At 40.0% G+C, this 57,671-nt stretch carries 49 protein-coding genes (1 of these 49 running past the window's edge); 36 read left to right on the top strand and 13 right to left on the bottom strand.

What is annotated here, in order from left to right; all coding sequences use genetic code 11:
* Both CK503_RS14445 and CK503_RS14440 read left to right on the top strand, forming a co-directional pair.
* Window positions 1-395, top strand: partial view of an outer membrane lipoprotein-sorting protein gene (locus CK503_RS14445; RefSeq protein WP_176466324.1) — the 3' portion only. The gene continues 358 nt to the left of window position 1, outside the view; the window shows 395 of its 753 coding nt (coding positions 359-753); its start codon lies beyond the left edge, outside the window; it ends in the stop codon at window positions 393-395.
* Window positions 392-1,693 carry a hypothetical protein gene (locus CK503_RS14440; protein WP_095607540.1) on the top strand — a complete coding sequence of 434 codons (1,302 nt, stop codon included), beginning with the start codon at window positions 392-394 and terminating at the stop codon, window positions 1,691-1,693. Before CK503_RS14445 ends, CK503_RS14440 begins: the two co-directional genes overlap by 4 nt.
* 172 nt (window positions 1,694-1,865) lie before the next feature.
* On the opposite strand, the gene rsmB is transcribed toward CK503_RS14440, so the two are convergent.
* From rsmB to CK503_RS14420, 4 genes are all read right to left on the bottom strand, one after another.
* Window positions 1,866-3,185, bottom strand: coding sequence for a 16S rRNA (cytosine(967)-C(5))-methyltransferase RsmB (rsmB, locus tag CK503_RS14435; RefSeq protein WP_095607539.1), 1,320 nt, complete (start codon window positions 3,183-3,185; stop codon window positions 1,866-1,868).
* A gap of 198 nt (window positions 3,186-3,383) precedes the next feature.
* On the bottom strand, window positions 3,384-4,700 hold the full coding sequence (locus CK503_RS14430; RefSeq protein WP_095607538.1) for an APC family permease: 1,317 nt from the start codon (window positions 4,698-4,700) through the stop codon (window positions 3,384-3,386).
* A gap of 46 nt (window positions 4,701-4,746) precedes the next feature.
* A complete protein-coding gene (locus CK503_RS14425) occupies window positions 4,747-5,595 on the bottom strand; it encodes a class I SAM-dependent methyltransferase (protein WP_095607537.1) in 849 nt (282 codons plus the stop codon).
* Between the two features lie 560 nt (window positions 5,596-6,155).
* Window positions 6,156-7,754, bottom strand: a complete 1,599-nt coding sequence (locus tag CK503_RS14420) for a histidine kinase dimerization/phosphoacceptor domain -containing protein (protein ID WP_095607536.1) — start codon at window positions 7,752-7,754, stop codon at window positions 6,156-6,158.
* Between the two features lie 356 nt (window positions 7,755-8,110).
* Between CK503_RS14420 and atpD the strand changes: the two genes are divergently transcribed.
* Window positions 8,111-9,610, top strand: a complete 1,500-nt coding sequence (gene atpD / locus CK503_RS14415) for a F0F1 ATP synthase subunit beta (RefSeq protein ID WP_217988425.1) — start codon at window positions 8,111-8,113, stop codon at window positions 9,608-9,610.
* An 18-nt stretch (window positions 9,611-9,628) separates the two neighbouring features.
* Window positions 9,629-10,048: an ATP synthase F1 subunit epsilon gene (gene atpC / locus CK503_RS14410; protein WP_095607534.1), complete on the top strand. Its 420-nt coding sequence runs from the start codon at window positions 9,629-9,631 to the stop codon at window positions 10,046-10,048.
* A gap of 62 nt (window positions 10,049-10,110) precedes the next feature.
* Here atpC and CK503_RS14405 read toward each other — a convergent pair whose 3' ends face one another.
* From CK503_RS14405 to CK503_RS14390, 4 genes are read right to left on the bottom strand one after another with little or no spacing between them, the layout of a single operon-like run.
* Window positions 10,111-11,214 (bottom strand): acyl-CoA dehydrogenase family protein, encoded by a 1,104-nt coding sequence (locus tag CK503_RS14405; RefSeq protein ID WP_095607533.1) that lies wholly within the window; start codon window positions 11,212-11,214, stop codon window positions 10,111-10,113.
* 39 nt (window positions 11,215-11,253) lie between these two features.
* On the bottom strand, window positions 11,254-13,566 hold the full coding sequence (locus CK503_RS14400) for a penicillin-binding protein 1A (protein WP_095607532.1): 2,313 nt from the start codon (window positions 13,564-13,566) through the stop codon (window positions 11,254-11,256).
* Window positions 13,566-14,351 (bottom strand): UDP-2,3-diacylglucosamine diphosphatase, encoded by a 786-nt coding sequence (locus CK503_RS14395; protein ID WP_095607531.1) that lies wholly within the window; start codon window positions 14,349-14,351, stop codon window positions 13,566-13,568. The genes CK503_RS14400 and CK503_RS14395 overlap by 1 nt, the downstream gene beginning before the upstream one ends.
* A gap of 15 nt (window positions 14,352-14,366) precedes the next feature.
* Window positions 14,367-15,386, bottom strand: coding sequence for a polyprenyl synthetase family protein (locus CK503_RS14390; RefSeq protein WP_095607530.1), 1,020 nt, complete (start codon window positions 15,384-15,386; stop codon window positions 14,367-14,369).
* A 286-nt stretch (window positions 15,387-15,672) separates the two neighbouring features.
* Between CK503_RS14390 and CK503_RS14385 the strand changes: the two genes are divergently transcribed.
* The 12 genes from CK503_RS14385 to CK503_RS14330 all read left to right on the top strand — a co-directional run bounded on the left by CK503_RS14385 (window position 15,673) and on the right by CK503_RS14330 (window position 25,856).
* Window positions 15,673-16,962 (top strand): glucose-6-phosphate isomerase, encoded by a 1,290-nt coding sequence (locus CK503_RS14385; protein WP_095607529.1) that lies wholly within the window; start codon window positions 15,673-15,675, stop codon window positions 16,960-16,962.
* Between the two features lie 3 nt (window positions 16,963-16,965).
* Window positions 16,966-17,631, top strand: a complete 666-nt coding sequence (locus CK503_RS14380) for a deoxynucleoside kinase (protein ID WP_095607528.1) — start codon at window positions 16,966-16,968, stop codon at window positions 17,629-17,631.
* A gap of 46 nt (window positions 17,632-17,677) precedes the next feature.
* The gene (locus CK503_RS14375; protein ID WP_095607607.1) at window positions 17,678-18,190 is read left to right on the top strand and encodes a YceD family protein; all 513 of its coding nucleotides are present in this window, start codon (window positions 17,678-17,680) and stop codon (window positions 18,188-18,190) included.
* Between the two features lie 21 nt (window positions 18,191-18,211).
* Entirely contained in the window at window positions 18,212-18,391 is a 180-nt protein-coding gene (rpmF, locus tag CK503_RS14370) for a 50S ribosomal protein L32 (RefSeq protein ID WP_095607527.1), read from the top strand.
* Window positions 18,392-18,412: 21 nt separating this feature from the next.
* The gene (gene plsX, locus CK503_RS14365) at window positions 18,413-19,396 is read left to right on the top strand and encodes a phosphate acyltransferase PlsX (RefSeq protein WP_095607526.1); all 984 of its coding nucleotides are present in this window, start codon (window positions 18,413-18,415) and stop codon (window positions 19,394-19,396) included.
* 12 nt (window positions 19,397-19,408) lie between these two features.
* The gene (locus tag CK503_RS14360; RefSeq protein WP_095607525.1) at window positions 19,409-20,404 is read left to right on the top strand and encodes a beta-ketoacyl-ACP synthase III; all 996 of its coding nucleotides are present in this window, start codon (window positions 19,409-19,411) and stop codon (window positions 20,402-20,404) included.
* 4 nt (window positions 20,405-20,408) lie between these two features.
* A complete protein-coding gene (gene fabD / locus CK503_RS14355; RefSeq protein ID WP_095607524.1) occupies window positions 20,409-21,296 on the top strand; it encodes an ACP S-malonyltransferase in 888 nt (295 codons plus the stop codon).
* Between the two features lie 15 nt (window positions 21,297-21,311).
* A complete protein-coding gene (gene fabG / locus CK503_RS14350; protein WP_095607523.1) occupies window positions 21,312-22,061 on the top strand; it encodes a 3-oxoacyl-[acyl-carrier-protein] reductase in 750 nt (249 codons plus the stop codon).
* Between the two features lie 148 nt (window positions 22,062-22,209).
* Window positions 22,210-22,449, top strand: a complete 240-nt coding sequence (locus CK503_RS14345; protein WP_095607522.1) for an acyl carrier protein — start codon at window positions 22,210-22,212, stop codon at window positions 22,447-22,449.
* A gap of 26 nt (window positions 22,450-22,475) precedes the next feature.
* On the top strand, window positions 22,476-23,720 hold the full coding sequence (fabF, locus tag CK503_RS14340; protein ID WP_095607521.1) for a beta-ketoacyl-ACP synthase II: 1,245 nt from the start codon (window positions 22,476-22,478) through the stop codon (window positions 23,718-23,720).
* Between the two features lie 6 nt (window positions 23,721-23,726).
* Window positions 23,727-24,470 carry a ribonuclease III gene (rnc, locus tag CK503_RS14335; RefSeq protein WP_095607520.1) on the top strand — a complete coding sequence of 248 codons (744 nt, stop codon included), beginning with the start codon at window positions 23,727-23,729 and terminating at the stop codon, window positions 24,468-24,470.
* Between the two features lie 348 nt (window positions 24,471-24,818).
* Entirely contained in the window at window positions 24,819-25,856 is a 1,038-nt protein-coding gene (locus CK503_RS14330; protein WP_095607519.1) for a sigma-54 interaction domain-containing protein, read from the top strand.
* Window positions 25,857-25,939: 83 nt separating this feature from the next.
* Here CK503_RS14330 and CK503_RS14325 read toward each other — a convergent pair whose 3' ends face one another.
* Window positions 25,940-26,770: a sigma-54-dependent transcriptional regulator gene (locus CK503_RS14325; protein WP_095607518.1), complete on the bottom strand. Its 831-nt coding sequence runs from the start codon at window positions 26,768-26,770 to the stop codon at window positions 25,940-25,942.
* A gap of 578 nt (window positions 26,771-27,348) precedes the next feature.
* Here CK503_RS14325 and CK503_RS14320 point away from each other — a divergent pair.
* Window positions 27,349-28,575: a glycosyltransferase family protein gene (locus tag CK503_RS14320; protein WP_095607517.1), complete on the top strand. Its 1,227-nt coding sequence runs from the start codon at window positions 27,349-27,351 to the stop codon at window positions 28,573-28,575.
* Window positions 28,576-28,790: 215 nt separating this feature from the next.
* Here CK503_RS14320 and dnaB read toward each other — a convergent pair whose 3' ends face one another.
* From dnaB to mtaB, 3 genes are all read right to left on the bottom strand, one after another.
* Complete coding sequence (dnaB, locus tag CK503_RS14315; protein WP_095607516.1) at window positions 28,791-30,305, bottom strand: replicative DNA helicase; 1,515 nt, start codon at window positions 30,303-30,305, stop codon at window positions 28,791-28,793.
* 144 nt (window positions 30,306-30,449) lie between these two features.
* Window positions 30,450-31,316: a uracil-DNA glycosylase gene (locus tag CK503_RS14310; RefSeq protein ID WP_095607515.1), complete on the bottom strand. Its 867-nt coding sequence runs from the start codon at window positions 31,314-31,316 to the stop codon at window positions 30,450-30,452.
* A gap of 9 nt (window positions 31,317-31,325) precedes the next feature.
* Window positions 31,326-32,660 (bottom strand): tRNA (N(6)-L-threonylcarbamoyladenosine(37)-C(2))-methylthiotransferase MtaB, encoded by a 1,335-nt coding sequence (mtaB, locus tag CK503_RS14305; protein WP_095607514.1) that lies wholly within the window; start codon window positions 32,658-32,660, stop codon window positions 31,326-31,328.
* A gap of 291 nt (window positions 32,661-32,951) precedes the next feature.
* Between mtaB and CK503_RS14300 the strand changes: the two genes are divergently transcribed.
* Genes CK503_RS14300 through wecB form a run of 4 tightly spaced genes read left to right on the top strand, consistent with a single transcriptional unit; the run spans window position 32,952 to window position 37,534 of the window.
* On the top strand, window positions 32,952-33,899 hold the full coding sequence (locus CK503_RS14300) for a GDP-L-fucose synthase family protein (protein ID WP_095607513.1): 948 nt from the start codon (window positions 32,952-32,954) through the stop codon (window positions 33,897-33,899).
* A gap of 36 nt (window positions 33,900-33,935) precedes the next feature.
* A complete protein-coding gene (gmd, locus tag CK503_RS14295) occupies window positions 33,936-35,036 on the top strand; it encodes a GDP-mannose 4,6-dehydratase (protein ID WP_095607512.1) in 1,101 nt (366 codons plus the stop codon).
* Window positions 34,999-36,399 carry a nucleotide sugar dehydrogenase gene (locus CK503_RS14290; protein WP_095607511.1) on the top strand — a complete coding sequence of 467 codons (1,401 nt, stop codon included), beginning with the start codon at window positions 34,999-35,001 and terminating at the stop codon, window positions 36,397-36,399. The genes gmd and CK503_RS14290 overlap by 38 nt, the downstream gene beginning before the upstream one ends.
* Before the next feature lie 34 nt (window positions 36,400-36,433).
* Window positions 36,434-37,534, top strand: a complete 1,101-nt coding sequence (gene wecB, locus CK503_RS14285; RefSeq protein WP_217988423.1) for a non-hydrolyzing UDP-N-acetylglucosamine 2-epimerase — start codon at window positions 36,434-36,436, stop codon at window positions 37,532-37,534.
* Between the two features lie 91 nt (window positions 37,535-37,625).
* On the opposite strand, the gene CK503_RS14280 is transcribed toward wecB, so the two are convergent.
* Window positions 37,626-38,723 carry a hypothetical protein gene (locus CK503_RS14280; protein ID WP_141239946.1) on the bottom strand — a complete coding sequence of 366 codons (1,098 nt, stop codon included), beginning with the start codon at window positions 38,721-38,723 and terminating at the stop codon, window positions 37,626-37,628.
* Between the two features lie 466 nt (window positions 38,724-39,189).
* Between CK503_RS14280 and CK503_RS14275 the strand changes: the two genes are divergently transcribed.
* The 15 genes from CK503_RS14275 to CK503_RS14200 form a co-directional block, all read left to right on the top strand.
* Entirely contained in the window at window positions 39,190-40,269 is a 1,080-nt protein-coding gene (locus CK503_RS14275; protein ID WP_095607606.1) for an NAD-dependent epimerase/dehydratase family protein, read from the top strand.
* 71 nt (window positions 40,270-40,340) lie between these two features.
* Window positions 40,341-41,456, top strand: coding sequence for an ATP-grasp domain-containing protein (locus CK503_RS14270; RefSeq protein ID WP_095607508.1), 1,116 nt, complete (start codon window positions 40,341-40,343; stop codon window positions 41,454-41,456).
* The gene (locus tag CK503_RS14265) at window positions 41,457-42,365 is read left to right on the top strand and encodes an NAD-dependent epimerase/dehydratase family protein (RefSeq protein WP_095607507.1); all 909 of its coding nucleotides are present in this window, start codon (window positions 41,457-41,459) and stop codon (window positions 42,363-42,365) included. It begins immediately after the preceding gene.
* A gap of 385 nt (window positions 42,366-42,750) precedes the next feature.
* Window positions 42,751-43,647 (top strand): sulfotransferase domain-containing protein, encoded by an 897-nt coding sequence (locus CK503_RS14260; protein WP_095607506.1) that lies wholly within the window; start codon window positions 42,751-42,753, stop codon window positions 43,645-43,647.
* Between the two features lie 44 nt (window positions 43,648-43,691).
* Window positions 43,692-44,987, top strand: coding sequence for a class I SAM-dependent methyltransferase (locus CK503_RS14255; RefSeq protein WP_095607505.1), 1,296 nt, complete (start codon window positions 43,692-43,694; stop codon window positions 44,985-44,987).
* A 5-nt stretch (window positions 44,988-44,992) separates the two neighbouring features.
* Window positions 44,993-46,033: a glycosyltransferase family 2 protein gene (locus CK503_RS14250; protein WP_095607504.1), complete on the top strand. Its 1,041-nt coding sequence runs from the start codon at window positions 44,993-44,995 to the stop codon at window positions 46,031-46,033.
* The gene (locus CK503_RS14245) at window positions 46,030-46,899 is read left to right on the top strand and encodes a glycosyltransferase family 2 protein (RefSeq protein ID WP_095607503.1); all 870 of its coding nucleotides are present in this window, start codon (window positions 46,030-46,032) and stop codon (window positions 46,897-46,899) included. Before CK503_RS14250 ends, CK503_RS14245 begins: the two co-directional genes overlap by 4 nt.
* Before the next feature lie 51 nt (window positions 46,900-46,950).
* Window positions 46,951-48,090, top strand: coding sequence for a glycosyltransferase family protein (locus tag CK503_RS14240; RefSeq protein WP_141239945.1), 1,140 nt, complete (start codon window positions 46,951-46,953; stop codon window positions 48,088-48,090).
* The gene (locus CK503_RS14235; RefSeq protein WP_176466323.1) at window positions 48,074-49,330 is read left to right on the top strand and encodes an EpsG family protein; all 1,257 of its coding nucleotides are present in this window, start codon (window positions 48,074-48,076) and stop codon (window positions 49,328-49,330) included. The genes CK503_RS14240 and CK503_RS14235 overlap by 17 nt, the downstream gene beginning before the upstream one ends.
* 25 nt (window positions 49,331-49,355) lie before the next feature.
* Entirely contained in the window at window positions 49,356-50,495 is a 1,140-nt protein-coding gene (locus CK503_RS14230; protein ID WP_095607500.1) for a hypothetical protein, read from the top strand.
* A gap of 7 nt (window positions 50,496-50,502) precedes the next feature.
* Window positions 50,503-51,621, top strand: a complete 1,119-nt coding sequence (locus CK503_RS14225; protein WP_095607499.1) for a sugar-transfer associated ATP-grasp domain-containing protein — start codon at window positions 50,503-50,505, stop codon at window positions 51,619-51,621.
* A 16-nt stretch (window positions 51,622-51,637) separates the two neighbouring features.
* On the top strand, window positions 51,638-52,738 hold the full coding sequence (locus tag CK503_RS14220; protein WP_095607498.1) for a sugar-transfer associated ATP-grasp domain-containing protein: 1,101 nt from the start codon (window positions 51,638-51,640) through the stop codon (window positions 52,736-52,738).
* 250 nt (window positions 52,739-52,988) lie between these two features.
* Window positions 52,989-53,657 (top strand): hypothetical protein, encoded by a 669-nt coding sequence (locus CK503_RS14215; protein WP_095607497.1) that lies wholly within the window; start codon window positions 52,989-52,991, stop codon window positions 53,655-53,657.
* Between the two features lie 246 nt (window positions 53,658-53,903).
* On the top strand, window positions 53,904-54,920 hold the full coding sequence (locus CK503_RS14205; RefSeq protein WP_095607495.1) for an ATP-grasp domain-containing protein: 1,017 nt from the start codon (window positions 53,904-53,906) through the stop codon (window positions 54,918-54,920).
* A gap of 1,218 nt (window positions 54,921-56,138) precedes the next feature.
* Window positions 56,139-57,671 (top strand): fibronectin type III domain-containing protein (locus CK503_RS14200; protein WP_434081865.1); only part of this gene is annotated, 1,533 nt, incomplete at its 3' end.

Genomic DNA, 57,671 nt, shown 5'->3' with positions numbered 1-57,671 from the left:
TGATGGGACAGGTGTCGAATGCTGATATAACGAGAATCAATTTTTCAGGCGACTATACTCCCGAACTGTTAAGAACAGAGGCTGCCGAGGGCAGAGAGTGTTATGTGTTGCAACTGAAGTTAAAGGGAGAGGCTAATCAAACATATCCTAAAATTGTTTATTGGGTTGCCAAAGAAAATTTTCAGCCGGTAAAAGCGGATTTCTATCTAATTTCTGGAAAAAGGCTGAAAAGTGCTTATTACGAGAAATACAAGGATGGGGTATTGTATAAAACTCGTATAGAGAGTGCATTGCGTAAAGATCAATATTCACTGATATACTATAATAAGATGACCAGTGAGCAGGTGCCTGATATTTATTTCAATAAAAATTATATCAGCCGACTGATAAAATGAAGGTTATTTCATCCCTTTCTTGGTTGACCATAAAAGTATTACTGGTACTCTTATGGATTGGGGGATCCGGAATTTCTCTGGTACAAGGCCAAAACCATCTCCAACCATTAATAGATAACGTGGAAGTTACCTTATACAGTGATCTGCAGCTTAGGGATTTGAATAAGCAAACTCCCTTTAACAGGAATAATTATGTATTTGATCTACCGAGTAATACGCAATTTGCGAATCTTAATGCCTACTATAAATCCAACAACCTTGTAGCCGATATAAATGTGGTTGAATATGGAAGTGGTTTTGAGTTTGAAAATCCTGAGATCTACATGCGGCAGCTTTACAAGTATTTTTTGATTGATTACAAACTCAATATCGGTTTTGGTAAAAAGATGTTTTACTGGGGAAGTGGATACTTTCGGAATCCGGCTGCTTTTGTAAATTTTAAACGCGACCCTACGAATCCTGATGATCGGCTAAATGAATATACTGGCAAACCGTTTGTTCATATTGGCTATTTTTTTCCGGAAAGCAATATTGACCTGGTATACACCCCGGAAGTGAAGGTAGACTTGAAGCAGCTTGAGTATACTGCTACAGAGTTAGTCTTTCGGTATTATCGTTTTTTTGAGAATTTAGATCTTTCGTTTCTATTGAAATACAACAATAAGGAGCATAATGCTGCAGGGTTGAGTATGGCTTATACCTTACAAGATGACTTGGTGCTTCATTTTGAGGGAGCCCTGCAACACGGGTATAAAAAGCAGCTACATCATTCTATCGTATCCGGTGAGTCAGACACAGTATATCAATCCTACCCCTATGATCGGGTACAAAGTGAGCATCCTATTCCCAAACTATTGGCCGGTTTTAGCTTTACCACTCAGAGTGGTTATAATATCATCGGGGAGTATTACTATAACGGCTTAGGGTTATCCTATAGTGATTGGAATGATCTGATAACACATCTGGAGTATTTAAATTCATCAAAGAGTGACCGGTTTGGGAAAGGGGTGGTAACAAATAACATCAAATGGAGTGCACTATCACTCAATGATAGGAAACATTACCTGCTCCTTCGTTTCCAACGGTCTTTTTCAGGTATTAATGCTAACCTCGTGACTCTTTCTAATATTGTGGATACCAGCACCTTTTTACGTTTGAAAGCAGGAACAAAAATAGTGGGACCGTTGAAAGGAGAGGTGCAGATTGAACGGTTTGTGGGCACTTCCAAAACCGACTTTGGATCCATATTTTACAAATGGAACATACATCTTACTTTGAAACTAAAAATTTCACAGTAGATGCTAATTTCGTCTTGATGCTCTGCCTTTTAGGTCACAACGCAGAGCATTGTGACCAGATAAAAAGCTTCCGCAGCAGAACTACGGAAGCTATATAAATCAGGTTGAATTATAGATTCTGAAACCCCGAGTGATCGGGACACAGCAAGTTCAGAATAACACAGTACTTTAATTAGCTGGTCCGCTTCAGCAACACCCCAAAGTGTCCGTCGCAGCCGTGCTTGTGTGGAAAAGTTTGATAAGCCAATCCGCCATGGGCAATAACTTCGTCCGGCACGTATCCTTCAACCGATTGCATCTCAAAGTTTTCGTGGCGGTCGAGGAAGTTCATCACTTGTTCCATATTTTCCTCCTCTTCGAGTGAGCAGGTACTGTATACCAAACGTCCACCTTTTTTAACCATCTCTGCGGCAGAATCGAGCAGTTCAGACTGCAATTGTACTGCATTATCAAGTGATTCTTGATCGCGTCGCCAGCGTAGGTCAGCTCGCTTACTGAGTACTCCGGTTCCCGTGCAGGGCGCATCCAGCAGAACGGCATCTGTTTCATCGAGCTCTACTTCTGTCGCATCAGCCCGGCGGACCCGAATATTTTCGGCGTGATAGGAGAGGGCGCTTTCGGCCAGTTTATCTAGTCGTTCAGAAGAAATATCAACGGCTAAAATATCGCCTTCGCCATTCATTAAGTCAGACATTAAAACGCTTTTGGTACCGGGCGCTGCACAAAGATCGTAAATTGATTCACTTGGATCCGGATCCAAAAGGTAAGGAGCAAATCCTGCTGCAATATCCTGAACCTGGCAAAAACCTTTATCCAGCCACCCTTTCGAAATAAAGGGTGCAACGCTGTCAACTTTGAAATAGCCCGGTAGCCAATCGCTTTCTTCAAAATCGATACCGTGCTTGGTCATCCGCAGCTTAAAATTTTCTGTTTTTGTGCGTAGGTTGTTGGCGCGGATATAGTAGCTGGGCCGTTTGTTGTTGGCCTGCATTAACTTAAAAGCTTCTCGCTCTCCGAAACGGTTGGTCCATCGTTTTACCAGCCATTCGGGGTGCGAAAAGGTTGTAGCAACCAACTTAGTACGATCTTCGAAATTAGGTTTGGGAAGATTATCAATATCCCGCTGTAGGTTGCGCAGTATTGCATTGGTAAGATCACCGGTGCGCGAGCCGAGACTGTATTTTGCTATCTCCACGGACTCGTTAATAGCGGCATAATCAGGAGTACTGTCCATAAATACCATGTCATATACGCCGAGACGGAGAATATTTTTCAGACTCGATTTCATCTCATCAATCTTCACGTTCGAAAACTGGTCGATAAGAAAATCAAGGTAGGAGCGACGTCTTAAAATATTTTGCACATACTCGCGAACTTCAGCACGGTCGCGGCTCTCAAGCTTATTGGCACGGGAATAATCAAGAACTCCGTTATCTTCAAAATCTATTAGTATTTCTACGCTGATAGAACGAGCTGTTGCTTCGGTATCCAATGCAATATCTGTTTAGTGTTAAACTTTCCGGTGATAAAAATCCAGCAAACCACATCCACAAAGTGTGACAACTATTATGTTTACTTTTTATTATTCTGAGCGAATAAAATACGTGGTTCTCAGGTTGCCAAAAATACGATTTTAGCATGGGAGTTGCTAATAGAGAATAGATTATATTGGTTCGGTTTCCGAGATCTTCTACTGCGGCTTATTTTGTGCCCAATAGTAAACCGGAAGTCCTACTGCCAATATAGCTATACCAACCGTCGCTCCCCATCCGGTAAACATCACGCTTGAATACAAAAGGTATGAGGCACATATGATAAACAGAATGGGGGTAAGTGGATAGAACGGGACTTTGAATGTATCACCGGAAGATTCTTCTCTATTTCTAAAAAGGAAAAGCGTAATGGTGGTGAGAAGGATGAAAAACCAGAAAACCGGGGCGGTGTAATCAACCATCGTGGAAACAGCCTCTTTGGTAAACGCTCCTATAAAAACCAGTCCGAGACTTATGCCTCCTTGGACCAGCAAAGCATTAATGGGGGAGTTATAATGGGGATTCCATTTGCCAATCCATCCCAATGCACTAAAGTCGCGTCCCAGTGCATAGTTGGTTCTTGCACCGGTAATAATGGTTGCATTGGCGGTTGATAGTGCAGAAATGATGACGATGGTAGCCATGATAAAAGCTCCCTCGGTCCCAAAAATACTGTTGGTAAGATCTACACCTATTGTTTCGGATGTGCGGAGCTGTTCGAGTCCCAATACCTGGAGGTAGGCACTATTTATAAGTACATATAGAACGGTAATTACAGTCAATCCAATGAGTAGTACCTTGGACATATTTTTACGAACCCCTTTTAATTCTGCGGAAAGGTAAACTCCTTCATTCCATCCGCCATAGGTAAGTAGAACAAATATCATAGCAGTACCTGCCGAGCTGTTGACTGAGGAGCCGGTTTGGGGCGTAACTTCACCGCCGGTAATAACGCCGGCAAGTCCGCAGATTAGCAAAATACCCACAATAAGAGTGGTCATCCCATTTTGGGCATTTTTTGCGGGATGGGTGCCCCAGATATTCAGTCCGGTTAACCCGATAACAGTGATGCCAGCATAAATAGATGAGCTATATGTTCCCAGGTCGTAAATAGTGGATGCATAATCCCCAAGTATAAAAGCAGCTAAGGCAATAGATCCTGTTTGAATGACGGTCATGCGTCCCCAGGAAAACAAAAAGCCTATGGCTGAACCATAGGCCTCAGTAAGAAAATAGTATTCCCCTCCGGCGTCGGGCTTCTTTGATGCAATTTCAGCGTAGCACAGTGCGCCAATAATGGATATGAGGCCACCGGCCAGCCAAAAACCGATATAATGAAGTTCGGTTGCAGCATTTTGGGCTACTATGGAAGGTAGGCGAAATATGCCGATGCCCACCACAATGCCAACTATGACAGCTATAGCGCTAAGATTGGTAAAAACTTTTAGCGGTGAACCCGAATCGGATGTGTTCATGCAGCGGGGCCAAAACTTTTGTTAGGATAAGCCGGAATAAAAGAAATTATTTTTTTGTTGCCGACCATTGATAAAAATTCTTTTCCTGGCCGTTATGATGCTGCATCATCCCGTTTATCTTATCTCCTTCAACGCGTCCGCTAAATATATAATTTTGATCACCATTTGATGCTCGCACAGTTATTCGCTTGCCTTTTAACTCGGCTTTGTGGATATCAAAAAAGGTGTCACTGTTATCGGTAAGTTTTGCGGAGATTTCCTGAAAACGCTGTTTAATCGTCATATTAAAATTGGTGCCATTAAAATCCCACGACCATGTACCTTCTGTCTGTGCCGGTATTACCCAGTAATAGATGTCGTGGCTTCTCCCGTCATTATTTACAACGACCTCTTTATCAGCTTTCCAGCTTCCCATATCAAAACTGTGCGAAACGACTTGTGTGCCGGGTTCCAGCTTATTTATGAGTTCGGGCCGCAACTTTTTGTTTACTGAGGGCAATAAATACATCGTAATAACAGAGGCTTTACTAAAATCGGTTTTAAATATATCTCCCTCCATAAACATTATTTGGTCATCAACACCTTCGCTGCTGGCATTTTCGCGAGCTTCGGCAATACGTTCAGGATCAAGGTCAATGCCGTGGCCATTGGCGCCACGTTTGGCGGCCGCAATCACGATACGTCCGTCTCCGGATCCTAAATCAATGACATAATCACTGGATTCTACATCAGTTAGATCGAGCATACGTTCAACCACGTTATCGGGCGTAGGTACGTAGGGAACATCCAGATCCTGAGCTGTAACGTGAGATGCAGAAGTGAAAATTAATCCTAAAAATATTAGCACCCCAAAAAAGGAGTAAGATAATGATTTAACCGATGTTGGCTTTTTCATAATTGGGTTACTTAAGTTTTAATGGATAAATAATTGTGTAATCTACTACAGAATAAAAGCTTTATGTCTCTTTAAAGAACCAACTTTTTTATCAAGTTGTTCCATAAGGCCATAGTCATTACATCTTTTAATGGTTGTTAGGGCATAAGTAGATATGCTACAATTTTTAGTTAACTATTATCTAAAGAAATATAGATTAAACAAAACAAATGTGAGTATGGAGTATTTTTAAATGAATTGCACGAATTTTAAGAATTTTGAACCACTTTTAGTGCTCTCTTTTACTACTCAAGGTGGGGCTAATTAGCATATGGAGTGAAACACAATATGGGCACCTTGGTGCAATGTCTTTTAGGCTGGTACTATCCTCAAATAGTTATATCGGACAGGATACTGGAGCTTTTAAATATGTATCATGATGTTTTTTTCTTCTCTGTAGCAAACTCCCATCATTTAAGGGTACCAATAACTGCTTGAAAGATATTGCTGCAGTCATTTGGGATAATAAGTTTACCCCGATTATACTACTCGAGTAGATAACAAATTTTGTAAAAGAAGGCTTAATTCTGAAATACTAAAGTAAACGTTGTCCCCTCGTCTGGCTCACTTTCAATAGATAGTTCTGCTTTAAGCTGTTTGGCAAACTTTTTTATGAGGGTCATTCCCAGCGATTTAGTTTTTAGATTTTCTGAATCCTGAGGGAACCCCACTCCATTATCACGGATGTAAATATTTATTTTATCATTTTTTACCGTACTCCCAAGTTCAATAAAACCATCAGACCTGCCATCAAAAGCATGTTTATGGGCATTGATAAGAATTTCATTGATTACCAGTCCAAGAGGAATAGACTTTGACATATCAAGGCGGGCATCTTCCAGATTAAATCTAAGGTCAATCTCAGCATTTTTGTCGACAAATGATCGATGGGTTAGGTCGCCAATACGTTTGACGTATTCTTTCATACTGATATTAGATAACGACTCATTTTGATAAAGAGCCTCATGAGCCAGTGCCATCGATTTTATGCGTGACCGCGCGGTTCTGAAGGTTCCATTTTCTCTATCATGTGAGGAGGTTTGTTCCTGTAATTCCAGCAAAGCACTTACCAGGGCCATGTTGTTTTTAACGCGGTGATGAATTTCTTTGAGGAGTACTTTCTTTTCATCTAATGAAACCTGCAGCTTTTTTTGACTTTCATTTAGCTGACGTGTTCGGCTTTCCACTTCTGATGTTAGCTGTTTATTCCAGCCCCCGATAAGCTTAAAGCCACCATATCCGGCTATTATAATAATTCCGATAGATATCCATGAAATAATTTCAAAGGATTCCAGCGCATTAACCACATCAATAACAGTTGCTGTTTTTTCTTCAGCCATCACCTCTTGAACTCTTAGCTTACCTAAGTATTTACCAGAGAATATAAATAGGGCAAGTGCGCTCGTGATTGATGCTACCGCTCCGGATACCCATTTTAAGGATAAGCGACGCCGGTCGGGAAGTTCAAATAATCGACTTTTTAAGCGTTCGATCATAGGAGTGAATAACCATAACAAGGGACCTGTTATTACCACAGCCTGAATAAATGAACCGCTCCACCAGCTCTTCCAGATCATCAAAGTTTCAGAAGCGGAAAGTTGGTGCGTAAAACTCCAGATAAAAGATCCAAGAGAACTCCCTATAGAAGCGATAAACATGATAGAAATAAAGAATGCAATACTTTTAAAACTTCTTAGATCATAAGCGATATTAAATCCCTGATACGCCATTGCACAGATAGCCACGCCTAATACAAAAGCAATTGCAAAAACAAGGGCCCAGCCCCAAGGCATACTTGAATGAAAGGCAATAATAAAAGAACATAAAAAGATGGGTATAAATCCCCACTCAAAACCGAACCAGAAAAATAACAGAAGTCCTAAAATGAGTGCGGGATTAAAAAGAAAAAACTTAATGATATCAACACGGTTGGAAGATAATGACATCCATTCACTGGGCAGTAGGACTATAGTAGCATATAAGGAGCCGGCAATGGCGAGAATCCATATCGATAACACCCCCCAAACGCGTACATCTGTTAATGAATAACGTGAAAGAAGGATGTCAAATGTCAGCGGATTCCACAGAGAGGGAGTGTTATGTTGATCCTTACGATTCAAAACTTCCCGATTTATTGGCTGTTGATATTCAGTTATGCAAGGTAAGAAATCCACAAAGCATTAAAAATATTTAATGTTTATTAAAATGATGGTACTGTGGATGAGGTGAGAGCTTAAGTATACAGAGTAGGGTTTAATTTTAATTAGGGATTAAGATGGAAGTCCTAAAAGGGAATTACACCACTTAGTACGGAAGAAATATTCTGTGTAAGTAATTAGGATGTAATAAAGGGCTGATTCGACTTTCATTTGCTCGTAAAAAGTCCTAACTTTTGCCGCTTCTTATGTGGTAGGAAATTTACATTTCTCCCCAAAAAGAAATTATCAAAAGTTAACTCATTAGAACTAAATAAATAATGAATAAAGGAACCGTTGCACAAGTGATTGGGCCGGTTGTGGATGTTGATTTCGATGAAGGCGACATTCCACCGGTACTAAATGCACTTTATATCGAAAGAGAAGACAATTCTAAACTCTATCTGGAAGTTGCTCAGCATCTCGGAGAAAATCGTGTTCGTACGATTGCGATGGACTCTACCGATGGACTGGTTCGGGAGATGGAAGTTGTTAATACTGGAGCTCCGATCTCGATGCCGGTAGGTGAAGACATTCTTGGACGCGTATTTAACGTGGTAGGGGAACCTATTGATGGAATTGAGCCTCCCAAAGGAGATCGAAAATATCCTATCCACCGATCGGCGCCTGATTTTGAAGATCTGGCAACTTCTACCGAAATGCTTGAAACCGGGATCAAGGTTATTGACTTGCTCTGCCCTTATGCGAAAGGAGGTAAAACCGGACTTTTTGGTGGTGCCGGTGTAGGAAAAACGGTTCTTATTCAGGAATTGATTAACAATATTGCGAAAGGTCACGGTGGTCTTTCGGTTTTTGCCGGTGTAGGTGAGCGTACTCGTGAGGGTAATGACCTTATCCGTGAGATGCTTGAAGCCGGCATTATTGATTACGGCGAAGAGTTTAAAGAGTCCTTTGAAAATGGAAAGTGGGATCTTAGTAAAGTAGATAAAGAGGCTTTGAAAGACTCAAAAGCTGCCTTTACCTTTGGTCAAATGAATGAGCCGCCGGGAGCTCGTGTTCGTGTAGCACTTTCCGGATTGACACTGGCCGAATATTTCCGTGAGGAAGTTTCTCGGGATATCCTGCTCTTTATTGACAATATTTTCCGCTTTACCCAGGCTGGTTCTGAGGTATCAGCGCTGTTAGGACGTATGCCTTCTGCGGTAGGTTACCAGCCAACATTGGCTACCGAAATGGGTGACCTGCAAGAGCGTATTACTTCCACTAAGAAGGGATCTATTACGTCTGTTCAGGCGGTGTATGTTCCAGCTGATGACTTGACAGACCCTGCGCCGGCGACGACTTTTGCTCACTTGGATTCTACAACGACCTTGAGTCGTGCACTTACACAGATCGGTATTTATCCGGCTGTAGATCCGCTGGACTCTTCTTCCCGAATTCTTGATCCGCATATTGTTGGTAAAGAACATTACCAGACGGCACAGCGAGTAATCGAGATTCTCCAGAAGTATAAAGATCTTCAGGATATTATTGCCATCCTGGGAATGGATGAACTTTCAGATGAAGATAAAACAGTTGTGTCACGAGCTCGACGTATTCAGCGATTCTTAAGTCAGCCATTCTTTGTTGCTGAACAGTTTACGGGTCAGCCCGGTACCTATGTCAATATTGATGACACTGTTAAAGGTTTCAAGAAGATTCTGGACGGTGAGCTTGATCACTTACCAGAGAAAGCTTTCTACATGGTTGGTACCATTGAAGAAGCAGAAGAAAAAGGCGAAGAATTGTTGGCCGAGGAAGAAGCTGAAGCCGCAGAATAATAATAGGGTATATAACCAATGAACACCTTTAGTGCTCAAATATTAACTCCAGAAGGTTCTATCTTTGATGGTGAAGTGACTGGAGTGCAGGTCCCCGGAGAAATGGGGAGTTTTGAAGTTAAGGCGCTTCACGCCAATATTATTTCTTCACTTGAAATCGGAGAAATACTGGTTCGCAAAGCTACCGGTGGCGAGCAGCATTTCGCTGTAACGGGCGGCTTTGTTGAAGTAGTGGATAACAAGCTGACGTTGCTTGCCGAAGCTGCTGAACCGGTTGAGGAAATCGATGTTGAGCGAGCAAAACAAGCAAAAGAGCGTGCAGTAGAGCGTCTTGAATCTGATGACAAAGAGATCGATAAAGATCGGGCCAGAAAAGCACTCAAGCGTGCAGAAAACCGGATCAAACTATCGGTTGATATAGGGATAAGTACCCAGTAGTTCTTACTATTTTGATAATTTCTTAAAGGCGATCTCTGTTTGGAGGTCGCCTTTTCTATTTTTTAGTGTCCATCATTATTTGACCTTAGAAATATATGTTGACTGGCGGTGTGTAAATCACGCCAACATCTATTTATGATGGAATCAGGATTGATAACGGACATACCTAAAAGTGGATAAAGGTCTTGGACACAATTGAGAGCTGTTTTGCATGATTGCTGAGATTGAACAGATACCTTATTGACATGATCAACCCTGAGGTCTCCAGAGCTTTGTAACTCCCTCCATGACTGTGCTACGGTTTTATAAACGACTTCTTTTGCTGTATTAAATTTTAGATGTGAGTCTTTAAACTTTGACCGTAAATATGTCGGAAGTCTGTCAAGATCGGTTACATCATTTTTGGACAGCAATATCTGTTTGGCTTCATCGAAAAAACGCCTTGCTACGCCAAGCATTGAAATTGCCAGCGTACAGTGAGCAAATGCTTTAAATGGATAGTGGTAGAGCAGTCCGTCTACTTTAGCGGAAGCCGGTGAGATTGTAAATGTTCGTTCATTGGGGATTTGAACATCCTGTATCTCAAAATCATGACTTCCTGTTGCTTTGAGTCCAAAACTGTTCCATGTATTGGTTATCTCAATTTCATTGGGATAACATGCAATAGCCTTGGTAATGGGAAGCCCTTCTTTCTGGGGTATTTCTCCATCTATTGTCACATAGCAGGTTGCAGTAATTAGGGTAGCATGATCAATGCCGGAAGCATATTTCCATTTCCCGTTAATTTGAAAACCGGAGCTTATCTTTTCTGCTTTGCCCCCCGGGAATCCCGAACCGGCAATTAATGTATTCTTTTTACTAAAAATAGAGCGAGCAAATTCTGGTACCATGAATGCACCAAAAAGGCCGGCACCGGCGGTAAGAGTGAGTGTCCAGCCCAGGCTCCCATCTATCCAGGATGTGGCCTCAAGCCAGGGTAGTGCTTCAGGTAAATCATACTGCAATCCGCCGGATTGCCGGGGAACAAAAAGATCCGGGAGTTTCTTTTCGTTGAGGATATCTAATGCCGATGATGTCAGCTTTTCTAAATTATCAGAACGGTTAGCTTCTTCAGTGAGATCAGAGATTTCCTGTTCGGAAAAATAATCCGAGATGTTGATTGCCATATAATGAGACTACTCTTTCAGAAAATAAGATCCAAAATATTACCAACCGATGCGTCCGGTACCTGTTTCATTACTTTCGGCACTATCGGGATCTTGCGGCATCACAAAGCCGGGAGGAGATTGAAAGGGTTCGTAGCTCCAAGGGGCATCGGGATCTGCTGTGGCTGAATTAATGAACTTTCCAACAATAGGGAGGGCAGAACGTGCACCCTGACCAATGTAAGTATCTTCGGGAAAGCGAATCATACGGTTTTCTCCTCCTACCCAAGCGCCCATCGTGATATGAGGCATCATGGCTATAAACCAGTTGTCAGCACTATTTTGTGTAGTTCCGGTTTTGCCAGCAACATCTTGGCGAACACCGTAGACATTGCGCAAACGAACACCGGTCCCGTAATAATCTTCACCGCCACGAATGACGCCTCGCATCATATCCACCATCATATACGCAGTTTCGGGGCTAATAACCTCTTGCTGATATTCGGGGTGATATTCTTTGATGACATTTCCTTCTTTGTCTTCAACACGGGTAACGGCAATAGGCTCAATATGAACACCCTGATTGGCATAAGTGGTATAGGCGCTCACCATTTCAAGTAGGGAAACTTCTGCCGTTCCGAGCGCGATAGAAGGATAGGCGGGAGTTCCGGACATATCAATACCGAGATTAGAAGCCATCTGCTTAATTTTACGGGCAGCAGGCTCCAGTTCTTCCAGGTTATTGGTCCCCGGGGCTCCGGCCAGCTCAGGTAAAAGTCGAATCGTTACATTATTTAAACTACGGGCCAGTGCTTGACGAAGGGGCACCATTTCGGGGCCTGAAGGAACTTGAGGATCTTTAGGTTTCCATGCATCTCCCGATCGATCATAAAATACACTGGGATATTTAGAGAATTTGTGATAAGGTTTGTAGCCATTATCGATTGCTACCGTGTAAACAAAAGGCTTAAACGTAGAACCTGCTTGTCTTCGAGATTGGTAAACGTGGTCGTATTGGACATTACCGTAATTGGATCCGCCCACCCAAGCTAAAACATTTCCGTTATCAGGATTGATACCTACAAATCCGGCTTCGAGACGCGCTTTGGCATGTTTAACGGAGTCAACAAAAGCAGTATCAGCCATCAGGGTATCAAAAACCACAGACTCTTGGTCGGTATCATACTTTGAAAAAGCATTTTTATAGCGATCTGTATCCCGGATAAATTCACGTAAAAAGTTGGGGTGCTTTTGCCAAAACTCATCCATGTATTCCCCGCCGGGTGAAGTCCATTCGTTTTCGTAAATGGTCTGGAGCGAATCCAACTTGGTACGGAGCGCCTGCTCAGCGTAACGTTGTAGTCGCGAATCAATGGTCGTATAAATTGTTAATCCGTCTGTGTTTAGATCATAGCCGTTTTCTTTTAGCCAAGGATCCACCTGTTGACGCACATATTGACCGAAATAACGATTCTCTTGTCCTGATTCTGATGGACGATGATAATCAAGCACTATGGGTTCTTGCCGGAGCTTGTCATAAACCGCATCACTGATAAATCCTCTTTTGTTAAGCTGGAAGAGGACTGTATTACGTCGCCCTTTGGCGTTATCAGGATAGAGGCGCGGATTATACAGATATACCATTTGCAGCGATCCTATTAAAGTGGCAGCTTCAGAAATTGTTAAATCACCTGCTGTTTTACCATAGTGTGTTTGAGCCGCAGACTCTATACCGAAAGCACTGTTGGGGAATTCCACAGTGTTGAGATACATCTCAATAATTTCGCGCTTGGTATAATTGTGTTCAATTTGAACTGCAGTAATCATTTCCCGCAGTTTACGAACAACAGAAAACTCACGACCGATTTTCTTATAGAGGTTCCGGGCCAACTGTTGTGTAAGAGTGGATCCTCCTTGGATACGGCCATTTATTAAGTGCCAAGGTATAGCCAGGGTTCGGATCATGTCGATTCCCCAGTGATTGTAAAACCGATGATCTTCGGTGGCAATGAGGGCATCAACTACATGGGGAGATATTTTCTCAATGGGAACGTGCGTACGATTTTCGGTATAGTAGCGATCCAAGACTACGCCGTCACGGCTTTTTAATTCTGAAGCAACGGCCGTTTGGGGGTTTTCAAGTTGATCAATAGAAGGGAGTCCTTGGGCCAGGTAAATAGTAAAGCCGGTAGCTACTAATACGATAATACCGGCTGCTACTCCGGCCCAGCGAAGTAACTTTTTAGAGATTCCATTATTTTCAGACGATGAACTATTGTTGTTATCGTCGTTTTTTGATTGTGCCTTTTTTCGCCGATAATTGGGATCGTTGAAATAACGATCCATGTCATTGTCGTAATCTGAATTGCTCATTAATAACTGCTGGTTTCAAATTTTTTTAACGTCTGTAACTCTGGCTCCCAACAAACGAGGGAAATACCGTCATTATTGTAATAGGCCATCGTGTGATGGTTATAAAAGGTACCCAAATTTATATAGCTTCCGAAGGGAAATTGTTTCTGTCTGGGAATATGATCATGTCCGGATAAAATGACTTCCACGTCAGAAATTTTGAGTTGCTGCTTTGCCCAGTTATTCAGCTGTTCTTGTTTTCGGTTATCCCAATCCATTTTGCGGGTAATGCGCGAAAAGTATTTCATAATAGAATTCCCCGTTTGAGGCGGAAACACCGTTTGAAATAGCTTTACAAATAATTGACTTCGTAAAATTCGGTGCATTAAGGGCCGTTTTAATTGATATTGGGGATTGGCAAGTCCATCGCCGTGCAGCGTTAATACCTGTTTATCATTGGCATTAAATTGGTACTGCTCGTGGATGAGATGAAATCCACGACCTCTTAAATGATTTCGTGTCCAGTTATCATGGTTCCCCGTAATATAAAGTGTAGGCCCCAACTCATTATTGAAGTCCTCAAAGCGGTCGAGCAATTTTTTACCGAGTTTGGGTACAAAACCAGGATATTCCATCCAGTAATCAAAAAGGTCTCCTAACACAGCCAAGCGAATATCATTTCGCTGACAATAGTTGATCAGCTGGATAAGCTCAGATTCAATACGAGCGTTTTTAGTATTAGAAAAGCCGCCCAAGTGGGCATCCGAAATAAATAAGAGGGGCGGTTGCAGTGGGGGGGTATCCATTGTCAATTCAAGCGATTATCTCTTTCGCTCAATAATAAAGGTGATAAGTTCTTCAAACGATGTCCTTTCGGCTGATTCTGGTAACGTGGAAAGTTCATCAAGTGCTCGCTGAGCATACTCATTCATGATGGAACGGGCGTACTTTATTCCCCCTTTATCGTGAACAAACTGCACAATTTCCTCAATTTCATCATTGCTTTTTTTGCGTTTTCGCATTAGGTGACGCATACGAATCGTCTCAAAAAACGAGGCATTATCGAGAGCTTTAATAAATGGAAGCGTTACCTTGCGCTCTTGAATATCGTTACGTTTGGGTTTGCCGATATCATCGACGCCGTAATCAAACAGGTCGTCCCGTATTTGAAAAGCGATACCGGTATTCATTCCAATATCGTGCATTTTTTGATGAATGGCTGGATCGTCGGAAGTAGAAACGGCGCCACATTCACAACAGGCGGCAATAAGGCTGGCTGTTTTTTCAGAGATTACTTTAAAATAATACTCCTCATCCATGTTAAAAAGACGAGCTGCTTTAAATTGTCGTAATTCCCCTTCACTCATCTTTTTAACGGCATCAGAAAGTACTTTTAGCAGCTTGAACTCCTCATAATCCAAAGCTGTTAGTAATCCTTTTGAGAGCAGATAATCCCCTAAAAGAACGCTGGCTTTATTTTTCCACACTTTGTTGATGCTTAGAAAGCCGCGCCGAACTTCCGCATCATCAACAACATCATCGTGGATGAGGGTAGCGGTATGAAGCAGCTCAATCATGGTGGCAGCTACGTAGCTGCGTTCGTTTACATCCCCAAAAAGTCGGGCTGACATAAATACGAGGGTGGGACGAATTTCTTTCCCTTTTTGTCGCAATAGATACTGAACAATCTTATCAAGAAGAAATACATCGGTACGGAGCTCATCTTTATAAAAACTGCGAAACTCAGACAAGCTGTCTGAAACAGGATTTGTAATCTGTTTCAGCGTTTTTTTATCCGTTCTCTTAAATTTTGTGACTTCTTTAAGTTCAGTATCAATCATTTTACCTAAGTAGAAGGCTTAAAATTGTTCGATAGATATATATTTTAACCATCCAAAAACTTGTAGTGAATAAGGCCTAATATAGCTGTCTGGGATGAGCTTCTCCACATTCAATTTTAGGGAAAAGATGTTTTAAATAATAGCTAAGTTTATGTAGCCTGTGAAAAGTGTAGTATTAGAATAATATTTGAATTTTAGTAACAAATCAGGTTTTATACTCCATCAATTTTTTTAGTTTACCCGATCAATTAAAGTGGACTTAAGATACCTATAAAAATCGTATATAATGATTGAGATTAACACCAGTCGGGCAAAACAGTTTTTGTCTGAAGATAGATTTAGTCAGGCTTATAAGCAGGCTGAAAAAGCTTTTGAATTAGTTCAGCAGCGTAATGGCGAAGGAACTGAATGGTTGGGATGGAGAGATCTGCTTGCTGATCCCAATGATGCTATTCTCGAACAGATAGATAGCTTGGCGACGAATATTCGCGAACAGGCTGATGTCTTTATCGTATGTGGAATTGGGGGATCTTATTTGGGTGCGCGAGCTGTTATTGAGGCCTTGGGTTCGTTCTTTGGAAACGACGGTCCGGAGATTATTTTTGCCGGCCATCATATGAGCGGCAAATATTTAAAAGATTTGATTGGTTATCTGGACAAACCCAACAAGGAGGGGGAGCCTAAAAGTGTTTTCGTAAATGTGATCTCAAAATCTGGAACCACGCTCGAAACTGCTCTTTCTTTTCGCGTGCTTCGAAAGTGGATGACCGAGCAGTTTCCTGAAGATGTTGACGATCGGATTATTTGTACCACAAGTAAAGAGGGAGGAGCACTCAATGAGCTGATTGATCAACACGGGTACAAAAAATTTATCATTCCTGATGATGTGGGCGGCCGTTTTTCGGTGTTGACGCCTGTGGGACTCTTTCCTATTGCAGTGGCAGGGATCGATATTAGGACGCTCTTTTATGAGGCCGTTTCAAAATATGAGGAGTTGGAAGAAGATGCTGAACAAATTATTGATTATGCGGCAACAAAGTACGCCCTGTTCGATGATGGCAAAACCTTAGATGTACTTACTACTTTTGAGCCTCAATTAGAAGCACTGGGGGGATGGCTGCAACAGCTGTTGGGCGAAAGCGAGGGCAAGCAGGGGAAAGGGATGTTTCCCGCCACAGCAACCTATTCGACTGATCTGCACAGCATTGGTCAGTTTATTCAGCAGGGGACTCGTAATATGATGGAAACGTTTATTACGGTAAAATCCGAAGAAAAAAGCATTACGATAGAAGAGCTGCCAGAAAATAACGATGGACTTAATTATTTATCGGGGAAAACATTTCATGAGATAAACACACAAGCATTCAGGGGAACGTTGCAGGCACACACAGATGGAGATGTTCCGAGTATTGTTGTTTCTCTCGATAAATTGAATGCACAACATATTGGTGAATTTATCTATTTTTACGAGCTGTTGACGGCTGTGTATTGTTATTGTTTAGGGGTTAATCCCTTTAACCAGCCGGGCGTTGAAGATTACAAAAGAGAAATGTATCAACTATTGGGCAAACATTAGAGTATGACGGATAATATTACAGAACAACTTGATGAAGCAGAAGAAGATAACCTTAAATTTATTTCTATTGCAGGTAATATCGGTGCAGGTAAATCTTCTTTGACGGGGTTGCTGGCAAAGCATTTTGGGTGGGAACCTTTTTACGAATCGGTAGATGATAATCCATACCTATCCGATTTTTATGAAGATATGCGCCGATGGAGTTTTAACTTGCAGATATACTTTTTATCGAGCCGGTTTCGTCACCAAAAAGAAATGCTGGAGCGTAAAGGTCGATTTGTACAGGATCGCACGATATACGAAGATGTTGAGATTTTCGCCAAGAACTTGCACGAAATGGGGTTGATGAGTGATCGCGATTTCGAGAACTATGAAGCACTCTTCAGAGAGATGACAAATTACCTTCAGGAACCTAATTTACTTATCTATATTCGCGCGCAGGTTCCTACCCTCGTCCAGCAAATTCAGCAGCGGGGCCGGGATTATGAAAACACGATCCGCATTGAATACCTCGAGCGTTTAAATAGGTTATATGAAGATTGGATTCAGCGTTATCCGCATGAGAAGCTGATTATTGATACTGATGACCTTGATTTCGTAAATAATAAGGAAGATTTGGGACGTATTATTGAACTCGTTGAACAGCGATTATTTGGGTTGTTTAATTGATTGCAGGTAAATCCAAATATTCATATTTTTGGGATCTATTGATAATATGTCAAAACTTGAATTTAACATAGTTGAAATACCCGACGGCGAAAGTCGGCGCACGGTAGAGTTAACCGATGAGGATTTGGACCTATCGCCCTATACGTTTCAGGGCGGGACGGTTGATCTTCTTTTTTACCGTACGTTACATTTTATCCGGGTAAATTTTCATGTGGATTCGGATGTGGAAATTGTATGCGATCGATCGCTCAAACCATACATCCAGCCTATTGAATCAGACTATGAAGTAGTATTCAAGGTCGATGTTCAGGAAGAAAAAGAAGATGAAAACGGTGCTATTCGGAGATTTAATTTCTCCAGTAATACGCTGAGCATTGAAGATGAAGTCCGTGATACAATATTTTTAAATGTCCCGATTAAGAAACTACATCCAAAGTTTCTTGATGAAGAAGGGCGACCAAAAGAGTTTGAAACAAAATCTTTTGGAGATGTTAAAGAAGATACAGATGCCGAGGTAGTAGATCCCCGGTGGGAAAAATTGAAAGAACTTAAGAATTAATAGAAATATCATTTTTAGCTAATGGCACATCCAAAACGACAACATTCTAAATCCCGACAGGGTAAACGTCGCTCACATCATAAAATCGGCGAACCAACCCTCGCTGAATGCGATAATTGCGGTGCATTACATCGTTACCATCATATCTGTAAGGAGTGCGGTTTCTATCGCGGCCGACAAATTATCGATGTGAACAAGTAATTTTATCATAATCTCTTATTCATGATTATTGCTGTAGATGCTGCAGGGGGCGACTACTATCCAAAAAGCCCGGTAGAAGGATCAATACAGGCTATTGATGAGGATCCCAATCTGACGGTTATTCTTGTTGGACCGGAAGATATTGTAAATAATGAATTGGAAGAGCATGACTACGATCAGGAACGATTGTTAGTTCAACATGCGCCGGAAGTTATTGGTATGGATGAATCTCCTGCTCAGGCTGTAAAAACCAAGCAAAAATCTTCGATTGTTACGGGTATTGGAATGCACAAAAAAGGGAAGTGTGATGCATTTCTAAGTGCCGGTAACACAGGAGCATTGCTTGCTGCCTCCACTTTTCTGTTAGGGAAGCTGGAAGGAGTTAGTAGACCTACAATTGCAGCAATATACCCCACAATTAAGGGTCCCCGATTGGTGATGGATGCCGGAGCAAATCTGGAAGTCCGTCCATCAATGTTTGTTGAATTTGCCGAGATGGGCCGGATATTTGTAAATGAGATTATGGATGTAGATGATCCTCAAGTAGGTTTGCTTAATGTAGGTGAAGAAGAGGAGAAGGGTACAGACAATCTTAAAAAAGCTTATAAGGAATTGCAGGCGCTGTCCAATTTTGTTGGAAATGTAGAAGGCGGTGATATATTCAGCGGAAAGGCAGATGTATTTCTATGTGATGGTTTAATCGGAAATATTGTTCTCAAATTTGGTGAATCAATTCCTGAGGCTCTTGAACGGTTTGTTAAAAAAGGAATTAATGATTTAGGCCTTGGAGCCGAGGAGGCAAAATTAGTTAGTAAAGTATTGAAAGCATCACTTGCAGAGTTTGATCCCGATAAAGTTGGTGGTGTTCCATTCTTAGGCGTTGATGGATTAACCATGGTAGGACATGGAAGTAGTTCTCCATTAGCAATTAAGAACATGATATTGAGTGCCGCAAAGTGTGTGGACCACAATATCAACGAAAAAATTGTAGCATCTCTTAAGTAAATAACCCCATACATGGCGGAAAGAACACGAGCAGCAATAACAGCAGTAGGGCATTATCTGCCTGAAAATCGGTTGACTAATGCCGATCTCGAAGAAATGGTAGAGACTAACGACGAATGGATACGAACCCGGACCGGTATTGAGGAACGGCGTATTCTCAAGGATGATGATAAGGCTACAGCCTTTATGGGGGCTGAGGCAGCCAAAGAAGCACTTGAGCAGCGAGGTATTTCTGCCGAAGAGATTGATACTATTATTTTAGCAACTGTAACGCCGGATTATCTTTTCCCGGCCACAGCTTGTTTGGTTCAGAAAGAGATTGGTGCCAGCAATGCCTACGCTTTTGATTTGTCTGCCGCTTGCTCTGGCTTCTTGTATGCACTCACAACGGGAGCAAATTTTATTGAATCAGGTCGAGCTGAAAAGGTCTTGGTAATTGGGGCTGATAAAATGAGCTCAATCATTGATTACACTGATCGGTCAACCTGTATTTTATTTGGTGATGGAGCGGGGGCCGTTCTGCTTGAACCTTCAGAAGATGAAACAGGAATTATTGATTATATTCACCGTTCTGAAGGGGATACGAATTTATCCTTATATCAGCCGGCGGGCGGTAGTTTAAATCCTGCCAGTGAGCAGACTGTTGCTGACCGCTTGCATTTTGCAAAGCAAGACGGGCGTACCGTGTTTAAGAAAGCGACCGTTGGAATGGCAGATGTTTCTGAAGAAATTATGGAAGAGAATGATCTTACGCCCGATGATGTGGCATGGCTGGTTCCGCATCAGGCGAACTTGCGCATTATTAATGCGACTGCCAATCGTATGGGATTGGATAGCGACAAAGTAATGGTAAATATTGATAAATATGGAAATACAACGGCCGCAACCATACCGCTTTGTTTGTATGATTGGAAAGACAAATTGGAACACGGAGATAATTTGATCTTGGCCGCTTTCGGTGGAGGCTATACATGGGGATCAATCTATTTGAAATGGGGCTGGAAATAAGTTTATGAGTACAGCGTATCTTTTTCCCGGACAGGGATCACAATCTGTAGGAATGGGGAAATCTCATTATGATGATAATGATGAGTTTGCTTCCTATGTAAACAGAGCTAATGATATTCTCGGTTTTGACCTCAAACAGATCATGTTTGAGGGTCCCGAAGAGAAACTCAAACAAACAGAATTTACCCAGCCAGCTATTTTTCTGCACTCTATAGCGTTATATAATACTCTGGATGCCGATCCTGATATGGTAGCGGGACACAGTCTGGGTGAATTTTCTGCACTTGTTGCCTGTGGAGCCATAGCATTTGAAGACGCTCTCAAAATTGTACGTCGACGCGGTAAGCTGATGCAACAGGCTGGAGAAGATAATCCCGGTACTATGGCTGCAGTTATCGGGATGGATGATGAAGTTGTTGAGCGTATTTGCGAACAGGCCACCGAAGAAGTTGACAAAGAGGTAATCGCCGCAAATTATAACTGTCCCGGTCAGCTGGTAATTTCCGGGGATGAAGAAGCGATCGATAAAGCAGTAGCACTACTAAAAGAGGAAGGCTGCCGATTGGCTAAGAAACTTCCCGTAAGTGGAGCTTTCCACTCTTCGCTGATGCAATCGGCTTATGATGGATTGAAAGAGAGTTTGGAGTCATTGAAAATTATTACACCAGAATGTCCAATTTATAGCAACTATACGGCAGAGCCAACAACAGATCCCGAAGAAATTCGATCGAACGTTTTAAATCAATTGTTGAATCCCGTGCGGTGGACACAAACGCTCCAAAATATGCATCAGAATGGGGCTGACACTTTTGTTGAGGTAGGGCCCGGCAAGGTTTTGCAGGGGCTTGTGAAGCGAACGTTAGACGATGTTGAAATAAACGGTTATCAATAAAATTATTTTACTACGATGAGTTTATCACTGAAAGGAAAGACAGCATTAGTAACAGGAGGAAGCCGCGGAATCGGTCGGTCGATTGCGTTAACGTTGGCAGATTATGGGGCCGATGTAGCGATTACTTTTGCCAGCTCGGTTGATGCGGCCAATAAAGTAAAAGAAGAAATTGAGGCCAAGGGTTGTAAGGCGAAAGCTATCCAGGCTGATGCTGTGAAGCTCGAGAAGGCAGAAGAAGTTATTACAGAATTAACGGATGACTGGGAGAAACTGGATATCCTGGTAAATAATGCCGGTATCACTCGAGATAATTTAATTTTGCGAATGAGTGAAGAACAGTGGGACCAGGTCATTGATACCAATTTAAAAAGTATTTTTAATTACAGTAAAGCCGTTGCCAAGCCGATGATGCGGAATCGTGGCGGTTCTATTATCAATATTAGTTCCATTGTAGGGCTTTCTGGCAATGCCGGCCAAAGTAATTACGCTGCATCAAAAGCGGGAATCATTGGATTTACGAAATCTTATGCTAAGGAATTTGCTTCCCGAAATATCCGAGCAAATGTTGTAGCTCCCGGATATATTACTACGGAAATGACTGATGAGTTGGATGAGGAAATTCTTGAAACAATTAAAGATGAAACCCCAATGGCTCGTGCCGGTGATGCCGAAGAAGTTGCTAATACAGTATTATTTTTAGCTTCAGATCTCAGTTCTTACATTACCGGAGAAACTGTCCGAGTTGATGGCGGAATGGGGATGTAACCCAGAATTTTTGTATTGAAATGTATACCTTCGATACACTTTTTACATAAAGTGTATTTTATAAATTTAAATTGTATTTTCAGCCCATGCTTAACGAAAGTGGGCAGTTTTCATTAAAATTAACCCGAACATAAGTTAAATTATCGTTATGTCTCAAGACGTTGAATCAAAAGTAAAATCAATTATTGTTGATAAATTAGGTGTTGATGAATCAGAAGTTACGCACGAAGCGAACTTCACTAACGATTTAGGTGCTGATTCATTGGATACTGTTGAACTCATTATGGAGTTCGAGAAAGAATTTGATATCAGTATTCCTGATGAAGATGCAGAAAACATTGCTACAGTAGGTAATGCTGTTGAATATCTTCAGGAGAAAGTAAGCTAACATTCTCAAGCGCTAATATTTTTAGCATGTCTAATCGCAGAGTTGTAATTACCGGAATAGGTGCCCTTACCCCTGTAGGTAAGACGGCACCTGATTTCTGGAATGGGTTAATATCGGGTAAGAGCGGAGCTCAGCCTATTGAGCATTTTGATACTTCTGACTTTCCGACCAAATTTGCCGCACAAATTGAAGACTACGAGGAACAGGATTACTTCGAACGCAAAGAAGCGCGTCGGCTGGATAAGGTTTGCCAGTATGCACTGATTGCAGCCGAAGAAGCAATTCAGGATACCGGTCTCGATTTGGATGAAATCAATAAAGATGATGTGGCCGTAATAGTCGGAACGGGAATAGGAGGTATGAATACTTTTTATGAGCAGGCCATTTCATTTCATGAACATGGACCTCGGGGCGTGTCTCCATTCTTTATTCCCAAATTAATACCCGATATGGTAGCGGGACAAATTTCTATTAAATATGGATTTAAAGGTCCCAACTTTTGTGCTGTCTCAGCATGTGCTACCGGTTCTCACAACATTGCTCTGGCTTACGACTCCATTAAAAACGGACAGAGTGAGATGGCTGTTTCTGGAGGTTCAGAAGCCCCTGTATCACGTATTGGTGTGGCGGGTTTTAACTCCATGAAAGCTATGTCTACCCGTAATGATGATCCGAAATCCGCATCCCGACCATTCGATAAGAATCGAGATGGTTTTGTGCTGGGTGAAGGATCGGGTATTCTATTTTTGGAGGAGTATGAGCATGCAAAAGAACGCGGAGCTCAAATTTACGGAGAAATTGTAGGATATGGTTTTTCTGCTGATGCTCACCATATTACCGCTCCCGATCCTGATGGAGAAGGAGTTATTTTAGCTCTTAACAGAGCACTCGAATCTGCAGACATTTCAACTGAGGATGTAGATCATATTAACATGCATGGTACTTCAACACCGCTTGGCGATATTGCCGAAACTAATTCGATAAAAAAGGTTTTTGGCGATCATGCATATGAGATCAATCATAATTCTACCAAGTCGATGACAGGACATGCACTTGGTGCCGCCGGGGCAATTGAGGCGTTAGCTACTGTGCTATCAACCTATCACGGGATGATTCCGCCAACAATCAATTTTGAAACGGCCGATCCGGAGTGTGATCTGAATTATACCTTCAACGAAGCAGAAGTTCGAGATGTAAAATATGCATTGAATAATGCATTCGGGTTTGGAGGCCATAACACCACGCTCGTATTTAAAAAGTTTGAAGAATAGTAGTTAATGTTTGACAAACTCAGGTCATATTTTCAAACAGATGAGGAATTACCGCCTGAGCAGGAAGAACGAATAAAAAAACTTGAAGGGATTATCGGCAATTCAATTGATAATCCTTTTATTTATATACGCGCTTTGCGTCATCGCTCCACATTAGCCGACGAAAAATATTCTTCCATTGATTCTTATGAGCGTCTCGAATTTTTGGGAGATGCTGTACTTGATCTGATTGTAACAGAAATTATTTTTGACCTTTTCCCCAACGAAAACGAGGGATTTCTAACCAAGCTACGTGCCAAACTTGTTAAAGGAGATACCCTTGCAATGTATGCCGAAAAGCTGAAGCTGAATAATCTTATGTTGTTAGGGAAAAGGGTACGTGGACAAGGGATTGAAGAATCCAAGAGTGTTTTATCTGATCTTTTTGAAGCACTTGTTGGTGCACTGTATCTTGATCTGGGATATGAACCGACCTCAAAATTTGTTCGAAAAGTTATTGAGCAATACGTTGATTTTGATCAAATCGTAAATACGCTTGATAATTACAAGAGCTTATTGCTGGAGTTTGCCCAAGCTGAGCAAATGAAAATTCCTACCTATACTGTTGTATCAGAGGAGGGGCCGGGCCATGACAAAACTTTTGGAGTGGAAGTTTATGTTGATGAGAAACCCATTGCCCAGGGCGAAGGTAAGAGTAAAAAAGAAGCTGAACAGGAGGCTGCTCGTAAGGCTTTGAAGATGCTCAAGTAATAAACAAGTTTTTTTGGTCAGAAGGAGTCATGCCCTGTGACAGATCCTATATGAATCTCAAAATATTTACTTTTAAATATTAGAAGTGAGAAACCTATTATTTGTTTATAAATTAATATGTATAAAGGATTTCCCCACATAAATATTAGGAGATTTTAACTGAATATGGAAACAAATAATAATAGATTTTTAATTACTAAAAATCAGAGAGACTAAAATGAGTAGTGTGAGAAAATTAAAAGTGCGGGTTGGCTACACTAATTAAAAGATAGAATTAGAATTAGGATAATAGAAAGTGAGTAAGATTTAAATTAAACAATATAATTAAGGAGAGGGGGGAGACAGATTATGGAGGAGAATTCGTTAAGTGATAATGATATTAATAAGAAAAAGGGATCCAAGAAGCCTGTTTTTATTACGCAAAATCCTACTATGAAAGATTTGCTGGGCAAGGTAAGGCAGGTAGCTAAAACGAAAGCAACCCTTTTAATATCCGGGGAAAATGGAACAGGGAAAGAAGTCTTAGCTCAATTAGTTCATTACCACAGCAATAGAAGCGAAAATGAGTTAGTAGCCATAAATTGTGGTGCTATTCCATCTGAGTTGGTTGAAAGTGAACTATTTGGCCATGAGAAGGGCGCATTTACAGGAGCACATGCCAGAAAAGAGGGATGCTTTGAGTTAGCTCACAAAAGTACTCTCTTTTTAGATGAAATTGGTGAGATGCCCAAATCCGTTCAGGTTAAGTTATTGCGTGCTGTGGAATTAGGATCATTTAGACGAGTTGGGGGCAAAGAAGAGGTTAATGTTGATATAAGCTTGATATCAGCAACAAATAAAGTTCTTTTTGACCAAGTCCAATCCGGAAGTTTTCGAGAAGATCTTTTTTACAGATTGAATGTTATTGAATTATATGTGCCACCACTCCGACATAGAAAGGAAGACATTCCGTTATTAGTAGACTTTTATAAAAGTCATTTTGTGGAAAACTACGGCATCGAAGAAATTGTATTCTCCGAGGAAATTATGGAGATGTTTTTATCGTACGATTGGCCTGGTAATGTTCGTGAACTAAAAAATATTGTTGAGCGTAGTGTGGTACTTGCTGATGGAGAGGAGGTTACTCCTGATGTTATTCCATCGCGAATTCATCGAGGAGAAAATATATATCCAGTATCCAAAGGCAGTGCTTACGACAAAATAATTCAAATTCCTATTGGGACAAGCTTAGAGGAAATCGAACGTAAAGTTATTGATCATACGCTTTATTCGGTGGATAATAATAAAACGGAAGCAGCTAAGATTTTGGGCTTCAGTAGAAAAACACTACACAATAAATTAACAAAGTATGAGGCTGAGAAAGAAGCGCAAGAAAGTACTTCTTAGCTGTATATTGTACAAACTCGCTTTTACTATATACAAAGAAATATTTTTGAATAGGAGTATTAAATAAAAGGGGAGTACTCTTATTATATCTTGTTGTTATTAAGTTTATATGGGAGGTCCCAGTTCATCGTAAATGGAAGGTGTTCCGATTTTATTGTCTCACCAAATGAAAGAATGGCTCCTTGCAATATTGCATTTTTAAGCTGACGAATATTGCCCGGCCAGCTATAATTGAAGCAATTATAAAGGGCTTGAGGCGATATATTTAAATTCTTATAGCCTTCATTTTGCTCCTTAAACTCTTCTATAAAATTATTTATTAGGATGGGAATATCCTCTTTGCGTTCGCGAAGGGGCGGCAGCATTATTACTACTGGATCTAACTTGACAAGTAGTTTTTCCCATATAGATGAATTAGTAAGATCTTGATATGATTCTTGGTTAAAAGAAAGAATTAATCGGGGGCTCGAAGTGTTATCTAAGCGGTATAGCTGGTTAATTCCTTTATCTATGGATGCAAGAATATTGAGCATATATTTTGGGGATAATTCTGAAAATTGATCTAAATACAGAATACCGCCTTGGGTCTGTTCTAAAGCCTTATATTTTAGCGTAAGTTGACGTTCTTCAAAGTTAAGATGTCCCCAAAAATTATCTTGATAATCATCTTCATTAACGTCTACACAATAGAATGAATAAAAAGGTTTAGTAGATCGCTTACTATTTTGATGAATAATTTTGGCAATGTTTTTTTTCCCAGAGCCAATTTCCCCAATGATCAGAATATTTGAGTCGAGCTTAGCCAGCTGCAAAACCTTGTGGTAAATATCTTGCATCAATAGACTTGTGAAAGATTTTTCTATGTCTTTGGGTAGGGCATTTTGGGTTTTGAGAGTATTTTTTGATACAATCATGATATATAGAAATATGTATGTGGATATATGATAACCCCGATCAAAATTGAATTTGACCAATTTTCAAAGCAAATAATCTCATGGTCAAACTTCCGGGTATTTCTAAGAGTCCTTCTCTTTCTATATGTCTTAGTTACAACAAATGTGCCAATCTTTATTTATTGTAGCATTCAGTATTTTGATCAACTAATGTAAAGTCAGGGAACTATTTGTTTCAACGAGAAAAGTATACTTGGGTATTAATTTCATAGAAGCTTTTCAAGTAAGTGTAATATTGAGTCATAATATTTTGATTTCCTGGGTTAGGATACCCCTCAATAAATAATCTATCTTCGGTTAGACGTTATTCCTAATAAAGTGATAACGCTGTATACTGTTCTACTTTAATAGCAGAGGCTACATGTAAGCATTTCTACAAAGGGATAATTAAGGTTTATTAATGGTCTTTCTTCTATCTTGGCGCGCTTGTTGCTTATATAACGGTAAAGAGTAGTATATATATTGGTTTAGGGATTCATGAGAAAAGGATACAGAGAAACAGTATTTATTATTTATTCAGATTTCAAGGAAGGTAAACGATGATTTTTATTGAGGGTCTTAATTATTTGTTAGTATGTGTGGCGGGGGGCGTTACCAGTTACTATTTGCTGATTAGTTTATTAGCCTTACTGAAAAATAAGAACATTGATTATGAAGCTTCTAAAATTCGAAAATTTGCAGTTCTTTTATTTGCTCAGGAAAAAGAGCAGGGATTATCTCGTATTCTATATAGCTTATCGGGGCTGATATATCCTAAAAACAAATATGATTTGATAGTCATTGCTGATAGTTATTCTAACAATATTGTTAAGATGGCAGAAAAAATGGGGGCAAAAATTATGGTACCTCCAACAGATACACGAGAGGAGGATGAAAATATGATTTTGCCTTGGGCATTTGATAGCATATTGCATGGAGATGAATCTTACGATGCAGTTGTTACTTTTAATTCTGATGGTTTGATATCGGGCAACTATCTGGAGGTAATGAATTATTATTTAGAACAGGGGAGTGAGGTGATACAGTGCAGCTATAATAATTTGGATAACCCTAAAACCTGGATTGATAAAATTTGTGAAATGGATTTTTTGCTCAATCGATTCGTATATCCAATAGGACGTAAAAATATTGGTTTGGGGTTAACTCTTGGAAATAATGGAATATGTTTTTCCACTGTTTTGTTACGTGAATTTCCTTGGAAGACAGAGAAGCAACCAAGCATTGTTGAATACGGTTTTGACTTACGGTTAAGGGGAGTAGAAATAGACTTTGCTCCAAATGCAGCTGTCTTTACATCCATATTACCTGTAAATAATGATAATAATAGTTATTTCAGCACTCCTAACGAGTCCCTAAGGAAGTATTTACCTCAGCTTTTGGGAAGGGCTGTAAAAACAAAATCGCATAAGTATGTCGATATATTAATTGAATTATTATTACCAAAAATTGCCAATATTATTTTCTTAATTGCAGCAATGGGGTTAATAAATAGTGCGTTGTGGGGATTAGGATGGATATCACTATCGCCACTACTGTATTGGTTAGTAATATTTGGTGTAGCAATAACAAGTATATCTATAGCCTTGACGGCTGCTGGCACTCAACAAAAGTTTCTAAAATCTGTTATGTATATACCGGTTACTATTTATTTAAAAGTGCAAGGTTTTATTCAGAAGTATCGCAGAGAGGACCAAGCAATTGTATCGCCACCTGATGAAAAAGATAAACGTTTTGTAGTTTCTGATGAGAATCATCCCGTGAAATAATTTTTTGGAAATCTGTTGATTGGAACAAACTTATCGAAAGGTGTCTTATAAAGGATTAGAGTGAGAGAATATGATCAAAAATTTATATACGCGGTATAGTTGATTAGACGATTGTGAGAAGAGGTTAATGATGCCAAAAAGGCTCCATCAAGAGAGAGGCATGAGCGCAGATAAATAAACGGATAGTGAAGGTAGTAAAATGTGCTAATTAGCTATCAAAATGGAGCGTCATCACCGCCGGGGCTATGTCCCGTTGGTGGTGGCCCCCCATTACTCGATTGATTACCGTTGTCGGAAGAATTGTTATTTGGCTCTCCATATGGACCCGCATCTGCAGTAGTAAGATTTTCGAATCGAGCATAATCTTCAACAAAATACAGTGGTATGCTGCCGGTGGGCCCGTTACGTTGTTTGCCGATAATAATCTCTGCCAGACCAGTGGTAGATTGGCCCTCTGGTGTAGTTTTAATACCATAATATTCGGGACGGTAAATGAAGCTCACAACATCCGCATCCTGTTCAATAGATCCCGATTCACGAAGATCACTAAGCTGTGGACGCTTATCACCACCGCGCTGCTCAACGGCACGACTAAGTTGCGACAGGGCCACAACTGGTACATCTAACTCTTTAGCCAAGGCTTTAAGCCCTCGTGATATAGACGCAATTTCCTGCTCCCTGGTACCGTGATCTCCACTGGCCGTCATCAGCTGTAGATAATCCACAATGATAAGCCCAATATCATGCTCGCTTTTGAGTCGACGTGCCTTGGTGCGAAGCTCCATGATGCTTAGGCCTGGAGTATCATCTACAAAAATATTGGCCGTAAAAAGTCTGCCGGCAGCATCAATAAGACGCTTAAAATCTTCATCCTCTAACTGTCCTGATCGAGCACTTTGAGCATTAATTCGACCTTCCATCGTCAGCAGACGTTGGACCAGCGACTGATTCGACATCTCCAGACTAAAAATTGCCACCTTGGTTCGCAGCTTCTCACTTTGATGTAACGCCGCATTACGTGCTGTTGTTAAAACATAGGCTGTTTTACCCATCGAGGGACGTGCAGCAATAATAATAAGATCACCGTTTTGCCAACCAGCCGTTAATTTATCTACATCAGTACCGGTGGGAACACCAGTAATACCAGAAGATTTACCACGGATATCTTCCAGATAAGAGAGGGTATCTTTTAAAACATCACCGATAGGTTGTGCTTGAGCTCGTTGCTTCGAATTAGCCAGATCAAAAATGCGTTGCTCGGCATAATCCAGTACATCTATCGTATCAGAAGAGCTATCGTATGCTTGCTTGATGATATCGGTACAGCCCAGTATCAAATTTCGTTTAGTTGCTTTTTCAGCAATAATTTGGGCATGATAATCAACGTTTGCCGCCGAGCTGACCGAGCGTGTAAGTTCAGACAAATAGCCCGGTCCGCCACAGGTATCAAGTAATTCTTTATCGCGCAGTTCGTTTTCTACGGTAAGCAGATCAAGCGGATTGTCGCGTTCATAAAGGTCGTGCAGTACTTCAAAAATATGCTGATGAGCAGGCTTGTAAAAATCATTCGGAGACAGCATCTGCAGCGCAATGGTTGCCGCTTCGTGTTCAATCAGCATGGACCCCAGCACTGCTTCTTCAACTTCTACTGCTTGAGGAGGAACGCGTCCTTCCTGATCCAGGATCTTTGAATCAGCATTATTATAATTTGAGCCTTTATTTGATGCCATCCGAGAACTGATCTGAAATTATAGCGAGTTCGTATGATTTGAAGGAAATGAACAAGAGTAAATGCTATTTGTTCACGCATTCACAAGTATAATAAAAGCGTCACTCTTACCGAAGTGAAAGACCCTATATTTTTTAAAAAATTTTCAGGGTTGACCGCCGAGTTCATCATATCGTTCACGGAGCAATTGAACATCTTTCCATGTGGGACGTTTCCATTTTGGGTGACGGAGCAGGGCCGCCGGATGATAGGTGGCAAGTAACTCGTATTTACCTCGAAAGTCGTGAAATTGGCCCCGCATTTTTGTTAAGGAAAGATTTTTATCAAGAAGTGTTTGGGCTGCCACTTTTCCAACAGCCAAGATCAGTTTTGGTTCTATTAAATCTATTTGTCGCAATAAAAAAGGCAGACTTCGTTCGCGCTCTTCCGGTTTGGGATTGCGATTGTTGGGGGGACGATGCTTTAGGATGTTGGCGATATATACATCTTCTCGTTTAAAGTTGATAGCATCCAAAATTTTATTCAGCAGTTGACCGGCTTTTCCCACAAACGGTTCTCCCTGTTTATCCTCTTCGGCTCCGGGTGCTTCACCAATAATCATTAAATCCGCATCGGGATTTCCCACGCCAAACACCAATTGTGTGCCCTCTAAATCAGTTCGGAGTACATCGGCTTTTTGACATAATGCGTTTAACTCATCAAGCGAATTACATTTATCAATGTGGTAATACACATCGTTGGATTCATCCTTATTAAATAACCCTTCTTGGGGCGTAAATCCTTCCTCTTGCTGATTATTTTTACTCGATGATGTTTCCTGCAAAGATGGTTCTGTTACGGTATTATTGCTGGAAGATCCGGCAGATGTGGATTGGGAAGCAGGAGATTCGTCTTGTGTAGATTCTTTACTTTTGGGATTCACTGAGAAATCCCCGTACAATTCACGTTCTTTCTCAATGAAATTGATTGCATCGTCAATAATGTCTTTGGGATATCGGTTGGAATCAGCCATAGCATTTACTTATCCGACAAGTTCAGCAATTACATTCTGTTCCTGTTTTGCTTCCTGCGTTAACTCTCCAATCAGGTAGCCCTCTTTTGCTCGTGCTCCCAGCCTAACCGGCAAAATTCTATTTTCGTATTGGGGATTATAAGGCACTCCAACACGGATATAATTATCTGTCCAACCCAGCATGGCTCCATTCTTATTCGCTCCTTCAAACAATACCGGACGTACTTCATCAGCAAAAGAGGTGTCAAAATTATACCGTTTTTTCTCGGAGAGTCGACGCATTTTATGGGTTCGCTCTTTACGCACGCTGTCTTGCACTTGAGGTTCGATATTTAACGCATGTGTGTTCGGACGTTCGGAGTAAGTGAACACATGCAGATAGGAGACAGGCAAGCTGTCGACAAAATCGTAAGACTCTTGAAAGAGCTCATCCGTTTCCCCGGGATGTCCTGTAATCACATCCACACCGATAGCCGCATCGGGCATAAGTTTCTTAATAAGCTCAACCCGTTGCCGGTACAGATCCGATTGATAACGTCGCCGCATGAGTCCCAACATTTTATCACTGCCACTTTGCAGGGGCATATGAAAGTGCGGCTGTATTTTATCGGATTCTGCCGTAAAGTGAATAATCTCTTCGTGCATCAGGTTTGGTTCCACCGATGAAAAACGGATGCGTTCAAGTCCGTCAATAGTATCCAGTTCCTGAAGAAGCGTAAAGAAATTTTCATCTGTACCGCGACCAAAATCGCCGGCATTTACTCCAGTTACTACCACTTCTTTAAAGCCTTCCTCAACTAATAACTTCGCGTTTTCAACAACGGTATTAATTTTCGGACTTCGACTTTTGCCACGCGCCATCGGGATGGTGCAGAACGAGCAGTTATAGCTACATCCGTCCTGAACTTTCAGAAAAGCCCGGGTGCGATCATCCGCAGAAAAAGCGTTATGGAAATCGACGGTCTCATTAACATCCGAATTATAGACAATGGGTTTGGATCGTTTTTCAAAATCGTCAAAAAGTTCGAGCAGCTTGAATTTGTTTTTGGCTCCGAGCACCGCATCCACACCGTCAATTTCTGCGATTTCCTCCGGTTCCAGCTGCGCATAGCATCCTATGACCGCAATGAAGGCCTCGGGATTTCTGCGTAGGGCGCGACGCACCGTTCGGCGACAGGTGCTGTTGGCACTTTGGGTCACCGAGCAGGTGTTTACAACATAGATATCTGCTTGGTTATCGAAATCTGTGATATCGTACCCCTCTTGCTCAAAATCACGCTGAATAGCCATCGTTTCAGAGTAGTTCAGCTTACAGCCGAGCGTTTTAAAAGCAACTGTTTTCATGTATTTGCGGATGAGTGGAGTTTTAGTTTGCTAATCAAACAAAAGAAAATACGAAATGACTGTAAAAATATCGACGCCGATACATACATATGTTATTGCTCCTTCCCGGCATGTAAAATTATTGCTCATTATCACCGCCTCCATATAATTATTACTCGTAATCACCTATCCTCTGAAGATTAGCAGGTAACAATTTTCGCATTAAATGATACAGAGTAGCTTGTTTAAAGATGGTACAGTTATTGTATCAAAGTTGTGTACGGAACGGTTATTTATATAGTAAAACAGAATATGAAAGAGACAAAAGTGTATATAGCAGGTCATCGAGGCATGGTTGGGGCAGCGGTGCTGGAGATTTTTAAAAGTAACGGCTATTCGAATATAGTTACTAAGTCGAGCAGTGAATTGGATCTGCGTAATCAGCAAGCTGTTAGAGATTTTATGAGTGAGGAGCAGCCAGATGTAATTGTTTTAGCTGCTGCCAGGGTTGGGGGAATTTTAGTAAATGACCAAAACCCGTATCCATTTTTGTATGATAATCTGCTTATCCAGAGCAATGTAATAAATGCGGCCCATGAAAATAATGTTGACCAGCTTATTTTTCTTGGCAGCTCGTGTATCTATCCCAAACATGCCAAGCAACCTATAAAAGAAGACTATTTATTAACGGGTTCTTTAGAACCCACCAACCAGTGGTATGCTGTTGCCAAAATTACGGGAATAAAACTGTGTGAAGCATTGAATCGTCAGTACGGTCGCAATTATGTATCTCTGATGCCGACAAACCTATATGGTCCCCGAGATAATTTTGATCTGAAGTCTTCTCATGTGGTACCCGCGATGATCAGGAAGTTCCATGAAGCAGCTGAAAATGGTCATACCCCGGTAAAGTTGTGGGGGACAGGGAAGCCCAAAAGGGAATTTCTTCATGTTCAGGATATGGCAGAAGCCATTTTGTTTGCGGTAGAGAATGAGATTAAGGGAGATATTTACAACGTGGGAACGGGTAAAGATATCTCAATCAAAGAATTGGCCTACCTAATACAAAAGATTATTGGTCATCGGGGAGAAATAATTTGGGATACCTCCAAGCCCGATGGGACTCCAAGAAAATTGCTGGATGTTTCAAAGTTGCATTCTCTGGGATGGAAGCATAGTAAAGAGTTGCAAGATGGGCTTATGGAAACCTATCGCTGGTTCCTGCAGAATATTAATCAGCTAAAGGAAATAAAGTTATAACATGAAATTAGTTTTAAATAAACAAGGAGGGATGCTTTGAAAGAGAACAAGAAAGTCGCATTAATTACGGGTATTACGGGACAGGATGGTTCATATCTGGCGGAATTTTTGCTGCAAAAGGGATATGAAGTTCACGGTATTAAAAGGCGATCAAGTTCATTTAATACCGGACGTATAGACCATATTTACCAAGATCCTCACGCCGATGAGTTACCGTTTCATTTGCACTATGGTGATCTGACAGATACTACAAATTTGATTCGCATTATTCAGGAAACCCAACCCGATGAGATTTATAATCTGGCTGCCCAAAGTCATGTGCAGGTTTCTTTTGAAGCTCCCGAATATACGGCCGACGTAGATGCTATGGGTGTGCTACGACTGTTGGAAGCAATCCGGATACTGGGTATGACAGACCAAACGAAATTTTACCAAGCTTCGACAAGCGAGCTCTATGGAAAGGTACAGGAAGTACCACAGCAAGAATCAACACCATTTTATCCGCGCTCACCATATGGTGTTGCCAAGCTTTATGCTTACTGGATTACGGTGAACTATCGTGAAGCATATGACATGTATGCGGTAAACGGTATTCTATTTAATCACGAATCACCGGTTCGCGGTGAAACGTTTGTAACTCGAAAAATTACCCGAGCTGCTGTTCGTATTGCTGCTGGCTTGCAGGAAAAGACCTACCTCGGTAATCTGGAAGCCAAACGGGACTGGGGACATGCCAAAGATTATATTGAAGGCATGTACCTGATGCTTCAGCAGGATGACCCCGAAGATCTGGTATTGGCCACAGGTGTTACGCATAGTGTAAGAGAGTTTTGTGAGCTGGCCTTCCATCATGCCGGTATTACGATCGAATGGATTGGTGAAGGAATTGACGAAAAAGGGATCAACACCGAAACGGGCGATGTGATTGTAGAAATCGATCCCCGCTATTTTCGTCCTACCGAAGTGGACCTGCTTATTGGGGATGCCACTAAAGCGCGACAAAAGTTAGGGTGGACGCCCAAATATACGTTTGAAGGACTTGTTGAAGAGATGGTTCGTGAAGACCAAGAAAAAATTAATCTGATAATAAATAATAAAGATGAAGACTATTCCAAACTTTCCAATTACATCCAATAACAAAGGAACTGCAAAATCCAAACCTGTTGTTGAATTACGAAACGATTTTATTAATCGGATTCAAAACAGAACGGCCAAGATAGGAATTATTGGTCTTGGCTATGTTGGACTGCCGCTAATGTGGACGTTCCATGAAAAGGCATTTCCGGTGGTAGGTTTTGATGTGGATCAGGACAAAATAGATAATATCGAGAGTGGTACACCTTATATAAAGCATCTTGGGTATGATATGATGGAAAAGCTGGCGGAATCTGATCGATGTTCAGCGACGATCAGTTTTTCCAAACTCCGGGAAATGGATGCGATTATCATGTGTGTGCCTACGCCGCTGAACCCCTATCGCGAGCCGGATATGCAGTATGTTGAGCAAACTACTCAAGCGATTGCCAAACATATTCAGAAAGGGCAGTTGATAATATTGGAATCCACCTCATATCCCGGAACAACAGATGAGCTTATTATTCCGACTTTAGAAAAGGCTTCGGGGATGAAGTCAGGGAAGGATTTCTTTGTAGCGTATAGCCCGGAGCGCGAAGATCCCGGAAATCCGAATTTTAATACGGCAAAAATTCCAAAGGTAGTTGGAGCTGATGGGGCCGACGCTCTTGCGGTAGCCTGTTCACTATACGATGCAATAGTTGTAGAGACCGTAGCCGTTTCTAACAACAAAACAGCCGAAGCGGTGAAGCTTACCGAAAATATTTTTCGTTCTGTAAATATTGCCTTGGTAAATGAACTCAAAGTTGTCTTCCAAGAGATGGGAATTGATATCCACGAAGTGTTGGATGCCGCTGCAACGAAACCTTTTGGATTTATGAAGTTTACACCCGGTCCCGGTTTGGGCGGACACTGTATTCCTATTGATCCTTTTTATTTGACATGGAAAGCTCGGGAATATGAGCAAAACACACGCTTTATCGAGCTGGCCGGTGAAATTAATACAAGTATGCCTGATTATGTAATTGAACGAACCATTAAAGCACTTAATGCACATTACAAACCTGTTAATGGAAGTGATGTACTGATTGTCGGTCTTGCCTATAAGCCGGATGTCGATGATCTGAGAGAATCGCCTACCTTTAAGCTAATGGATTTGCTAAAAGAATATGGGGCAAATGTCTCTTATTATGATCACTATATTCCTGAAATCTGGGAAACGAGAGAACATAAAGAATGGACCGGATTAAAGACGGTGGCATGGGATGAAGAAACGATTTCCAGTTTTGATGCGGTGATCATTTCAACCAACCATTCTGATATTAATTACCAAGAGCTGGCTGATTGGAATGATGTGATCATTGATACTCGCAATGCCATGAAAGACGTGAATCCGCGTACCAGTAATCAAATATGGAAAGCGTAGTACTGTTGAGTATAGAGATTAACCAATTTATTATATGATGAAGAACCTATTGATTATAGTGGGGACGCGGCCAAATTTTATTAAGGTTACGCAGTTTAAAAAAGTAGCAGAGCAGGATTTTCCGGGAGAGTTTAATATCAAGATTGTACATACCGGGCAACATTATGACAATAAGATGGCCAATGTTTTCTTTAAGCAGTTTGAATTAACACCGGACTATTTTTTAGAGATTCCACCATCGTCGCCGAACAACCAGATGGCAGAAGTTATGAAGCGTTTGGAACCGGTAGTGAAAGAGGTAAAACCTGATATTATTCTTGTAACGGGAGATGTGAATTCAACTTTTGCAGCATCGCTCACAGCCAATAAAATGGACATTCCGCTGGCCCATGTAGAAAGCGGATTACGTAGCGGAGATCGAACTATGCCGGAAGAGATTAACCGTATTTTGACCGATGAGATTTCAGATTATTTATTCATCACCGAAGAAAGTGGAATGCGCAATCTCAATGGTAATGGCAAGACAGAAGAACAGCTATTCTTTGTTGGCAATACCATGATTGATACTATGGTAGCTTTTGAGGATGAAATAGAACAATCGCCTATTCTGGAGAAACTGGGACTGGAAAAAGGCTCGTTCGTTCTTATGACTATGCACCGACCGGCAACGGTGGATTATAAGGATGAGTTGTTTAAGTTAATTCACTTAATTGAAGAAATTACCGAGACCCAAAAGCTTGTTTTTCCTATTCATCCCCGAACCGTCAATAAACTAAAAGAGTTTGAACTGTATGATCGATTAGCTCAAAATAAGAATGTGATATTGACTGAACCGATGGATTATTTTGCTTTCCAAAAGCTTATCGCCAGTTGTGAGTTTATTCTTACCGACAGTGGCGGTATCCAGGAAGAATCAACATTTCGAAGAGTTCCGTGTTTAACGCTGCGACCGAATACCGAGCGCCCATCTACTATAGAGGTTGGAACCAACACACTGGTACCTTTTGATTTGGATGAAATAAAGCGAGTTATAGGTTCCATAAGAGAGGGACAATATAAGAAAGGATCTATACCAGATAAGTGGGATGGGAAGGCAACATACCGGATACTTAAGACCATTCAGGAGCAGCTTTAATACTTGTAACTATTCACTCCGGGAGGCAAAGAAAAAAGGGAGTCCAATATTGGGCTCCCTTTTTATTTGAAGATAATGGCGTTAATAAACTTTACTGACCAAATCCATTTATCACAGAATGGGCTATAAAATAAATATCTCCTGATAGTCCGCTGACTTCATAAGTATACTCGGTAATATTATCATGTGAATTTTGGTTGCCATATTGACCAGGTGCAACCGTGTATTTGTTATTATTCATTTGTGGGTAAGGAGCTGATCCTACGAAAAGGTGTGTTTCCAATAAGGTATAGAGCTCATTCGTGAAAAATGATTCTTCTGTTATGCGATATGTTACCGTCAACGTGCCATTGGCATAGTTAGCGGTTAATTGGCCAACCAGGGTACCTTTGCTTAAATCACATTGGCCAGCACCTGCATATATATCATACGTCTGTTCTCCGCTACCTTCAGATATTGGACCGTTGGTCCATCCCCATCTGTTGAATGAGACGTTCGCAATGATCTCTTCATCAAAACAGGTGGAGTAGTCAGCATCAACGCTGGGGTCACCATTTTGAGCAACCGTTTTTACAGCAAAGGCTGTTTCGTCACCCATCATAATGGTTTGTCCGTCATTTTGAATCAGCGTTACACCCTGTTGATTTGCTAAGGTCTTAAACTGAGAGTCAGCCTTACGACTATGAATATCAGCTACGATATCTTTAACCTTTTGCACATCAAAATGAGCTTCGCCGTTACTATAGATACTTGAAGGCATATGCCCGTATTCATTTATTTTATCTATATCAAATGATGGATTATCAATAAGTGACCAGATGATCACCTGAATTTCCCGGTATGTCAACGAGGGATCATCCATCCTCAGCTGGTCTTTGATGCTCATGAAATAATTAAGCGTTTCCCATGCCGGGTGGCCTTTGGTGGAGTACAATTTGACTCCCTTTTGTTCTCCCTTAACATAGTCGTCATTATATTCAACGCACCATCCCTCTCTGACAGATCCATCTTCGAGTGTGACTTCAAAAAAGCTGCTTGGATTGACCTCGGCCTCCAGACTCATTGTAGTTTTCTGTGCTCCCTGAATAGGTGTTACCGTTTTAATGTGTTTAAAACTTTCGCTCAAATTAACTTGTGAGCTCTGTTCACAGGAAGATAGACTTAAAGCAATTCCTGCTAATAATATCATTGATAAACATTTACTGATCATTTTCATTTGTACTCCCTTTATATAGTTAAAGTAATTGTTAGTTATTGGCGATTTGAACCACATTATATATAACCGTAGAAAAACCACGTGTTATTATACCTATCACAATATTTGTACCACATTGAATTTACAGGGTTACTTAAATCAATTAACCATTTATGGATAAAAAGCTATTAACTGATTGCGATCCATAGAGTAATATTTACAAGGCTGGTTGGGTAATTTTGCAACTTGAATATTGTTTTCATTAGCAAGTAATAATTCACCTTAACTATTAATGCCGTTAACGGGATTATATGCGGATGATTATAGTTGGCACATTTATTGAATATCTACTGATAAACGTAGGTCTCGAAAATGAGAGGGGCTATAACTATCAATAAAAGTGCTGTCTCATATTTCACGGATATTAAGATGGTGCTGCTAACTATAAATGGGAATGATTATGAAAGTATTAGTAACAGGTACAGATGGATACATCGGGTCAGTTTTGGGACCATATTTAATACAAAAAGGTCATAGCGTAACAGGTCTTGATACGGGATTTTACAGGGCCGGATGGCTTTTTAATAATGGAGAAAAGGTATACCCATCTTATATCAATAAAGATTTAAGAGAGATCGAAGTTGAAGATCTGGAAGGTTTTGATGCTGTTGTACACCTCGCTGAGCTCTCAAACGATCCCCTTGGAAAATTGAATCCGGATATCACCTATAAAATAAATCACAAGGGAAGTGTGCGGATTGCAAAATTGTGCAAACAGGCGGGTATTGAACGTTTTGTTTATGCTTCTTCCTGTAGTGTTTATGGTGCGGGAAATAGTGATTACAAAACAGAAGAATCAGAGGTTAATCCCCAGACCGCTTATGCCGAATGTAAAACCAGGGTTGAGCGGGATGTTTCGAAATTAGCTGATGATACGTTTTCACCGACCTTCTTGAGAAATGCTACTGCTTATGGTGCTTCACCCAGAATGCGTTTTGATATCGTACTGAATAACCTTTCGGGACTCGCATGGACCACAGGAGTTATTGAGATGATTAGTGACGGGATGCCGTGGAGACCGCTTGTTCATATCAGAGATATAAGTAAAGCATTTTGGTGTGCACTCGAGGCCCCGAGAGAGATTATTCATAACCAAGTGTTTAATGTGGGGGATACTGAGGAAAATTTTAGAGTCAGAGAGATTGCTGAAATCGTTGGTGCAGCTTTTCCAGGGTGTAAAACGACCTTTGGCGACAGTGGCGGAGATAACCGAAGCTATCGCGTTTCATTCGATAAAATAAATTCACAGCTGCCCGGCTTTTCGTGTGAATACAATGCAGAAAAAGGGGCGCAAGAACTTTATAAGGTCTTTAATCAAATTGACCTGGATGAGGAAACCTTTAATGCAAAGCCGTATACGCGTCTTAAGCAGCTGAAATTTTTACTTAGCACCGGTCAGCTAAATGATGACTTGTATTGGATAAAGGATGGAATTCCAGCGAATAAGACTAAATATACAGAATCTGCTCTGGCGAAATAGCTTTATAAATAGAGAGTTGCGGTCATGAGTATCCCAATTCTTTCTACCATTGATAATAAAAATCTAAAGAGATGAAGTTTTTAGTTTTAGGAATTGGGAATGCTCAGGCAGATCTGATAAGAATGCTATCCGGTGACCATGTAATTCATGCTGTGAGTTACTCATCTGAGGGAGCAGGTAAAGAGTTCGTTGATACTTTTGAGCAGATAGATATAAAAGATGAACAGTCGGTTTTTAAGTATGCGAAGTTAGAGGGTATTGATATTATTTATTCTGTTGGGTCCGATTTGGGAATGGTGACTGCTGCCATTGTGAGTAATAAATTAAAATTGCCTTCATTCATTACACCTGAAATTGCCAGAGTTTGTCATAATAAAGATCTGCTTAGAGCTCGATTAAGTACATTAGATTGGAATGTGAAATATAGGGTTTTGGAAGGGACGTCTGATATGACTGAATTCTCATATCCGTTTATTTTGAAGCCGGTAGACAGTCAGGGACAAAGAGGAGTATTTTTAATTAAAAATAGAAGAGATTTTGTTGAGAAATTTTCGACTTCCCTGAGATATTCGAAGAGTAAACGTTTAATTGTTGAAGAATATATAGAAGGTCCTGAGATTTCTATTAATGCCTATATAGTAGATGGAGAGATCTGTTTTTCCTTTATCAGTGATCGCATTGTTTGGTCTGAATTTTCAGGGGGAATCATTAATAAGCATCGTTTCCCATCTCAATTTATGACTGAAGAAAGTAAGAGTCGAATTCATCAATTGATGGTGGAGGTTACTGATCGCATCGGCATTAAAAATGGACCGGTTTATTTTCAAATCAAATTGAAGGGAAATAAAGAACCTAAGCTAATAGAAGTGACGCCAAGGCTGGACGGTTGCCACATGTGGAGACTCATCAAACATGCCACAGGAGTTGACTTGTTGGCAACAACTATCAAACACTTAATGGGCGGAACCGGAAATAGGATAGTATTCAATAATATAAACGGGACTTCTAATGGAAGTGAAACCTGGGTGTTGGAATTTATGTGTGAAAAGCCCGAAAAAGAGGTGAATATTGATAATTATGATACGAGTAATTCACTTTATCACGATTGGTATTATAAGAATGGTGAGGTCGTAAATTCGATGAATACATTCATGGAAAAATGCGGGTATCAAATTTATAAAACATAAATGATGAAAATAGCAATTACCGGAGGTAGAGGTCTGATTGGCCGAGAACTTCTGAAAATATTGCCTGGAAATTATGAAGCTGTTGTACTATCGAGAAAACACCTAAAAATTGAACCGGAATATTTAGACCTAAATGTTACACAGCTGCAAACAGATTATAAGGTAGATTCACTTTGTAATATTTTTAATGATTCTGATGCCGTTATTCATTTAGCAGCTCAACGTCTGCAAAAAAAGAATTCCGATAACTCATTCAAGAATGTGTTAGTTGATTATAACATTTTTCGAGCCTGTGAGATCTTGAGTATTACCAATATTGTATTTGCCTCATCCTGTGGTGTATATGGCAGAAATCCTGATATCCCGTGGTCTGAAGACTGTCATCCTACTCCTGAGAATCCTTATTCATTGGGTAAGTTGATTTCCGAACAAACGGCAGATTATTTTAATAAAAAAGGATTGTCTATAAAATGTCTTCGATTGGCACATGTCTTAAGCATAGACGCCAGAAAAGAATATATGTTGGGGAGATTTTTAGGAAATGCGTTAAAGGGAGAATTAATTGAACTTTATGCAACGGAAGGCCAGAAGCGAGAATATATTTATGTAAAGGATGTAGTGAATGGAATTTTAGCCGCCTTAGGCAAACCTGAAGTAAAAGGTGTTTTTAACTTCGGTTCCGGAGAGGTGGTTAGCATTCCTCAATTGGCTGTATTAATTAATAGTATATTTGAAAATAGCGGGCAGATCATCAAGCGTGAGCCGGATACGCCACGAGAAGAATTTTCATTGATGGACAGTGAGTTATTTTATTCAACTTTTGATTTTCAGCCTGCTTGGACTATTCCAAATGCACTTGTTGATATCTATAATTCAGAAAGTTCAAAAACGAAAAGTCCGGCTCAATAAATATCGCCTCAATGAGAATCTTTCTTTACACAATAAAATGATCAATCCGAGTTAGGTTTTTACTATTCACTCTTCATTTACAGTTTAGATCTTACAAGAAAAAAGAGAGAAAATAGGAGACGAGTAATTTCTCTCTTATCAGCAGTAAAAATTACTCAAATATTTTAGTCGCTCCCATTTCTTTTATCCGACCTTAAATTTTTGATCACTATTATATGGATATAAAAGGCATTTATATGTCTTAAAGCCTGTATTCAATACAAGAAATTGGATAACACTAAAATCTGATGAATTGGCACAACTATTGTAGTTAATCATTATATGAAAAGGGAGATAGTTGGTACTAATGTTCAATTCTAATGAAAAATAAGATGCTGATCCTCGAATGACTACCAAGGGCTTAAAATATTATCCAAAGAATATGACTAACAGGGTATATCCTGTGACTGTATTCTTATGCACGCCCAGATGTGGCACTCAATGGATTGCTAAAAATATAAGTGACACCTACGGTGATGAGGCTATTGTGCTCCATGAACCTATAAAGTATGAATACTATCCAAGAAAAAATCTGGGGATATATGATCGACCGGCAGTAACAAAAGGAAATATCATTTTGGATAATCATTTAGAATTTGTTGATGAAACAATACAGAACAGGCATTATATCGAAATTGGTTGGCAGAGTATTGCAGGAATTTCTGAATTACATGAAAGATTTGGAAAACAATTGAAACTGATTCATTTATATCGGAATCCTGTAAATGTTGCTGCTTCACTTGTAACCCATAATTGGTATACCGGTAGAGTTGAAGATCGATTTGAAAAGGCAGAACTGACTCCTTTTGATGATTCTGCAATTTTGAGCGAATATAGAAGTAGATGGGATAATTTAAGCCTCTTTGAAAAATCGCTTTATTACTGGGCAGAAATTAACCTTCGGGCACTAGAAATAAAGCAAAGATATTCCAGCGTTCCATTTTATTCCCTCAAATTTGAAAACTTATTCGAAGAGAGTAAAGAGATTAATAGAATTACTTTAATTGAGATGTTGGCGTTTATGAGTCTTAATTATGATGAGAAGATGCTTGACAGACTTAATACAAAGTATGATAACTATCATCATAGATCCTCTTCCAGAATTGAGTGGGAGAAAATATTTGAACATCCCCAGGCCCTCGTATTGGCGCATAAATTGGGATACCGTTTTGATGGGGAAATAGATCTAAGCCGATATAAAAAAAGGTCGTTTTACCAAAAGATTAAAGAATTAGTAAATTAATTTTTAAAAGAGCAATTACTTGCACCAATAGAGAGTCAAGAGTTATGAATAGCGTGGAAAATATAAATTGTCTAAACTGTGGCAGCAGCCTAATGCACACCTTTGTGGATCTGGGAGCTTCTCCACTTTGTAACGAGCTTATAAAGCCGGACCTGTCGAATGAGGGGCAGATGACTTATCCACTCAAAACGTACGTGTGTGATCAATGTTTCTTAGTACAGGTTGGAACATGTGTGAGTCCTGAAAAGATATATGAGGAGTATAGCTATTTTTCTTCCTATTCTGATTCATGGCTGAGACATGCCAGGAAATATGTGGATTTCATGATCAATAATTACAGTATTGATCGGGAAAGCTTTGTGGTAGAAATAGCCAGTAATGATGGGTATCTACTGCAGTATTTCCAAGAGAAGAAGATTCCCATTCTTGGCGTTGAACCATCAACTACAGTTGCAAATGCTGCAATGGAAAAGGAGATACCGACCGAATTACTGTTTTTTGGGGAAGAAACGGCTAAAACACTCAAAACAAAATATCAGTCCGCCGATTTAATCTTGGGTAATAATGTTTTAGCTCATGTCCCAAAAATACATGACTTCATAAAAGGGTTAAAAGTGATGCTGAAGGAAAAAGGTATCATGACTTTTGAGTTTCCGCATCTGTTACAACTCGTCAAGAACAATCAATTTGACACGATTTATCACGAACACTTCTTCTACTATTCGCTTTACAGTATACAATCCATATTTAGAAAACACGGATTTAAGATTTTTGATGTGCAAGAGCTAAGTACGCATGGCGGATCTTTAAGAATATTTGTAACTCGCTTGTCTAATAATCAATATCAAATTAGTAAAAATGTTGATAAAATTCTTTTTCGAGAAAAACAGGAAGGATATTTAAATATAAATTTTTATAAGAAATTTGGAGAAAATGTACGTCAAACAAAACGAGATCTTCTGAGACTAATTCTTAATTTAAAAAACCGGGGGAGCACTATAGTGGGATATGGAGCGCCCGGTAAAGGGAGTACGCTACTTAACTACTGTGGTATTGGGACCGATTTTATTGACTATACCGTAGATCGAAATCCTCATAAACAAGGACACTATCTGCCGGGATCGTTGATACCCATTTTATCACCGGATAAGATAAGGGATACTAAGCCGGATTATATTTTTATTCTGCCGTGGAATTTGAAAAATGAGATCATAGAACAATTACAGTATGTATCGGAGTGGGGAGCACAATTTATTGTACCAATACCACAACCAATGATTATTAATTCAAAACCGATGGAAAGAGAACTGCCGGTATTAACCAGTGGTTTAGGGAGATAAGAATTATGGCGCAAGATTCAGCAGGTACAGTAAAAGAAAGTGAACGGGGAAAACATTCTGCAACAGATATTGATGTTGATACGCAACCTTTTGTATCGGTGTTAACACCGGTATATAACGGAGGTAAATTTCTGCGGGAGTGTATTGAGAGTGTCCTTAACCAGAATTATGAAAACTGGGAGTATGTGCTGGTAAATAACCGGAGTACTGATGACAGCCTTGCGATTATGAGAGAATATGTGGCGCAGGATGATCGCATTCGAATACATAATAATGAGGAGTTTCTTCCTCAGATGGAAAATCTGAATCATGCATTCAGACAGATTTCACCCAAAAGTAAATATTGCAAAGTTGTTCATGCTGATGACTGGCTTTTTCCTGAATGCCTGTCCCAAATGGTGAAAGTGGCAGAAGAATATCCAAGTGTAGGGATTGTAAGTTCGTACCGTTTGGTAAATAATAAGGTTGATCTGGACGGCCTTCCATATTCGAGTAATTTTAATTCCGGAAAAGAGATTGCCAGGAAATATCTACTGTATGGGCATTCCCAATTTGGGTCGCCTTCTTCGCTATTGATTAAATCTGACCTGATACGAGAAAGAGAAAAATTTTATGAGGAGTCTCATCTGGCATCCGATACCGGTGCCTGTCTCGAGTTATTAAAGGAATCCGATTTCGGTTTTGTACACGACATTTTGACTTTTTCCCGACGCCACGATGAAAGTATGTCGAATACTAAGTGTCAGGAGAGCTTTGCTTTTATTCATGCCAAACTATTTTCACAACTGGATTATGGGAGCTTTTTTCTGAATGAAAAAGAGCAACAAAAAAGTTTTTCCAGGATCTTAAACAAGTACTACATATTGCTGGCAAGAAATTTAGTGCAACAGAGGTCGCTCGAAGAGTTTAAAAGACAAAAAGAGGTTCTTGAAAAGTTGGGGCTGAATTTCGAAGGAATGAGGTTCCTCAAAAAATTAATCAGAGAACTATTTCAGCAGTTGTTTAGATATTTTGGTCTGGAATTTAAAAAGGTATCCAACAAATGAAGTTTTCTGTAATTATTCCCACATACAACGATTGGTTTAGACTGATGCAATGTGTTGCTGCTGTCGAGGATCAAACGCTGTCTAAAGATCAGTACGAAGTTATTGTGGTAGATAACAGTGAAGATGGAGCTATTCCAGAAGAAATTCACTTACCGGAACGAGTTCAATTAATCCATGAACCTCAACCAGGCTCTTATGCTGCCCGAAATAGAGGAGCTGTTGTAGCGATCGGAGACATTTTTGCCTTCACAGACTCAGATTGTATACCCGATAAAAACTGGTTGAAAAACGCACAAAAATATTTCAATGAAACGAATGATCTGGTTGGTGGAAAGGTAGATATTTTTCAACCGGAAAGGGGTAGTAAATATGGCTATTTGTATGAACGTGCAACGGCTTTTCCACAAGATAAAAACGTACCCAGTGGAAGAGGGGTGACTGCGAACCTTTTAGTTAGAAGCAGTGTGTTTGAGAAAATAGGTGGTTTTGACTCTTCTGTTAAGTCTGGTGGTGACTGGGAGTTTACACTCAGGTGTACTAAAGCAGGTCACCAAATGGTATATGCTGATGATGTACAAGTCAAACATCCAGCGCGTAATTTGTACACTATTTTTAAAAAGCATTACCGCTTAACGTGTGGAGGAGCTTTGAATATTAAAAGAGAATTTGGACACACCCAGTTACGAATATTGGGTAGTCATATTAAAAACGGATTTACAGGCAGAAAAAAAAGATCGGGAGTAGCATTAAGTCTAAATGAGCGGTTCATCGTTTATTCTATTGACCTGATGAAATTTATATCTCGCGCGATTATTTATGTGGGGCTAATACTTCGATTGATAAATCCCGAAAAGATAAGGGAATAACAGCAGAAATATTACAGTATGGAATATTATTATAAGACGAATTGATAAAAAATGAAGAAGAATATTCTAATAATATCTCGGTCTTTTTATCCGATGAACTCACCGCGTTCGTTTCGGACGACGGAACTGGTAAAGGAGTTTGCCCGTCAGGGACATGAGGTTACTCTTTTGACAGTAAAAGATGATGAACACCATATTGCTTTTGAAGATGAGTATGGTGTTACTATCAAAGATTTGGGGCCATTACATTTTCCAGAGATCATTTTAAATGGGGAGCATGGGTTAAGCAGACTTTTTAAACGAATCATGCGACGAGGACTGCTTCAACTTTTCGAATATCCCAATATTGAACTGCTGTTCAAGGTAAAACATGCCTTGAAGACAGAATCAGGCTATGACATGCTCATTTCCATAGCTGTTCCGCATTCTATTCACTGGGGGGTTGCCAAGGCTATGAAAGGAAAGGGTGAAGTAGCTGATCTTTGGGTAGCAGATTGCGGTGACCCGTACATGGGGTCAAAAATTGATTCGTATAATAAAACGTTTTATTTCAAATACTTGGAAAAGGAATTTTGTCGAAAGGCCGATTTTATTACGGTACCTGTCGAAGATGCTAAACTGGGCTATTATCCAGAGTTCAGAGACAAAATTGAAGTGATTCCACAAGGCTTCAGGTTTGATGAAGTTGAGATTGATTACTCATCATATAGCAAACATGAAGTGCCCACCTTTGCATACGCTGGTGGTTTTATACCCGGGGGAAGAGACCCACGACCTTTTCTGGATCATCTTTTGAGTACAGATCGTGATTTTAAGTTCATTATTTACACCAAAAGTTCAGATATGGTTAAGCCGTGGGTAGAAGTTAGTAGTGGCCGTATCGAAATAAGGGATTATATTCCACGAAAGGAATTACTGAAAATCTTAAGTACGATGGATTTTTTGGTGAACTTTGAGAACCAGTCATCGTTGATGGTACCCAGCAAGCTTATTGACTATTACCTTGCCGGACGTCCAGTGTTAAATATTTCTGCAAACGGCATAGACAATGAAAAAGTTGGCCGGTTTTTAGACGGTAATTACGAGCAAAAGTATAAATACAATGGAGTAGAACGTTATCGCATCGAAAACGTATGTAGTCAATTTTTGAAGCTGTATGACAAAGTTGAGGGCCATGTTTCAGTCAAATAATAAGATAGGATTTTACTCCGCGATGCTGTTTTTGTTGTGGCCGCTGTTGGCCCTGCTCTCAGCTTTTAAAAATTATCGGAGTAGTTGGGCTAAAAATATACTTTGGGCTTTTATCGCTTTCTATGGCTTTGCCTTTGCTATTGGTGCGGAGAGTGAGGGAGCTGATATCGCACGGTATGTTGAGAAATACCAACATCTTCATGGGCAACAGATGACATTTGCCAAGGCGCTGGAATATTACAGTGAGAGTGGCGATATAGATGTTGCAAGTACTTTCATTTCCATTGTTCTTTCCAGATTTACCGATAGCCAATCTATATTGACCCTGGTATACGGGATAATTTTCGGCTATTTCTTTTCTCGCAATATGTGGTTTGTACTGGAGCATCTGAAAGGTAATATACGTTTTACTACAGCCCTGTTGTTTATCTGCTTTTTCTTAGTAATTCCAATTTGGAACATGAACGGTTTTCGGATGTGGACTGCTGCACATATTTTTATTTATGGTCTGCTTCCCTATCTCTATGAAGGTAAAAAAAGTGGAGTGCTTATTGCTTCATTATCAATCTTAGTACATTTTTCATTTTTGGTACCGGTGTCGATTCTATATCTATATATATTTGCCGGTAATCGACTTCTAATCTACTTTGTTTTTTACTGCCTTACCTTTTTTGTATCAGAGATTAACTTGTCTGTATTTAATGAGTTAGTTGAAGGTTATGCACCAGAAATTATTCAAGAACGAACAGCTGGATATAGAGGTGAGCAATACGTTGAGAATTATAGGGAAGGAACAACGAATTCTCAGAATTGGTACATGGATTGGTATGGTCGTGCCATGAGGTGGTCAATAATGGGTTTTCTGGTAGTACTTTTTTTTAGGGCTAAGAAATTTTTTATGCAAAATAAGAACTGGCTTAATCTATTTTGTTTTACGCTGTTGTTCTATGGAGTTGCTAATTTATTTAGTTCATTACCTTCAGGAGGGCGGTTTCTGTCCATTGCAAATCTTTCAGCGCTGGCGTTGATAACTTTATATGTACAGAATAAAGAACATGAAAAGGTTATGAAACGATTTATTATAGCAGCTACACCGGCCCTGGTCCTGTTTATTGTGGTATCGGTGAGAATGGGCCTCTACAGTATTAGCGCAACTACCATACTGGGTAATCCAATTATTGCAATATTCTTAACCGGAGAGCACATATCGATGAACGACGTCATGAGAATGCTCCTGTGAGACTTACAAATAATTAATATGCTTTATGCTATCACGAGTTAAACGACATATTTCACGGCACTTGAATAATATTTCGAGCTGGCATACCGATCGTAAAATAGTTGTAATTGAGAGTGATGACTGGGGGAGCATCAGAATGCCGTCTAAAGAGGTCTATAATAAATGCTTACAAGCTGGTTATTGTGTCGATGATATTGCTTATGAGCGATATGACAGCTTGGCAAGTGAAGATGATTTGGAGCTATTATTCGATGTATTAAACAAGTATAAAGATCGGGATGGAAACCCGGCCGTTATGACCGCAAATATCCTGGCTGCCAATCCTGATTTTGATAAAATAAAATCCTCTGGTTTTGAACATTACTTTTATGAACTGATCACAGAAACCTTTAAAAGATATCCCAACCACTCAAATAATTTCCATTTATGGAAACAAGGATTGAAAGAAGGAGTGTTTTATCCCCAATCGCATGGGAGGGAGCATCTGAATGTATCGTTATTTATGGATGCTCTCCGGAAGGGAGACGAAGATGCGCTCTTTGGTTTTGAACACCGGATCCCGGGTATGATACCCAAAGATAATCCCAAAGAGGGTAATAAATTCGTAGAGTCTACGCGGTATTTCAGCCAACAAGATAAGGTAGAGAAGTTGTCCATTATCCTCGAGGGGGTAGACTTATTTGAAGAACTTATGGGATACCGTTCCGATACGTTTATTCCACCGAACTACTATTGGAGTCCCGATTTTGATAAGTCGATGTTTGCAAAGGGCATCCGTTTTTACCAAGGTCGTAGAAAGATGATGGAACCGCTATTTAATGGTTCTTTCAAATATTATCATCGAAGATTGGCAGAAGAAAATAAAGCCGGTCAAAAATATTTAATACGAAATGCATTTTTTGAGCCCGCGATGGTAAAGTCTGGCAAAGAGCCGGTAAGTAGTTGTCTAAAGGATATTGCGGTTGCATTTCGGATGAAGAAACCAGCGGTGATATGCTCGCACCGCTTAAACTATGTGGGTTTTATTGATGAAAGAAACAGAGATGAAAATTTAGCCTTGTTGCATGAGCTATTAAGTGCGATCACAAAAAAGTGGCCGCAGGTAGAATTCCTTAGCTCAGCACAACTTGGTAGGTTATTTCAGTACAACTTGATGAGTTATTAGAGAAAAAATGGTAGAGATCATAAAAAATATTTTTATAAATTCGCGTCTGGATTCTAAAAATAAAATTAAAAGTTTGCTCCTATATTTATCACGGAGAAGAGGGGTAGGTAAAGCATGGCAAAATAGATATCAAAGAATTTTAGAAGTGAATAAATTTCTTGACCAACCCTGTGATTCATCAATTGAATCTAAGCACCAGAGGAAGTGGTCAACATTTCGAAAGAAAGCTGATTTAACCACGCTCAGAGTGTGCCATAATATTTCTGGAACAACAGATTCCCGAATTATTCCAGAAGATATTTTCGCTGCTGATCTGGAACCAACTTTAATAAATGATAATATACTTCATTTTTTTAGCCATAAAAGCTTTTATAACCGTTGGTTTCTCAATTCTGGATTCCCAAAAGATATTTTTCATCGCATTCAGGGTGAATACTACGATTGTGATTTTAATAAACTTAGCTTAAGTCAGCTTAAGAAAAGTTTAGGAGAGATCAATTTTCCCGTTGTATTGAAACCTAATAAAGATACCTACGGCGGTAGTGGGATCTGTTTTGTTGAAGATGCCGATCATCTGTTTGAGCTCTGCAGGGAGCGTAAAAATTTTGTTGTTCAGGAACAAATACAACAACATCCTTTTTTTGAACGATATCACCCGGTGGGACTAAATACCGTTCGGGCGTATGTCTATAAATCTGTTAGTGATGATACTCACTATATCTTGAATGCAACGCTGAGGATGGGTAAGGGAGGGTCACTTGACAACGAGAGTTCAGGTGGGATCCATACGATGATACGAGATGATGGATCGTTAAATGGTTATGCGGTGGATAAACATGGCACAAAATATTTAAAGCATCCTGATTCAGGGTTGGCCTTTGATGATAAAATCCCGGAATTCAAAAGCTTAAAAGAGCTTTCGAAAAACATTGCTCGGCAAGTTTATTTTGGCCGAGTTGTAGGATTGGACTTGTGTTTTGATAAAGACGGCAGATGGAGAGTTGTTGAGGTGAATACAAAGGGACATACAATCCGTTTCTCGCAGTACGCTGGGGAACCATTTTTTGGAGAATTTACTGATGAAGTTATTGAGTACTGTAGAAAAAATCACTGGACTTTGCAATAACCATATTTATTGAGATATGAGAAAAGAAATATATAGCAAATCAACTAAAATTCTGTATCGATTGCGGCTTATGCTGGAACGAGTCGATCATTCCTGGAAGAAATATGTTGCGACGAAAATGTCGAGAGATGCGGCTAATAATCTAAGAAAACAAGTTGTTGCGCATACCGGTAAAACAGTAGTTGATAAAAAAATGCGTTCTGAGATTAAAGCGTATTGTGCTGAGGTATTAGGCGATGCATCTTATTGGCCGTGGTTGGCATACTATGCTGAATTACGTGGTGAATTTAAAAAAGGATGGATGCCTGATGACTATTATCGGTTCAAATTTTTGCCCAAAATGAATCCCGAAAAATATATGAGATTTAGCGAGGCAAAAGCAATAGATCACAAACTCTTTAATGGAGCTGTTGTAGATCCATTTTTTACGAGAACAAACGGCCAGTATTATCATAAAGATGGTACGGTACTCAAGCAGGAAGAGCTTGATCAGATTCTGCAAGAAGTCAATGATGAAATTATAATAAAACCTGATTCTGGTCGTGGAGGGCAGGGAATAATATTTACCCATCCAGATGAATTACATTTTGAAAAACTGCCAAAAAGTACGGATTTAATCTTTCAACCGGTTGTTCAACAACATCCAGAGCTACAGAAGCTATATCCCCACTCCGTGAATACTTTGCGGGTTCTAACGCTACTTGATGATGAGGGGACTATACAAGTTAAGTTTATTATTATCAGGTTTGGAAGAGAAGGTAGCCGTGTTGATAACGCTTCACGTGGGGGCGGCTGGGTTTTTGTTAATATCGATGGAACAGTACACCCCACTGCCTTTGATAGCATTGGTTTGGAAATTGGAAAGAGACATCCTGATACAGGAATGCTTTATTCTGATCTTAAACTACCTTTTTTACCCGCTATAATTTCTTTGTGTAAATCTGTGCATCACAGTTTTCCTTATACCAGGGTAATTGGGTGGGATATTTTTGTAAATGAGCAAGAAGAACCGAAAATTATCGAGTGGAATGCGAATAATCCTTTCTTTGATATAATTGAAGCCCGCTTTGGTCCTTTTTTTAGTGAGTATGTTTTAGGTGACGATAATAAACGTTGAATCTCCTAAACCTATGTTTCATATAGTGTTACTCTTTTAGGCCTTTCTGAGTAATTTTTACGTTAGTGTATAAAAAATAACTCAATGTATTAGCATCTATTTATTCGATAGATCATTCGATTAACACCTTTTGAAGGACGAAATAGCGTCAACCCCAGTAAAACTAATATCGAAGTCAGAGTTGGCACAATAGTTGAGACTATAGTTAGTATAAAGTAAAACGATGCAATTAAATTCACTGAGGTAAAAAATGAATCCAATAAAGAACCGCTTCATCTACTGTTTACTTGCCAGTTTGTTGATAGTAGCTGTTTCCTGTAAAAAGAACTCAACCGATGGCGATATTAAAGATACACTTGAACTAATAGAAGAAGTTACACCAGTCACTGGAGGAGAGGAAACAACTATAGTTGTTAAGAGGAACGAAGCTCAGCAAGCATATTTTAGTATTCAATTTAAAAATATTGAAGCTAATGATATTATTGATAATGGCATCAAGGATAGTTGGTGTATTGATATTCGAACTCCTCTGGATTTAGATAGTGGCACTTATGAAAATGTACCACTCTATTCTACCTATCGGGTTGATAAATGGAGACCAGTTAACTACTTATTTAACATCGCAGATGATTTGAAAAAGGATGATCCTGAGCTTACCTGGCGTGAGTTTCAGATTGCAATATGGTCACTGCAGACGCATCCAAAGTTTGAATTAGAAGATGTGAAATCGGAAGATTTACCGGAAGCATTCAAAACTGAGGATGGAAAACCGAATTTTGATTTTGAAAAGGTCAAAACAATCTTGGAAACAGTAGAAAATGGATACACTGATTTCGAATACGGCCCGGGGATAAAATATGCGGTAATCGCAGCAACTCCTCCTGAAATTCAGACCGTAATTACATTTGTAGAGAGATAGGATTAGCCGAATGATAGACTAAAATTGCAAACAGCAGCCTTTGATTTCTTAGTCGATAATAACAAGCCAGTTTTAGTTGAATTAAGCTATTGTTTTGGACAAGATGGAATTCCGTTAAAAATGGGTTATTGGGATTCAGATCTAACCTTTCACAAAGAAAAGTTCAATCCCTATGGCTGGATGGTTCAAAGTCTAATTGAGGAGTCTGAGTACATTTATTGATGTTATAACTTAATATACCTTTCTATGAAAATTGCCATACATCATCAAAAAAATAGTTTCAGCAGTCATTGGATTTCCTATTGTGAAGAACAGGGGTTTCCTTTAAAGATTGTGAATTGTTACGATAATGATATTATTAATCAGTTGGAAGATTGCAAAGGGCTGATGTGGCATTTTCATCAATCAAATCCCAAAGATGTATTGTTTGCGAAACAATTGTTGTATTCTTTGGAGAAAGCAGGAAAAAAGGTATTTCCTGATTTTCATACCTGCTGGCATTTTGATGACAAGGTGGGACAAAAATATTTGTTGGAAGCTATTGATGCCCCTTTGGTTCCATCATATGTATTTTACGATAAACCACGAGCAATGCAGTGGATAGAAGAGACGGATTTCCCAAAAGTGTTTAAATTGCGAAGAGGAGCAGGATCGGCACATGTTAAATTAGTATCAAATGAGTCAGAAGCGAAAAATCTAATAAAGAAAGCTTTTGGCCGAGGCTTTAGCCAGTACGATAAGTTGGGTAACCTTCACGAACGATGGCAGAAATATAAAAAAGGTAAAACGAGTCTCTGGGGGGTCATGAAGGGTGTACTCAGGCTTGGTAAGACCACAAAGTTTGCGCGTATCGCTGGACGGGAGCGGGGATATGTTTATTTCCAGGATTTTATACCTGGAAATAATTATGATATTCGTGTAATTGTGATTGATGGTCGAGCATTTGCGATTAAACGTATAGTAAGGCAGGATGATTTTAGGGCCTCGGGGAGTGGAAATGCCCAATACGAAAAACATCATTTTGATCTTAAAACAATCAGTCTTTCACTTGATATTGCAGAAAAGCTCCAAAGCCAATGTCTGTCTATTGATTATGTCTTTCAAAATGAAACCCCATTGATTGTTGAAATTAGTTATGGTTTTCCCCCTTCAGGTTTTATCGAAGATTGTGAGGGCTACTGGGATTGTAATTTAGAATGGCATGAAGGTTCATTTAATGCTTATGGGTGGATGGTAGATAGTATCGTATCTGACCTCGAATAGGATTTTAATATAAATCATTTGCAGTTTGTTGAGTCTATCTTTCTTTTTACAGCTATGCGGAGGCACGAAAAGCAACCTTCGTATTTATCGAAGTTTGGTACAACAGGAAACAGCTGCATTTAATACTGGATTATCAGACGTTAATACAAGCTGCTCGACAACTAACACGTAACCTATCCGCATAATCTACCTTAACCTACGTGTCTACGTTTTTTGTAATTCTATTCCATGAGTTTAATAATTTAACAAAACTGAAATCGTATTCAGTAATAAGTAATGAAATGAGTGGAGTGTTGCCTGAATCTATTACGGACCCAAAAGGGATAATAAACTTACCTTCGGCTGGAATAGGGTTAAAAGAGAAATTCTGTAGTGGGTATGGAAAGTTGTTTATAAGCTGAGACAGCTATGGTTTAATAATAACAACTTAGTAGGGCCGATTCGTGATGAGTTACCGGATTCTCTGAAGGTGAAGTAAAATAATAATTTAACAGGAAAAGCTATCTATCAACCATGGCAAATATGCCAACGTAGCGCGTATCCTAAATTTAACTATAGGAGTATCCATAGCAATAACTTCAGCCCTTCGAATTATCAAGACTTATTGAATATCTTTGGCGATGGTTTTATAAAGAAGTATCTGTTTGGCAAAACAGATAGATCTATGCTTCTGAATCATTAACCACAGGTTTTGGAAACAGACCTGTATCTGATTGTTACATTCGTAAAAAAACAGCTTTCTTTATTCCTATAGAATTAGCTGTAACTACCGTCTGCAATTAAGATCTGTATTTATAGATTTGAACAAAATACAGATCTGATGTAATTCCCTTCTAATAAATTACCTCTCTTCAGATAGACTTCATTTCAAACTATAAGAAATGGAGGGCGCACAATATCTTGTATAGATAAGTTATGTTTTTCCTTTCTATCCCTTCTTTTAATCTGTGATTTTTTATTAAACAAATGGGAGCCAGTCTATTAAACATACTCATTTATTTATTAGAAAAAATTAATATAAATGAAACAATGTTTGTAGTATAAAGTATGACTTACAAGTAATACTTACTTGCAAGTATTTGTAATTATTGCACTTAAATATCATATACAGACGGCTTTCCAGAAGGCTACTCTACCTCCTGGCACTTATCTACAAACCCCAAATCTACTCATATTACCATGAGATCAAAATTACTATATCTCTTAACGAGCATATTTTTGCTTGTTACTTTAACCCAATGCGAAGATTCCTTAACAATAACCGCAACTCAAAATAATGATTTATCTGAAGTTAATTTAACCTCCCCTGAAGACGGCACCGAACAAACTACGACTATTGAGTTTGACTGGAGTCTGCTTGATCAAGCAGATTCATATGTGTTTCAGCTTTCAGGTAACCTTGATTTTTCTACTGTTATGATTGACAGTTTGATGGAAGAAAATCATTTTCAAATTAAAGGGCTTCCTTCCGATTCAACGTTCTATTGGCAAGTTCGTTCTATTATTGACGGAGTAGAAGGACCGTGGTCAGCAACCTGGCAATTTTCTACTAAATCAACCATAGCGGACGCCGAACCGCTTGCAACAGATTTAACCTCACCAAGCGACAGTACTTCAACAAGTCCTTACTCGGTTGCGTTTTCTTGGACTGCCATAGCAAGTGCATCTGGATATAATATACAGGTGGCTACAGATCAAGAATTTAGCACTCTTCTTGTTATAGACCAAGAAATAAAGTCGAGCTCGTATGAAACGACAGCGTTATCTGCCGAACAGACCTTCTATTGGAGGGTTGAGCCGGTTGTTTCTGGCGAAGAGACCCAATGGTCTGAGGTATTTCAATTTGCAACGCTTGCCGCGGGTGAAATTTCTGCTCCTGTGCAAGTGTCCCCGGATGATGGATCAACGGATGTGGCACTGCAACCTACCCTTGAATGGGAGGCCGTAGAGAATGCAGATTCGTACGAATTGCATGTAAGTCACGATAGCCAAATGGATATTGAAACAAAAGTAACGGATACTACCTATTCTCCTTCGGAAGCATTGGCTTCTGGTACGACCTATTACTCGAGAGTACGAGCTGTTATCGGCGATACGCAGGGACAATGGTCAGAAATTCACAGCTTTACTACCAGTTCAGGCGAAACCAGTGATACCAATGATTCAACGGTCTCATTAAGTTCTCCATCCGATGGGGCAACTGGTCAATCTATAAACCTAACATTAGATTGGGAATCGGTGTCAGGAGTAAATGAATATCAAGTTCAACTTGCGCAGGATAATTCATTTTCTTCAACGGTGGTTGACAAAGCGGTAAGCGAGGCGTCGTATGCTGTTTCCGGACTGGATTACAGTCAGACGTACTATTGGAGAGCCCAGGCCAACGGAGACGGAGATTCTGGTAATTGGTCCACAATCTATAGTTTTACAACCGAATCAGAGACTAATGTTACCAATTCAGTAGAAGGCGACCGCCATGCGTTGATGGATTTATATAATGCCACGGGCGGCGACAGTTGGGCTAACAACAGCGGCTGGGGCAGCGGCGACCCGTCGGGTAGCTGGCATGGCGTAGAAGTGGATGCCAACGGACGCGTTGTTCGACTCGACTTATGGAAGAATGGCCTGCAAGGACAGTTGCCGTCCACTATAGGAAACCTGACGAAGCTCACCTATTTGAATGTAAAAGGGAATAAGTTAACGGGCCGTATACCTTCAGAAATAGGGGGCATGAGAAGTTTAGAATGGTTA

Origin of the sequence: Fodinibius salipaludis (assembly GCF_002287075.1) — a bacterium.
Lineage (GTDB): Bacteria > Bacteroidota > Rhodothermia > Balneolales > Balneolaceae > Fodinibius > Fodinibius salipaludis.
This window is presented reverse-complemented; position numbering and strand designations above follow the sequence as displayed.

Coding starts and splice junctions, on each gene's coding strand:
- CK503_RS14440 (WP_095607540.1), top strand. CDS start 392: ATGAAGGTTATTTCATCCCTTTCTTGGTTGACCATAAAAGTATTACTG.
- CK503_RS14430 (WP_095607538.1), bottom strand. CDS start 4,700: ATGAACACATCCGATTCGGGTTCACCGCTAAAAGTTTTTACCAATCTT.
- CK503_RS14425 (WP_095607537.1), bottom strand. CDS start 5,595: ATGAAAAAGCCAACATCGGTTAAATCATTATCTTACTCCTTTTTTGGG.
- atpD (WP_217988425.1), top strand. CDS start 8,111: ATGAATAAAGGAACCGTTGCACAAGTGATTGGGCCGGTTGTGGATGTT.
- atpC (WP_095607534.1), top strand. CDS start 9,629: ATGAACACCTTTAGTGCTCAAATATTAACTCCAGAAGGTTCTATCTTT.
- CK503_RS14405 (WP_095607533.1), bottom strand. CDS start 11,214: ATGGCAATCAACATCTCGGATTATTTTTCCGAACAGGAAATCTCTGAT.
- CK503_RS14400 (WP_095607532.1), bottom strand. CDS start 13,566: ATGAGCAATTCAGATTACGACAATGACATGGATCGTTATTTCAACGAT.
- CK503_RS14395 (WP_095607531.1), bottom strand. CDS start 14,351: ATGGATACCCCCCCACTGCAACCGCCCCTCTTATTTATTTCGGATGCC.
- CK503_RS14390 (WP_095607530.1), bottom strand. CDS start 15,386: ATGATTGATACTGAACTTAAAGAAGTCACAAAATTTAAGAGAACGGAT.
- CK503_RS14385 (WP_095607529.1), top strand. CDS start 15,673: ATGATTGAGATTAACACCAGTCGGGCAAAACAGTTTTTGTCTGAAGAT.
- CK503_RS14380 (WP_095607528.1), top strand. CDS start 16,966: ATGACGGATAATATTACAGAACAACTTGATGAAGCAGAAGAAGATAAC.
- CK503_RS14375 (WP_095607607.1), top strand. CDS start 17,678: ATGTCAAAACTTGAATTTAACATAGTTGAAATACCCGACGGCGAAAGT.
- rpmF (WP_095607527.1), top strand. CDS start 18,212: ATGGCACATCCAAAACGACAACATTCTAAATCCCGACAGGGTAAACGT.
- plsX (WP_095607526.1), top strand. CDS start 18,413: ATGATTATTGCTGTAGATGCTGCAGGGGGCGACTACTATCCAAAAAGC.
- CK503_RS14360 (WP_095607525.1), top strand. CDS start 19,409: ATGGCGGAAAGAACACGAGCAGCAATAACAGCAGTAGGGCATTATCTG.
- fabD (WP_095607524.1), top strand. CDS start 20,409: ATGAGTACAGCGTATCTTTTTCCCGGACAGGGATCACAATCTGTAGGA.
- fabG (WP_095607523.1), top strand. CDS start 21,312: ATGAGTTTATCACTGAAAGGAAAGACAGCATTAGTAACAGGAGGAAGC.
- CK503_RS14345 (WP_095607522.1), top strand. CDS start 22,210: ATGTCTCAAGACGTTGAATCAAAAGTAAAATCAATTATTGTTGATAAA.
- fabF (WP_095607521.1), top strand. CDS start 22,476: ATGTCTAATCGCAGAGTTGTAATTACCGGAATAGGTGCCCTTACCCCT.
- rnc (WP_095607520.1), top strand. CDS start 23,727: ATGTTTGACAAACTCAGGTCATATTTTCAAACAGATGAGGAATTACCG.
- CK503_RS14330 (WP_095607519.1), top strand. CDS start 24,819: ATGGAGGAGAATTCGTTAAGTGATAATGATATTAATAAGAAAAAGGGA.
- CK503_RS14325 (WP_095607518.1), bottom strand. CDS start 26,770: ATGATTGTATCAAAAAATACTCTCAAAACCCAAAATGCCCTACCCAAA.
- CK503_RS14320 (WP_095607517.1), top strand. CDS start 27,349: ATGATTTTTATTGAGGGTCTTAATTATTTGTTAGTATGTGTGGCGGGG.
- dnaB (WP_095607516.1), bottom strand. CDS start 30,305: ATGGCATCAAATAAAGGCTCAAATTATAATAATGCTGATTCAAAGATC.
- CK503_RS14310 (WP_095607515.1), bottom strand. CDS start 31,316: ATGGCTGATTCCAACCGATATCCCAAAGACATTATTGACGATGCAATC.
- mtaB (WP_095607514.1), bottom strand. CDS start 32,660: ATGAAAACAGTTGCTTTTAAAACGCTCGGCTGTAAGCTGAACTACTCT.
- CK503_RS14300 (WP_095607513.1), top strand. CDS start 32,952: ATGAAAGAGACAAAAGTGTATATAGCAGGTCATCGAGGCATGGTTGGG.
- CK503_RS14290 (WP_095607511.1), top strand. CDS start 34,999: ATGAAGACTATTCCAAACTTTCCAATTACATCCAATAACAAAGGAACT.
- wecB (WP_217988423.1), top strand. CDS start 36,434: ATGATGAAGAACCTATTGATTATAGTGGGGACGCGGCCAAATTTTATT.
- CK503_RS14280 (WP_141239946.1), bottom strand. CDS start 38,723: ATGATATTATTAGCAGGAATTGCTTTAAGTCTATCTTCCTGTGAACAG.
- CK503_RS14275 (WP_095607606.1), top strand. CDS start 39,190: ATGAAAGTATTAGTAACAGGTACAGATGGATACATCGGGTCAGTTTTG.
- CK503_RS14270 (WP_095607508.1), top strand. CDS start 40,341: ATGAAGTTTTTAGTTTTAGGAATTGGGAATGCTCAGGCAGATCTGATA.
- CK503_RS14265 (WP_095607507.1), top strand. CDS start 41,457: ATGATGAAAATAGCAATTACCGGAGGTAGAGGTCTGATTGGCCGAGAA.
- CK503_RS14260 (WP_095607506.1), top strand. CDS start 42,751: ATGACTACCAAGGGCTTAAAATATTATCCAAAGAATATGACTAACAGG.
- CK503_RS14255 (WP_095607505.1), top strand. CDS start 43,692: ATGAATAGCGTGGAAAATATAAATTGTCTAAACTGTGGCAGCAGCCTA.
- CK503_RS14250 (WP_095607504.1), top strand. CDS start 44,993: ATGGCGCAAGATTCAGCAGGTACAGTAAAAGAAAGTGAACGGGGAAAA.
- CK503_RS14245 (WP_095607503.1), top strand. CDS start 46,030: ATGAAGTTTTCTGTAATTATTCCCACATACAACGATTGGTTTAGACTG.
- CK503_RS14240 (WP_141239945.1), top strand. CDS start 46,951: ATGAAGAAGAATATTCTAATAATATCTCGGTCTTTTTATCCGATGAAC.
- CK503_RS14235 (WP_176466323.1), top strand. CDS start 48,074: ATGTTTCAGTCAAATAATAAGATAGGATTTTACTCCGCGATGCTGTTT.
- CK503_RS14230 (WP_095607500.1), top strand. CDS start 49,356: ATGCTATCACGAGTTAAACGACATATTTCACGGCACTTGAATAATATT.
- CK503_RS14225 (WP_095607499.1), top strand. CDS start 50,503: ATGGTAGAGATCATAAAAAATATTTTTATAAATTCGCGTCTGGATTCT.
- CK503_RS14220 (WP_095607498.1), top strand. CDS start 51,638: ATGAGAAAAGAAATATATAGCAAATCAACTAAAATTCTGTATCGATTG.
- CK503_RS14215 (WP_095607497.1), top strand. CDS start 52,989: ATGAATCCAATAAAGAACCGCTTCATCTACTGTTTACTTGCCAGTTTG.
- CK503_RS14205 (WP_095607495.1), top strand. CDS start 53,904: ATGAAAATTGCCATACATCATCAAAAAAATAGTTTCAGCAGTCATTGG.